This is a genomic window from Dysosmobacter sp. Sow4_B12 (assembly GCF_052116665.1).
In the GTDB taxonomy this organism is placed as follows: Bacteria; Bacillota; Clostridia; order Oscillospirales; family Oscillospiraceae; genus Oscillibacter.
This window is the reverse complement of the sequence record NZ_JBQKKR010000011.1, coordinates 1-57,671: the sequence shown is the minus strand read 5'-3', so window position 1 is coordinate 57,671 and position 57,671 is coordinate 1. Positions and strand designations below refer to the sequence as shown.

Genomic DNA, 57,671 nt, shown 5'->3' with positions numbered 1-57,671 from the left:
CTCCGGGTCGGAGTGCTTGAGGATGCGCTTGACCACGTTGGCGGGCATCTCCTCCACAATGTCAACGGTATCGTCCAGATACAGCTCGTCCAGCACTTCCTTCAGCTCCGTGTTGGAAAAGCTCTGGATCAGCAGCTCCTGCTGGTCGGAATCCAGCTCCACGAATACCTCCGCCGCCAGCTCCTTGGGCAGCAGGCGAAAAACCAGAGCCACCTTTTCATCCAGCTCGCCGCACAAGGCGGCGATGTCCGCCGCCTCCATGGGCAAAAGGAGGTCCCGCAGGTCCGCGTATCGTTTTCGGGCGATATACTCCTCGATCTTCTCCAGCAGCTCTTCCCGGTTTTCTTCCAGCTCAAACACGCCGCGCGTCCTCCTTTCCGGTTTCAGTGAAAAAATAAATTCCCTGCTCGCCCGGAACGGTGCGACCAGAGAATGTCCCTTTCCCGGAGGACCTGCGCCCTCCGCCACCGTTCAAGCTTTAGCCTCACAAGGCGGTGAAATCGCGTTAGATGATACCTTCGTGTTCGATATCGCCTGTTCAAACCAACTCATGATGTCTCCATCACTCCGCGGCAGCGATCCATATCCCTGTGGTAGCCTTACCTACCGGACGATATGTAATTTTTTGTTTTCTTCGTTTATATTATGCCAAAAAATTACGGCTGTCAACCCGAAGGACGGCTGATTTGGAATTTCCCGGCCCGAAAACCGCTTGTCGCCTGTGGGGCGGCGTGGTATAATAGGACATTCCGAAGAAATTGCGGCTTGGAGGAAGGGCGGGAGGCGCGCATGGGTATTCACGACGGACACAGAGAGAAGATGCGGCAGCGCTTTTTAAGCGGCGGACTGGACCATTTCGCGGACCATGAGGCCCTGGAGCTGCTGCTGTATTACGCCATCCCCCGGCGGGACACCAACCCCATCGCCCACGCCCTCATGGAGCGGTACGGCTCCCTGCCGGCGGTGCTGGCCGCCCCGGCGGAGGACCTCGAGAAGGTGGACGGCATCGGGGAAAACGCCGCGGTGCTTTTGAAGCTGGTGCCCCAGCTGTACCGCAAGGCCCGGCTGGCGGAGGCGGAGCAGGAGACGGTCCTCAACTCTTCGGAGCGGGCCGGCGCGTATCTTCTGGAGCGGTTCGTCGGCGAGACCCATGAGGTGGTCTACGCCCTGTACCTGGACCGGAAGGGCAAGCTCATCGCCTGCCGTCACCTGGGGGAGGGCGGCATCTCCTCCGCCGGGCTGGACATCCGCCGGCTGTTGGAGCAGGCACTGCTGACCTCCGCCAGCGCCGTGATCCTCTCCCACAACCACCCCAGCGGCGTGGCGCTGCCCTCGCCGGATGACTATGTTGCCACAGACCGGGCAAAATCAGCATTGCAGAGCATCGGCGTCCAGCTGGCGGACCACATCATCGTGGCGGACAACGACTTCGTGTCCATGGCCGACAGCGGGTATCTGCTTTGAACCGCCCCGGCTTTTGCCGAAGCGGGAAGAACAAGTATCGAACATATGTTGCATTCAAAAGGCGGCTATGGTATCATAAATGCGCAAACAAATAAGCTGCTTGGGAGGACGACATGCCAAAATTTCAAGTCGTTTCTGAATACCAGCCCTCCGGCGACCAGCCGCAGGCCATCGCGGCGCTGGCGGAGGGGATCGAAAACGGACTGAAGGAGCAGGTGCTGCTGGGCGTCACCGGCTCCGGCAAGACCTTCACCATGGCCAAGGTCATCGAGCAGGTGCAGCGCCCCACCCTGGTGCTGGCCCACAACAAGACCCTGGCGGCCCAGCTGTGCGCGGAGTTCAAGGAGTTTTTCCCCAACAACGCCGTGGAGTATTTTGTGTCCTATTACGACTATTACCAGCCGGAGGCCTATATCCCCCATACGGACACCTACATTGCCAAGGACGCCTCCACCAACGACGAGATCGACCGGCTGCGTCTGTCCGCCACCTGCGCCCTGCTGGAGCGGCGGGACGTGATCGTGGTGTCCTCCGTCTCCTGCATCTACGGCCTGGGCGAGCCGGATGACTTTGCCAAAATGGTGGTATCTTTGCGGGTAGGCGCCCAGTGGGACCGGGACGAGCTGCTGCGGCGCCTGGTGGAGATCCGCTACGAGCGCAACGACATCGCCTTCGAGCGGAACATGTTCCGGGTCCGGGGCGACACGGTGGAGATCTACCCCGCCTACTATAAGGACAAGGCCATCCGGGTGGAGTTCTTCGGGGATGAGATCGACCGCATCAGCGAGATCACGCCTCTGACCGGCGCGGTGAACCGGGTGCTGAACCACATCGCCATCTATCCCGCCAGCCACTATGTCACCACCAAGGGCAAAATGGACCGGGCCATCGGCGAGATCCGCCGGGAGCTGGAGGAGCAGGTGAAGGTATTCACCGACAACGACCAGCTGGTGGAGGCCCAGCGCATCCGCCAGCGGACAGAGTACGATATGGAGATGATGGCGGAGCTGGGCTATTGCTCCGGTATCGAGAACTACTCCCGCATCATTTCGGAGCGGCCCGCCGGGTCCGCCCCCATGACGCTGCTGGACTTCTTCCCGGATGACTTTTTGCTGTTTGTGGACGAATCCCACGTAACACTGCCCCAAGTGCGGGCCATGTACAACGGCGACCGTGCCCGGAAGGATTCCTTGGTGAAGTACGGCTTCCGCCTCCCTTGCGCCTACGATAACCGCCCGCTGAAGTTCGAGGAGTTTGAGGAGCGCATCGGCCAGGCGGTGTTCGTCTCCGCCACGCCGGGACCCTATGAGCGGGAGCGGGCGGACCAGGTGGTGGAGCAGGTCATCCGCCCCACGGGCCTGCTGGACCCCCGGGTGGAGGTGCGTCCCGTCACCGGGCAGATCGACGACCTCATGGAGGAGATCAACGCCCGGGCCAAGCGGAACGAGCGGGTGCTGGTGACCACCCTCACCAAGAAGATGGCCGAGGATCTGACGGAGTTTTTCAAAAACGCCGGCATCCGGGTGCGGTATATGCACTCCGACGTCCAGACCATCGAGCGGATGGAGATCATCCGGGACCTGCGGTTGGGCGAGTTCGACGTGCTGGTGGGCATCAACCTCCTGCGGGAGGGCCTGGACCTGCCGGAGGTGAGCCTGGTGGCGGTGCTGGACGCCGACAAGGAGGGCTTCCTCCGCAGCGAGACCAGCTTGATCCAGACCATCGGCCGCGCCGCCCGAAACGCCGAGGGCCTCGTGATCCTGTACGCCGATGAGATCACCCCCTCCATGCGGGCGGCTATGGATGAAACAGCGCGCCGCCGCACCATCCAGGACGCCTTCAATCAAGAACACGGCATCGTGCCCAAGACCATCATCAAGGGGGTCCGGGAGGTGCTGGAAATTTCCAAGACGGCGGAGAGCGGCACCGGCGGCAAGGGGAAGAAGCGCAAGCTCACCGACCAGGAGCGGGCCGCGGAGATCGCCAAGCTGGAAAAGGAAATGAAAGAGGCCAGCAAGATGTTGGAGTTCGAGTACGCGGCGGTGCTGCGGGACCGCATCATCGAGCTGCGGGGTGAGAAATAGCCTCTTTCATTTCCGAGATCAATTAAACAGAAGGGCTCCCGCGCGAGCCCAACGAAGTGGGTCGCGTGGGAAAAGGAGCGGCAGCGAAATGAGAGAGCTTTCGGCGCAGCCGGAAGCGAGGGATATGGAGCTTGCCGCGACGCGATGCTGGAGTTCGAGTACGCGGCGGTGCTGCGGGACCGCATCATCGAGCTGCGGGGTGAGAAATAAATGCGATACGAATGGTTGGACGAATACCTCCTCTCCCTTCCGGGGGCGGAGAAGGATTACAAGCCCGAGTGGGGCTGGTTCCGATACATGGTCCAGGGGAAGCTGTTTGCCGCCGTCTGCTCTCCGGGACCGGAGCACAAAACCTACGGCGGCCACGACCTGGTGAACTTGAAATGCGACCCGCAGCGCTCCGAGCTGCTGCGGGCGCAGTACCCGGACATTCTGCCGGGCTTTTACTCTGACAAGCGCACCTGGATCGCCTGCTTTTTGGACGGCGCCCTGCCGGATGCGCTGCTGCGGGAGCTGTGCGGAGCGTCTCACCGCCTGGTGGTGGAGAAACTGCCCAAATATGTACAAAGAGAACTCATGGAAAACAGAGGATGAATACAATGGCAAAGCACAAGGAAGAAAAAACAAACGTCATGCGGGTCCTGGACCAGAAAAAAATCCCCTACACGGCCCATACCTACCCTGCCGACGGTCCCATTGACGGCGTCAGCGTGGCGGGCTATCTGGGACAGGACGTGGAACGGGTGTTCAAAACCCTGGTGACCAAGGGGAGCACCGGGGCATACTACGTATTCGACATCCCCGTGGCGGAGAACCTGGACCTGAAAAAGGCCGCCAAAGCGGTGGGAGAGAAGTCCATCGCCATGCTGCCCCAGAAGGACTTGCTGCCCCTCACCGGCTACGTCCACGGCGGCTGCAGCCCCGTGGGGATGAAGAAGCAGTTCCCCACGGTGTTCCACGAAACGGCCGTCCTGTACGATACCATCTGCGTCTCCGCCGGCAAGGTGGGCGCCCAGGTGGAGCTGGCGCCCCAGGCGCTGCTGGACCTGCTGGGGGCTTCCGCGGCGGATGTCACTGTGGAGTGAGCAGCGGGACTCCCGCTGAGGAGGTACAACATGAAGCTGATCACTGAACTGGTGGTCTCCCTCATCATCGTGTGGGGATGGTGCCAGGAGGAAACATACAGATAATCTCTGACAAGGAGACGCAATACGCATATGCAGGATAAAATTATCGTCAAGGGAGCCCGGGCCAACAACCTCAAAAATATCGATGTCACCATCCCCCGGGACAAGCTGGTGGTGATGACGGGCCTCTCCGGCTCCGGCAAGTCCTCCCTGGCCTTCGACACCATTTATGCCGAGGGCCAGCGGCGGTACGTGGAGAGCCTTTCCTCCTATGCCCGGATGTTTCTGGGTCAGATGGACAAGCCGGATGTGGACTATATCGAGGGACTTTCTCCGGCCATCTCCATCGACCAGAAGACCACCAGCAAAAACCCCCGGTCCACCGTGGGCACGGTGACGGAGATCTATGACTACCTCCGGCTGCTGTGGGCCCGGGTGGGCACGCCCCACTGCCCCAAGTGCGGCAAGGTCATCCGCCAGCAGACCATCGACCAGATCATCGACCAGGTGCTCTCCCTGCCGGAGGGCACCCGCATCCAGGTGATGGCCCCCGTCGTCCGGGGCAAAAAGGGCGAGCACCAGAAGGTGTTCGAGGATGCCAAGCGCTCCGGCTACGTCCGGGTGCGGGTGGACGGGAACCTGTACGAGCTGGACGAGGAGATCAAGCTGGAGAAAAACAAAAAGCACAGCATCGAGATCGTCATTGACCGCCTCATCATCCGGCCGGACATCCAGCAGCGGCTGACGGACAGCGTGGAGACCGCCTCCGGCCTTTCCGGTGGATTGGTGGTGGTGAACCTGCTGCGGGAGGAACAGGACCTGGTGTTCTCCCAGAACTACGCCTGCGAGGACTGCGGCATCTCCATCGAGGAGCTGACGCCCCGGATGTTCTCCTTCAACAACCCCTACGGCGCCTGCCCCACCTGCACGGGCCTGGGCAGCCAGCTGAAGGTGGACCCCGCCCTGGTGGTGGAGAACGAGGAGCTTTCCTTGATGGAGGGGGCCATCACCGCCTCCGGCTGGAACAACATCCGCTCCGACGGCATCTCCCGCATGTATTTCGACGCCCTGTCCCAGAAGTACCACTTTAAGCTGACCACTCCCTGGAAGGACCTGCCCGACGAGGTCAAGCAGGTCATCCTGTACGGGACCAACGGGGAAAAGCTGGAGCTCCACTATGACCAGCCCAGGGGCAAGGGCGTGCTGTACCAGCCCTTCGAGGGCATCTGCAATAACCTTCAGCGCCGCTATATGGAGACCCAGAGCGACTCTGTGAAGCGGGAGCTGGAGGAGAGCATGAGCGAGTGCCCCTGTCCGGAGTGCAAGGGGCGGCGGCTGAAAAAGGAATCCCTGGCGGTGACGGTGGGGGACAGGGCCATCGATGAGCTGACCCGCCTTTCCGTGCTGGACGAGCTGGAGTGGGTGGATCATCTGGAGCTGACGGACCAGCAGCACCTCATCGCCGACCGTATTTTAAAGGAGATCCGCTCCCGGCTGGGCTTCCTGCGGTCCGTGGGCTTGGGCTATCTGACCCTCAGCCGCAGCGCAGCCACCCTCTCCGGCGGCGAGAGCCAGCGCATCCGACTGGCCACCCAGATCGGCTCCAGCCTCATGGGCGTCCTTTATATCCTGGACGAGCCCTCCATCGGTCTCCACCAGCGGGATAACGACAAGCTGCTGGACACCCTGCGCTCCCTGCGGGACCTGGGCAACACGCTTTTGGTGGTGGAGCATGACGAGGATACCATGCGGGCCGCCGACTATCTCATCGACATCGGCCCCGGCGCCGGCGTCCACGGCGGCGAAGTGGTGGCCGCCGGCACGCCGGAGGAGGTCATGGCCAATCCAAACTCCCTAACGGGCCAGTACCTGTGCGGCAAGAAAAAAATTCCCGTGCCCCAGTCCCGGCGCCCCGGCAGCGGAAAGCTTTTAAAGGTGGTGGGCGCCGCCGAGAACAACCTCCGGGGCATCGACGTTGCCTTCCCCCTGGGTACGTTCACGGTGGTCACCGGCGTGTCCGGCAGCGGCAAGAGCTCTCTGGTCAATGAAATTTTGTTCAAGCGTCTGGGAGCGGACCTCATGCGGATGAAAACCCGCCCCGGCAAGTGTGAGCGCATCGAGGGCATCGAGTATTTGGACAAGGTGGTCAACATCGACCAGAGCCCCATCGGCCGGACGCCCCGGTCCAATCCGGCCACCTACACCGGCCTGTTCAACGACATCCGGGACCTGTTCGCCTCCACCCAGGAGGCCAAGAGCCGGGGCTACGGCCCGGGCCGCTTCTCCTTCAACGTCCGGGGCGGACGGTGCGAGGCCTGCTCCGGCGACGGCGTTTTAAAAATCGAGATGCACTTCCTGCCGGACATTTTCGTCCCCTGCGAGGTGTGCAAGGGACGCCGCTACAACCGGGAGACCCTGGAGGTCCGCTACAAGGGGAAAAATATTGCCGAGGTCCTGGATATGACCGTGGACGAGGCGGTGGAGTTCTTCTCCGCCCTGCCCAAGCTCAGCAAGCGGCTGCAGACCCTCCAGGACGTGGGCCTGGGCTATGTGAAGCTGGGCCAGCCCTCCACGGAGCTGTCCGGCGGCGAGGCCCAGCGGGTGAAGCTGGCCACGGAGCTTTCCAAGCTGGCCACCGGCAAGACCATCTATATTCTGGATGAGCCCACCACCGGCCTCCACGCCGACGATGTGCGCAAGCTTCTGGAGGTCCTCCAGAGGCTGGTGGACGCCGGGAACACCGTGGTGGTCATCGAGCACAACCTGGATGTCATCAAGTGTGCCGATTGGCTCATCGACCTGGGCCCCGAGGGGGGCGACGGCGGCGGCACCATCGTCTGCACCGGAACGCCGGAGACCGTGGCCGCCTGCGCGGCAAGCTATACCGGACAGTATCTCAAGCGGGTGCTGGAGCGGTGAATGTGCGAATCTGACGGAGGAGGCGATACCAGTGGCGAACATCAGAGCCTTTCAAAAGCAGGATACGGCCCGAGTGATCTCCACTATGGCCGGAGCCTTTGCGGATGACCCGCTGTACCGGTATTTTATCCCTGAGGATGCGGCCCGGGAGCGCTTTTTGAAAAAATTCATGGCTTTCCGTCTGCGGTACGGATGCAGATACGGCAATGTCCTGGTGGCCGACGGAGGTGTGGGCGTGGCGGTATTCCTCAAGCCCGGCCATAACATGGGGCCGGCAGACCTGCTGCTTTGCGGCGGGCTGCAGGCCATGCTGCTGTGCACAAAGGAACAGCGTGAGCGGATCATGAGGGCCAACAGCTTTGCAGATGCCATAGCGGCCCAGACGGTGGGGGAACCCTGCTGGCATCTCTCTCCCATTTGCGTGGACCCCGCTTTTCAGGGAAAGGGCATCGGCAAAGCCCTGATGGCCCATGGCCTCGCGCAGATACAAGAACTGTCCCAGCCCTGTTATCTGGAAACACAGTCGGCCGCCAATGTGGCTTTCTATCGCTCCTGCGGTTTTTCGGAGGTGTCCCGCACACCAGCCCCCGGGACCGGGGTGGACCACTGGGGTATGCTGTGGGAACCACACATTTAATTCCCGGCAAACAGCCGGAACATTTTATTGCTTAACAAGAAAGTTGAGGATCACCTATGTCTGAAATCAAAAATGTCGCCATGATCACGGTCTGCGGACGGCCCAACGTGGGCAAGTCCAGCCTGACCAACGCCCTGGTGGGGGAAAAGGTAGCCATCGTTTCCAACAAGGCCCAGACCACCCGGAACCGCATCTACGGCGTGGTGAACCGGGAGGACACCCAGTATATCCTGCTGGATACCCCGGGCCTTCACAAGCCCAAGTCCGCCCTGGGGGACTATATGGTGAAGGTCGTCACCTCCAGCCTCAGCGACGTGGACTGCGCACTGCTGCTGGTGGAGCCCATCGCCCATGTGGGTGCTCCGGAGCTGGCCCTCATCCGCCGCATCCAGGAGGAGCACCTGCCCGCCATCCTCTGCATCAACAAGATCGACACCGTGGAGCCGGCGGAGCTTCTGCCGGTCATCGCCGCCTACAACGAGGCCTGGGACGGCTTCGACGCCATCATCCCCATCTCCGCCCACACCGGCAGCGGCCTGGACGACCTCATGCATGAGCTGCGCAAATACGCCAGCGAGGGCCCCCAGCTGTTCCCGGACGGAGAGGTCAGCGACCAGCCGGAGCGGCAGATCATGGGCGAGCTCATCCGGGAAAAGCTGCTGCTGTGCCTGGACAAGGAGATCCCCCACGGCACCGCCGTGGAGATCACGAAGTTCTCTGAGCGGGATTCCGGCGTCATCGACGTGGACGCCACCATCTACTGCGAAAAGGCCAGCCACAAGGGCATCATCATCGGCAAGCAGGGGGCCATGCTGAAAAAGATCAGCTCCCTGGCCCGGGCGGACATGGAAAAATTCATGGGTACCAAGGTGTATCTGGAGACCTGGGTGAAGGTGAAGGAGAATTGGAGAGATAACGTCAACTACGTGCGCAGCTTCGGCTACCACGACGACTGATATTTCCAGGCATCAAATTCGACTTTTTTCGCAGACTATTCCCAAAAGGAGGTCTGCGTATGGAAGCCGAACCTTTCTGGGAGCTGTTCTGCATGACCGGGGAGCCGCTGGCCTATATGCTCTACCGGAACTTGGAGGAGGCGGAGGACCAGCTGCCGCCCGGCTTGTAAGCACCGGGGGCGCCGGCCCCCGTACATAGGTGGTGAGCACATGGCGGGAACGCCGTACATTGTCACCCGGGGCATCGTCCTGCGGGAGACCGAGACAAAGGAAGCCGACAAGATCCTGACCCTTCTGACAGAGGACCGGGGCAAGGTCTCCGTCATCGCCCGGGGCGTCCGGCGGAAAAGCTGCCGCTACGCCGCCTGCGCCCAGCCGCTGGTGTGGTCGGAGTGGACGCTGTACCAAAAGGGAGACTGGTATTACGCCAACGATGGCTCCACCATTGAGCTGTTCAACGGCCTTCGGACAGACCTGGACGCCATGGCCCTGGGATTTTATTTTGCCGAGCTGACGGAGACCGTCACCGCGGAGGACACGGTGTCCGGCGACCTGCTGCGCCTCCTTCTGAATGGCCTGTATGCCCTGTCTGCCCTGCGCAAGCCGCCGGCGCTGGTGAAGCCGGCCTTTGAGCTGAAGCTCTTGTGCCTGGCGGGCTATGAGCCCCTGGCGGACGGCTGCGCCTGGTGCGGCTGTCCCGACCCGGAGCAGCCTCTGCTGGACGTGGTCCAGGGGGTGCTGCGGTGCCGGAGCTGCGGCGGGGGAGAGAGCGGCTTGTCCATGCCCCTTTGCCGGGACTCCCTGGCTGCGCTGCGGCACATCGTCTACGGAGACCCCAAGCGGCTGTATTCCTTCCGACTGGGGCCGGAGCCCCTGCGGCGGCTGGGAGACGCGGCGGAGGCCTTCGCGGCCGCCCAGCTGGAGCGGGGCTTCAAGACCCTGGATTTTTATAAGAGCCTCCAGCCGGTGGAAATCCCGCCAAAATGAGATACATTCTGTATAGTTTATGATAAATTATACGGAAAGGATAAGAATATGAGCGAGTTATTCGATAAATCCATCCGCACCCTGGAACTGCCCCGGGTGCTGCAATTGCTGTCTGACCAGGCGGTCAGCGCTGAGGCCAAGGCCAAGGCGCTGCGCATACGCCCGGAAACAGAGGCCGAGGAGGTTCTGCGGCTCCTGGACCAGACTGACGCGGCCCGGACCATGATCGGCCTCCACGGCAGCCCCTCTTTTTCCGGCGTCAAGCCGGTGGGAGAGGCCCTGGACCGGGCGGACCGGGGCGGCAGCTTGAATACGAAGGAGCTGCTGACCATCGCGGACCTCTTGACCGCCGCCCGGCGGGCCAAGGAGTATTTCAATGCCGACGCGGTGGAAAAGACCGCCATCGACCACCTGTTCCTCTCCCTCCATGGAAACCGCTTCCTGGAGGAGAAGATCAAGCGCTGCATTCCGGATGAGGACACCATCGCCGACGCGGCGTCCGCCGAATTGGCGGATATCCGCCGCCACATGCGGGCGGCCCAGGCCAAGAGCCGACAGATCCTGCAAAAAATCATCTCCTCTCCCACCTATGGGAAAATTTTGCAGGAGACCATCATCACCCAGCGGGACGGCCGCTTCGTGGTGCCGGTGAAGGCGGAGCACAAGGGCGACCTGCCGGGCCTGGTCCATGACATCTCATCCTCCGGCGCCACGCTGTTCGTGGAGCCCATGGGGGTGGTCCAGGCCAACAACGAGCTCATTGAGCTGGAGGCCAAGGAGCAAAAGGAGATCGAGCGCATCCTGGCGGAGCTCTCCGCGGAGGCGGCGGCCCACCGGGAGGACATCCAGTGGGACTACGACGCCCTGGTGCATCTGGATCTGATCTTCGCCCGGGGCCAGCTGAGCTATAAAATGGACGCTGTCCGTCCGGAGGTCCGGCGGGACGGCGCCATCCACCTGCGCCGCGCCCGGCATCCCCTGCTGGACCCCAAAAAGGCGGTGCCCATTGACATCCAGCTGGGAGACACCTTCGACACCCTGGTCATCACCGGTCCCAATACCGGCGGCAAGACCGTCAGCTTGAAGACCCTGGGCCTGCTGACCCTCATGACCCAATGCGGACTTCACATCCCCGTGGGGGACCGCAGCGCTGTTTCCGTCTATGAGCGGGTATTGGCGGATATTGGCGACGAACAGAGTGTCGAGCAGAATTTGTCTACTTTTTCGGCACATATGACTAATATTGTGGCTATTTTGGCGGAGGCTGACCGCCACAGCCTCATTCTCTTTGATGAGCTGGGGGCCGGTACGGACCCGGTGGAGGGGGCGGCGCTGGCCATCGCCGTCATCCAGCATGTCCGCCGCATGGGCGCCAGGGTGGCGGCCACCACCCACTACGCGGAGCTCAAGACCTTCGCCATGACCACAGCGGGGGTGGAGAACGCCTCCTGCGAGTTCAACGTGGAGACCCTCAGCCCCACCTACCGGCTGCTCATCGGCATCCCCGGCAAGTCCAACGCCTTCGCCATCTCCAAACGGCTGGGCCTGCCGGACGAAGTCATTGAGGCGGCCAAGGTCCAGATGAGCGGCGAGAGTGTCCGGTTCGAGGATGTGCTCACCCAGCTGGAGGCCAAGCGCCAGGCCCTGGAAAAGCGAGAGCAGGAGGCCAACCGCCTGTACCGGCAGCGGGAGGAGGATGCCCGCAAAGCCCGGGAGTTCCGGGAGCAGATGGAGCGGGCCAAGGAGAACGCCCGCAGCCGGGGCGAGGCGGAGGCCAAGCGCATCCTGCGGGACGCCCGCTCCGCCGCGGACGAGGTGTTCGCGGAGCTGGCGGAGATGCGAAAGCAGCAGGCCAAGGCGGAACGGACCATGAACGCCAACGAAGCCCGGGCGGAGCTGCGGCGGAAGCTGAACGAGGCGGAGGACGCCGTGTCCAAGCGGGACCAGCGCCAGGAGCCCATCCCCAAGCCCAGCCGTCCCATCCGGGAGGGGGACCTGGTGGAGATCCCCGGCGTCCGCACCCCGGCGGAGGTGGTGTCTGTCGGCAAGGACGGCACGCTGCAGCTGAAGTCGGGTATTTTGAAAATGAAAGCCAAGGCCGATGAGGTCCGTCTCATTGAGGACGACGAGCGGGCGGCAAAAAAGAAAAATCCCGCTGTCACTGTCCGCCAGAACGCGGACCGGGCGCTGCGGACCTCCGCCAGCCGGGAACTGGACATCCGGGGCATGGAGACCCTGGAGGCCGAGAGCGTGGTGGAAAATTTCCTCTCCGCCGCCGTCATGGGCCGGCTGGACACCGTCACCATCATTCACGGCAAGGGTACCGGCGCCCTGCGGAAGGCCGTCCACGACATTCTGCGCCGGAACAAGGCGGTGAAGAGCTTCCGCCTGGGCGTTTACGGCGAGGGCGAGAGCGGTGTCACTGTGGTGACACTGAAATAAGGAGAAGCTATGGAACTGACCTTTCGCTTCGCCCAGGAGGCGGATACGCCGCTGGTCCTGGATTTTATCAAAAAGCTGGCGGAGTATGAGCATCTGCTGGACCAGGTGGTGGCGGATGAGGCCATCTTGTCGGACCAGCTGTTTCAAAAGAGGAACGCGGAGGTGCTCTTCGCCCTGGAGGATGGGAAAGAGGTGGGCTTCGCCCTGTTCTTTCATAATTTTTCCACCTTTTTGGGCCGGGCCGGGCTGTACCTGGAGGACCTGTTCGTCCTGCCGGAGCACCGGGGCAAGGGGTACGGTAAGGCCATTTTCCGGAGGCTGGCCGCCATTGCCCGGGAGCGGGGCTGCGGCCGCATGGAGTGGTGGTGCCTGGACTGGAACACGCCCAGCATCGCTTTCTACAAGTCCCTGGGGGCGGAGCCCATGAGTGACTGGACTGTGTACCGTCTGACAGAGGAGACCCTGGAAAAGCTGGCGGAGGAGTGACGCCGTTGCGAAGCGGCGGAAAACCTGCTATACTATTTAAAAATAACTTGTGAGGTGGCCTGTTATGCAAGAGCTTGAGAAAATGTTCCACATCCACTGTGCTCCCGGCGACGTGGGCCGGTACTGCATCCTGCCCGGCGACCCGGGCCGGGTCCCTGCCATCGCGGCACTGTTTGACGATGCGAAACAGGTGGCCTATAACCGGGAGTTCAACGTCTGGACAGGCACGCTGCTGGGAGAGAAGGTGACCGCCTGCTCCACGGGCATCGGCGGTCCTTCCGCCTCCATCGCCATGGAGGAGCTCCACAAGTGCGGCGCAGACACGTTTATCCGCACCGGCACCTGCGGCGGCATCGACATCAGCGTCCAGTCCGGCGACATCGTGGTGGCCACCGGCGCCATCCGGTATGAGCATACCAGCCGGGAGTACGCACCCATTGAGTTTCCGGCGGTGGCGGATTTTGAGATCGCCGACTGTCTGGCCCGGGCCACCCGTTCCCTGGGCCTGCCGCTGCACACCGGCATCGTCCAGTGCAAGGACAGCTTTTACGGCCAGCACGACCCGGAGGCCTCTCCTGTGTATTACGAGCTGAAGGCCAAGTGGGACAGCTGGAAGCGCCTGGGCGTCAAGGCCAGCGAGATGGAATCCGCGGCGCTGTTCGTGGTGGCGGCGGCGCTGGGCTGCCGCTGCGGCTCCTGCTTCCATGTGGTGTGGAACCAGGAACGGGAGGCCGCGGGCCTGGACCAGAAGAAGAGCGAGGACACCTCCAACTCCGTCAAGGTGGCGGTGGAGGCGCTGAAGCTGCTCATCCAGGAGGACCGCAGGGCCGGCCGATAAAGGACCCCAGAAAAAAAGGGCGCCCCATCCCCGCCATTGGCGGGGATGGGGCGTCCTTTTCCGGCGGTCAGGTCCGGTCCTCCACGATATGCACATTGAGATGGTTGTAGGTCATCTCCACGCCGTGGTCCTCGAAGCCCTTGCGCAGGTGCTCGCCCAGGTCGAAGTACACGTCCCAATAATGCGCCGGCTCGGTCCAGCAGTAGACGGTGTATTCAATGGCGCTTTCACCGTAGTTGGTCAACCGCACGGTGGGAGCGGGCTGGGGGAGGATGTGCTCCGTCATGTCCAGTGCCTGGAAGCAGGCGGCCTTCACGGTATCTGTGGGAGCGTCATAGGAGGCGGTGACCTTCTGGATCACCCGGCGGCTTCCCATGACGGTGTAGTTGGTCATCTGGGAGCTGGCCAGCTCCTTGTTGGGCAGCATGACCAAGAGGCCATCGGGCGTCACCAGCTTTGTGTGGTTAAGGCCAATCTCCTCCACGGTGCCGGAGGTGCCGCCCACCTCCACAAAGTCGCCGATGGTGAAGGGGTGGGAGGATAGGATGACCAGCCCGCCGGCCACATTGCCCAGAATATCCTCGGCGGCCAGGGTGACACCCAAAGAGCCGACAGACAGCAGCGCCACCAGGGAGGTGATGGGGATGCCCAGGCTGTCCACCACAATGAGGGCGGTGACGATGTACAGCAGCAGCTTTGCGCCGGAGAGCAGGTATTTCTGTACCCGCAGGTCCAGCCGGGACCTGCCCAGCAGCTTCCGTGCCAGCTTCAGCAGAATGCGGACCAGCAGCAGGCATACCAAAAGCGTCAGTAAAGAGGTGAGGATCTTTCCCAGGGTCAGAGTACCCACGGTCAGATCCATCAGCCCGGAAAGATCAGTTCCAGTCATGGGGATTAAGCTCCTTTCATACTTTTATAATAAGTGACTTGAACACCATACCGAAAAAGAGGTGAAAAGTCAATGGCGCGGGAGCTTGAAAAGTTGGGAGGTTCGCTATGAAAAAAACGAGTTACTAGTATCAAAAAAAGTAATAGCTGATTATATAAGATTAATATTAACAGTCTCTTCCAAAAAATGATATACTTTTACACAGAGAAGAGAGAATTGACCCCGGCAAATCTGTGCAATTAGACTAAGAGAGAGGCGTATCAGCGGAGCGGATAAGAAAGAGGAGGAAAATTTATGGATCGTACCTTGAACAAAAAAGGCAGTGGCCTGGCACTCGTCCCGTTCCTGGTGTTCGTTGTGATTTACCTGGGCGCAGGCCTCATCCTGCAGAGCCAGGGCGTCGAAATGGCGTTTTACCAGTTCCCGTCTGTCACCGCTATGTTCATTGCCCTGCTGGTGGCTTTCGCCATGACCAAGGGCAACATCAACGAGCGTTTCCGTATCTTTGCCAAGGGCGCAGCCAACGAAGACGTCTTGACCATGCTGATCATTTATCTGCTGGCCGGCGCGTTCTCCAGTGTGGCCGCCTCCATGGGCGGACGTGACGCCACCGTCAACCTGGGCTTGAGCCTGATCCCCGTCCAGTTCTTGACCGCCGGCGTGTTCATCATCTCCGCCTTCATGGGCACCGCCACCGGTACGTCCATGGGCACCATCGGCGCCATCGTTCCCATCGCCGTCGGCGTGGCCGACAAGGGCGGCTTGAGCGTTCCCCTGGTGGTGGGCGCCTGTGTGGGCGGCGCCATGTTCGGCGACAACCTGTCCATGATCTCTGATACCACCATCGCCGCCACCCGCAGCCAGGGCTGCGAGATGCGTGATAAGTTCCGCGTCAACTTCTTCATCGCCCTGCCTGCCGCCCTCATCACCATCGTGATCCTGTTGGTCATGGGCCGGCCGGAAACCATGCCGGACATGGGCGTTCTGGAGTACAGCATCATCAAGGTCCTGCCTTACCTGCTGGTCTTGGTCCTGGCTCTGATCGGCATGAACGTGTTCCTGGTCTTGACCATCGGCATTTTCGCCGCCGGCATCGTGGGCCTGGCCACCGGCTCTTTGGATATCTTCGGCTTCGCCCAGAGCATCTGGGGCGGCTTCACCGGCATGAACGAAGTGTTCTTCCTGACCCTGTTCTGCGGCGGTATGTCCCAGATGGTCACCCACAACGGCGGCATTGTCTGGCTGATCGAAAAGCTCCGCAGCATGATGAAGAGCAACAAGTCCGCCCAGCTCGGCATTGCCGCGCTGGTATCCCTGGCTGACTGCGCCACCGCCAACAACACCGTGGCCATCGTCCTCAGCGGCAGCGTGGCCAAGGACATCAGCCATGAGTACAAGGTGGATCCCCGCCGCACCGCTTCCTTGCTGGACGTGTTCTCCTGCGTGTTCCAGGGCATCATCCCCTACGGCGCGCAGATCTTGACCGCCGCGGCTCTGACCTCCGCCTACGGCATTGCCATGAGTCCCACGGACATCATTCCCAGACTATGGTACTGCTGGATCCTGGCCATCGTGGGCATCCTGTCCATCTTCGTTCCCTTCGCCGACGGTATCTGCCGCAAGGACCCCTGGAACTGGGAGTATGATGTGGCCGAGTCCGGCGTGGCCGCCAAGAAGGCCGCTCTGGAAGCGGAGGCCGCTGAGCCCCAGGGCTGATTGGGAACATAGCATTCAAAAAGCTTACAGCGTACAAAAGAGAGCGCCGGTTCCGGCGCTCTCTTTTGATGTGTTCGTTATGGATTCGTATTTTCAAAACTCTTTCCCAGAGATTGGTGCATGGATTCCGTGAATCGGATGGAGTCCGCCACGGACTGCTCCAAAAGGCCCACGAACTGCTCCGCCTGCGGGGAGAGCTTGCTGTTTTTGGGAACGATCCAGCCGATGCGGACGCGAGTCTTTCCTGCTAAAGGAATGGAAACGACGCGCGGATTGCTGAGCCCCTCCGTCAACAGTCCGCTGCCGGTGGTAAAGGCGTCTGTCCGGGCCAGAACACTGATCATGGTGGAGCGGTTGTTGACATTGATGCATTTGGCAGGCTTTTTCAAAGACAGGATCTGGTATTCCTCGGAAAAATCCGTGGCCACGCCCTGGTCGTGTTCAAAGGAGACATACGGGTAGCCGGCCAGGTCCGAATCCGACACGTGGTCCAGCTTGGTCAAGGGGTGATCCGCCCGGACAAACACGCAGGGAGCCACGGCGGCGATCTCGTGAAACTCCAGCTCCCGGGAATCCAGCAGGCGGCGGATGATTTTTTCTGTCAGCTCCGTTAAGAAAATGACGCCCACATCCGCCCGGTGGTCGTATACGTCGTCAATAACGGCGTCCATGCCGGTCTCCTTGCTGGAAAAACAGAAGCGGTTCACATCTGTTGTTTCAAGCATCCGCAAAAAGGCGTCCTCTGTGAAGGGGTAGCGCTGGGTGGAAACAGAAAAACGGACGGGGGCGCTTGTGTTCCGGGCTTCTCCGTAGAGACTTTCGATCCGCTTTTTCTGCTCCAGCAGGGAGACGGCATAGCTGAGAAATTCCTTCCCCTCCGGCGTGAACTCCACACCCCGGTTGCTGCGGACGAAAAACTGGATGCCCAGTTCTTCCTCCAATTCCCGGACGGCGGTGGAAATGCCGGACTGGGAGAGAAAGAGCTTGTGAGCCGCTTTATTGATGGAGCCGCATTTTGAGATCTCTACAACATAGGTCAGTTGCTGAAAGGTCATGATACACCTCCTAAAATACATGGATAGCCATTGCCCATTATAGGGCACTTCCTGCGGGAAGTCAAACATGTTATTAAAAAAAGCGGTAACAGATTGCGGAAATCCCATACTAACACCTTGCGGAAAAGCGTGATAGTATATAGTCAGAAGTTGATAAAAACTCAAAAATAAAATTTGATGTTTATAGTCAACATCACCACGTTTCCGCAGATAACATCCCTTTTCTCTCTAAATTCTCTCTCCCGACCTGTTAAAAACGGAAAATACAGCAGATAGCGAAATTTTGAACGCAGAAATAACAATCCGCCGGTGAAAGACACTGGGGCGGACCGGAAAGAAAGGACGGAACTTATTATGAACACTGAGAAGAAGATGGGCTTTGCCACTCGCCAGATCCACGTGGGCAAGGTGAAGAACGCTGCCGGTTCCCTGTGTGATCCCATTTATCAGACCTCTACCTTTGAGTTTGATTCTGTGGAGCAGGGCGGTGCCCGCTTCGCCGGCCAGGAGGATGGCTACATCTATTCCCGCCTGGGCAACCCCACCGTGGCGACCGTGGAGGCGAAGATGGCCTCTTTGGAAGGCGGCGAGGCCGCGCTGTGCACCGCTTCCGGCATGGGCGCCATTTCTTCCGCCCTGTGGAGCGCCGTGGTGGCCGGTGATGAGATCATCGCTGACGAGACCCTGTACGGCTGCACCTATGCTCTGCTGAACCACGGCATGGCCAAGTTCGGCGTGAAGGTCACCCTCACCGACCTGACCAAGATCGAGAATCTGAAGAACGCCTTGAGCGACAAGACCAAGGTCGTTTATTTCGAGACTCCCTGCAACCCCACTTTGAAGCTGCTGGACATTGAACTGATCGCCAAGACCGCCCACGAGTATAACCCCGCCATCCGGGTCATCGTGGACAACACCTTCTGCACCCCCTACGTGCAGCGTCCCTTGAGCCTGGGCGCCAACGTGGTGGTCCACAGCGCTACCAAGTACCTCAACGGCCACGGCGATGTCATCGCGGGCGTCATCGTCAGCGATGCCGAGTTTGTGACCCAGTGCCGTATGTTCGGCTTGAAGGATATGACCGGCGCCGTTATGAGCCCCTTCAACGCTTTCTTGATGGCCCGCGGCATGAAGACCCTGGATATCCGCATGGAGCGTCACTGCGCCAACGCCAAGAAGGTGGCGGAATTCCTGGCCAGCCATCCCGCTGTTGAGAAGGTCTACTATCCCGGCCTGGAGAGCTTTGAGGGCCATGAGATCGCCGAGAAGCAGATGCGCCTGCCCGGCGGCATGATCTCCATTGAGCTGAAGGCCGACCGCGCCGCCACCGCCGCCGCTCTGAACAAGCTGGAGCTGTGCACCATCGCCGTCTCCCTGGGCGACGCCGAGACCCTGGTGGAGCATCCCGCCACCATGACCCACTCCACCTATACCTCCGAGGAGCTGAAGACCGCCGGTATCTCCGAGGGCCTGGTCCGCATCAGCGTGGGCCTGGAGGATCCCGAGGACATCATCGCCGACTTCAAGGCTGTTCTGGATACCTTGGTGTAAGCCATACTGGACTCTCCCCCAGTACTACCCATATACATCTCCCAAACGCAAAGGGACCTGCCATTCGGCAGGTCCCTTTGCGTTGCTGCGATACATAACTACTTCAACCAATGATGGTTCACAAACCAAACAGAACCCCAGGGGGCTGCATCCGAAAGCGGGGAGCAGGGAGAATGAGCGCGCTCTGACTTAAAAAAGTCGGAGCAAGCGATATGCAGCTTGCTCCGAGGTGGAAAGCGTGAATACTTTCGAGGCGCAGGCTTTTAAGCCTGCACCAAAAACCCAACCGCGAATCCAGCGAAGCGAATCGCGGTTGGAAAGGAGGAGCAGTGGAATGAGCGCGCTCTGACTTAAAAAGTCGGAGCAAGCGATATACAGCTTGCTCCGACGTGGTGCGCGAGGAGGGACTCGAACCCTCACGTGCGTAATGCACACTAGAACCTGAATCTAGCGAGTCTACCAATTCCACCACTCGCGCGTATATATGCAGTTAAGACCCCACAAGGGGACCCACCGGAATTGCTTCCGGTGGGATTTGGTGCGCGAGGCGGGACTTGAACCCGCACGTCCGTAAAGGACACTAGAACCTGAATCTAGCGAGTCTGCCAATTCCACCACTCGCGCATAGAGCGGTCATCTTTTAGGGATTTCCGAACTGGTGCGGCTGACGGGATTTGAACCCACACGTCGATTCGGACACCAGCACCTCAAGCTGGCCTGTCTACCAGTTCCAGCACAGCCGCAAATGAATACTCCCTGGAAAAGACTGCTTGATTATTATAGCCAGAACCGGCGACAATGTCAACCATAATTTTTGCTTTTCCAAAAATATTTTTCTCCCGCCGGTCTCCGGCGGGAGAAAACAAAGGGGCCTTATCGGCGCTCCATGGGAACGTAGGAGCGGTGCTCTTCCACGCACTCGTAACGGGGGCGGATCAGCTTGCCGCCGGCGGACAGCTCCTCCATCCGGTGGGCGCTCCAGCCGGAGATACGGGCCACGGCGAACAGGGGGGTGTACAGCTCCATGGGCAGGCCCAGCATCTCGTAGACAAAGCCGCTGTAAAAGTCAATGTTGGTGGAGAGGACGCTCTTGTGCTGCCGTTCCATCAAAAGCTGCTTGCCGATGGTCTCCACACTGTTGTACAGGGCCAGCTCCCGCTCCCGGTGCTTTTCGTGGGCCAGGCGGGTCACATAGTCCCGGAACACCTCGCACCGGGGGTCTGTTTTCGTGTAGACGGCATGGCCCAGGCCATAGATGAGGCCGCTGCCGTCGAAGGCCTCCTTGTTCAAAATGCGGGTCAGATAGTCCGTCACGCAGTCCTCGTCGGCCCAGTCCCGCACATGGGTCTTGATGTCAGACATCATGGCCATGACCTTGCTGTTGGCACCGCCGTGGCGGGGGCCCTTCAAGGAGGCCATGGCGGCGGCGATGGCGGAATAGGTGTCCGTCCCGGAGGAGGTGACCACGTGGTTGGTGAAGGTGGAGTTGTTGCCGCCGCCGTGGTCCGCGTGGAGCACCAGAGCCACGTCCAGGGTTCGGGCCTCCAACTCCGTGTAGCTGCGGTCCTCCCGCAGCATCCGCAAGAAGTTTTCCGCCGTGGACAGCTCCGGCAGGGGCACGTGGATGAACAGGCTCTCGCCCTGGCTGTACCGCCAGGCCTGGTAGGCGTAAATGGCCAGCACCGGCATGTTGCTCATCAGCTGCAGGCACTGGCGCAGCACGTTTTCAAGGCCGATGTCGTTGGGCTTGTCGTCATAGCAAAACAGCGTTAAAATAGCACGCTGCATGGTGTTCATCAAGTCCTGAGGCGGGTTTTTCAAAATGACGTCCCGGAAGAAGTTGGTGGGCAGGGTGCGGTACGAGGCCAGCTGCACGCAGAAATCCTGCAGCTGCTCCTTTGTGGGCAGCTCGCCGAACAGCAGCAGATACGCCGCCTCCTCAAAGGCAAAGCGGCCCCGCTTCGCGGACCCCTTCACGATTTCCCGGCAGTCGATACCGCGATAGTACAAAATACCGTCGGAAGGGGCAATGTGCTCCCGGTCAGCGGCATCCATATACACGTTGTAGGACTGGATCTCCGCCACGCGGGTCAGACCCGTGAGAACACCGCGGCCGTCTTCATTCCGCAGGCCCCGCTTGACATTGTACTCCTTGTACAGTCTGGGATCGATGAAATTCTTTTTCTCCCACTGCTCCTTCAGGGACAAAATGGCGGGGGTGATCTCGCAGTAGGCGTTTTCGCGGTTTTCTTTCCAAATCATGGGGAGGGACTCCTTTCGGTGACGGCGGCGGCACGCTCTTTTTGCAATATTAACATGATGCACTTTCATTTTCAACGGAAAAATAACTGAAAATTTTAAAAAATTTTCTTGTTTTTGCATGAATGATACGATGCACCTGCATTTTTAAAAGAGACTTTTGGTAAAAATGACGCCATCCCGGTTGGGATGGCGTCGTTTTTGGACGGACATTTGTGATTTTGTACAAAGACACACCCTTACAGCTGTGCCAGCGTTTCGCCGATCGGGTCGGTGATGACCAGGTCCGCCGCCAGGTCCCGGCTGACCGCGGATTTGTTGATGAGGACCAGCTTGTGGCCCCGGTAATCATTAATGAGGCCAGCGGCGGGCCAGACGTTCAGAGAAGTGCCGCCGATGATGAGCATGTCGGCCTGGTGAATGAAGCGGACGGCGTCATCCATGGTCTGCTGGTCCAGTCCCTCCTCGTACAGCACCACGTCGGGCTTGATCCGACCGCCGCACTGGCAGCGGGGAACGCCCTGGGACCCGAGGATGAAGTCCAGGCCGTAAAACTTGCCGCAGGCTTCGCAGTAGTTCCGGTGGACGCTGCCGTGGAGTTCCAGCACACGCTTGCTGCCGGCGGCCTGGTGGAGGCCGTCAATGTTCTGGGTGATGACCGCCTTCAGCTTGCCCTCGGCCTCCCACTGGGCCAGCTTGTGGTGGGCGGCGTTGGGCTTGGCGTCGGGAGCCAGGAGCTTGGCCCGGTAGAAGCGGAAAAATTCTTCGGGGTTGCTTTCGTAAAAGGTATGGCTTAAAATCACTTCAGGCGGATATTTCCACTCTTGATGGTATAATCCGCCGGTGCTGCGAAAGTCCGGGATGCCGGACTCCGTGGAAACGCCGGCACCGCCGAAAAACACGATATTGTCGGAGCTGTCCACCAGCTCCTTCAGCTTTTTTGCGCTTTCCGTCATGGAAATCCCTCCAGTTTATGAAGATAAGGAGCATGCGTGATGAATATTCAGATCTTTGGTTCCTCCAAGTCCTTTGACACGAAGAAGGCTGAGCGCTGGTTCAAGGAGCGCCGCATCAAGTACCAGTATATTGATGTCCCTTCAAAGGGATTATCCCCCCGGGAATACCAGTCCGTCAAGCAAAAAGTTGGCTTTTCGGCCCTGGTGAACACAAAATGCCGGGCCTATGAGGACCTGTTCATGGCCTATATCACCCCGGACGCCCAGGAGGAAAAGCTCCTGGAGCACCCGGAGCTTTTTCAAACGCCCATCGTTCGAAACGGAAAAGAGGCGACGGTGGGGTATTGCCCGGACGTATGGGCGAAGTGGGAGTAAGGAACGGCTCTGTTCATATACTACCGGGAAAGGAGGGCTGCCTTGTGAAAGCCCTGTCGCCGCCGAAAAACCGCTTTCTGCGGACCATTTATCTGATGGTCCGGCGGTATCTGCGCCACAATGTTGGTATCCAGAGCGCCGCCCTGGCCTTTTACCTGCTGTTTATGATCTTTCCCTTTCTGATTTTTATCAGCGCCCTGCTGGGTATTTTACAGCTGGATGTGGCGGCCATCCTGGGGGCGCTGGAGGAGATCCTGCCCCGGGAGGTAGTGGAGATCGCCGGCGTGTACCTGCGGTATGTCCGGGCCAACCCCAGTGTGAAGCTGCTGGTGTTCGGACTGGTGTTTTCCATCTATTTTCCCATGCGGGCGGCCAACGCCCTCATGCGCTCCGTGCGGACGGCCTACCATCTGGGACCGCCCCGGAACCCGGCGCTGCACCAAATGAAGAGCCTGGTGTACACGGTGGTGCTCATCTTGACCATCGTTTTGACGCTGGCCGCCATGACGGTGGGCGAGCGGATGCTGGCCTACGCGGTGGTCCATTTCCGCCTGCCGGCCTTCCTGGCGGAGCTGTGGGTCCGACTGCGGTATCCGGCGGCGGGACTGTCGGGCTATTTCGCGCTGTCCTTTCTGTACGGCCTGGCCCAGGACCAGCGGCGGCCCTGGCGGGACCTGTGGCCGGGGACGCTGTTTTCCCTGGCGGCCTGGATGGCGCTTTCGGTGTTGTACTCCCTGTATGTGGACAATTTTGCCGACTACTCCCTGCTGTACGGCTCCATCGGAACAGTGATCGTGCTGATGATCTGGCTGTATCTGAGCGCCGTGACCCTCATTATGGGCGCGGAGCTCAACGGCACGCTCATCAGCCTGCGCAAGGACGGAAAAGACGCGGACAGAGGAAGATGAAAAGAGAGGCCGGACCCGATCGGGTCCGGCCTCTTCGGCTTTTACGGTTGGCACTGGCCGCAGGGGGAATATCCCTGGGCCAGCAGCGCCTCCCGGCTGCCGGTGTATTCCCGCCGGTTTTCCGCCTTGATGTCCGCGGCGCCGGCGCAGCCGGGGTCGTGGAACTTCATGGAGCGGGTGTTGAGAATGTAGGTGAAAGCGGCGGGCTCCGCCTCCGCTTCACCGGCGGAGGCTTCTCCCTCCGGGCGGCTTTCGCCGGTGGCGTAGTCGATGATGACACCGGGCTGGACGTTGTAGACATAGACGGAAAAACAGACGCCCCGGCCGCCGTCCTCCAGGGACAGGGCCTCCATCCACACGCCCCGGGCCACCAGCTCCGTGCCCTGAAAGTCCGGCGTCACCCGGTAGAGGACGTGGCTGCCGGTTTCCCGGACGTAGTCGGCCACCTGGTTTTCAAAGGGCAGCATGCCCTCCACGTTCAGATACCGGGTGCCGGTGATGAGGTTTTGCGCATTGGCGTTTTCCCCTGTCAGCTGATAGCCGATGAGGTGGCAGCGGTTGTAGAGGTACTTTCCGTCCACGCAGTCGTATTTTGCCAGCTGCCAGCCGCTGGGCTTCACCTGGCCGATGGGACCCCGTTCCTCCGTGGGCATCAGGTCTCTGCCCACACAGGCATAGGCGGCGCCGCAGCGGCCCAGGGCGTCCAGAGGACTGTAGACTTCAAAGGAGGTCCCGTCCAGCTGGCTGGTGTCAAAATCCGGCTGGTTTCCGTTGACTTCCACCCAGGGGCTGCCGGAGTAGGCAGGAAGGGCATCTTCCACGGCCGGGGAGCTGTCCGCGGAAGAGGAGGGGAGGTACAGGTGTGCGCATACTGCCAGACAGCACAGCAGCAGGGGCGGCAGTACACGGCGGATGAATTTCATGATGCTTCCTTTCCAGTATGGCGCGATAGGGACAAGTCCGCATTATACTACAATCCTTCCTTCCGGACCAGCCCGAAGCGAAAAGTTTACGGAATGTTGATTGTTGGCGCGGCGAAGGAAGTATACTATAAAGAACAGCGATTCTCTTTACTTTACAGGGGAAATCCTCTAAAATAACAGTCAATCAGCATCACACGGAAAGGATGACGGACTTGATGGATGAAAAATTGAAAGAGTATGCCCAGCTGCTGGTAAGGGTGGGGCTGAATGTGCAGAAGGGGCAGCGGATGATCATCTCCTGCCCGGTGGAGTGCGCCTGGTTCGCCCGGATGTGCGCCCAGGAGGCCTACGACGCCGGCTGCAAGGAAGTGGTCATGAACTGGCACGATGATGCCATGACCCGGATGAAGTACCTCCGGGCCGGCGAGGAGGTATTCGACACGGTGCCCGACTGGCGCAGCCATTTCTTCAATGACTACGCCAAGGAGGGGGCGGCATATCTGGCCATCTCCGCCACGGACCCGGAAAATCTGAAGGGGGTGGACCCCCAGCGCATCGTCCGGTCCCAGCAGGCCAGCGGCAAGGCGCTGAAGGATTTTGACCGGCTGCAGATGTGCGGCGGCTTCCCCTGGTGCATCGCCTCCATTCCCATTCCCAGCTGGGCCACGCGGGTATTCCCAGGCGTGGGAGAGGACGCGGCTATGGAAAAGCTGTGGGACGCCATTTTCCAGGCGGTCCGCATCAGCGGCGACGGCACCTGTGTGGATAGGTGGCACGGGCACCTGTCTACCCTCCATGAGCGGATGGAGAAAATGAACGCGCTGAACTTCAAGTCCCTCCACTACACCAACTCCCTGGGCACGGACTTGACCGTCCAGCTGCCGGAGGGCCACATCTGGGAGGCCGGCAACGACGTGACCCTCTCCGGCCAGGAGTATATCGCCAACATCCCCACGGAGGAGCTGTTCACGGCACCCTTGAAAACCGGCGTCAACGGCGTGGTCTATTCCTCCATGCCCCTGGTGAACGACGGCAACATCATTGACGGCTTCCACTTCGTGGTCAAGGACGGCAAAATCGTGGAGGTCCACGCGGAAAAGGGGGAGGAGTCCTTGAAGGGCGCCATCTCTCTGGACGAGGGCGCCAGCTACTTCGGTGAGGTGGCGCTGGTCCCCTACGACAGCCCCATCTCCAACCAGAAGATCCTGTTCTACAACACCCTCTTTGACGAGAACGCCGCCTGCCACATCGCCTTTGGCGAGGCGTATCCCTGCTTGAAAGGCGGCCAGGAAATGAGCAAGGAGGAGCTGAAGGCCCGGGGCCTCAACGACTCCATCACCCATGTGGACTTCATGGTGGGCACGCCGGACCTGTCCATCGTGGGCACCACCCACGACGGGCGGGAGATCCCCGTGTTCGTAAACGGCAATTTCGCGCCGGATATTTGAAAGAGAGAAAGAGGTTACCGCCATGGCTTATCCGAAGAAAACTTTTGACGAGACCGTCATGATCGCCGAGGGCGCCCGCGTGGGCGGGGACGTGACCCTGGGCAAGTACGTGAACATCTGGTACAACGCCGTCCTCCGGGGCGACGAGGGCGCCATCACTGTGGGGGAGGAGACCAACATCCAGGACGGCGCCGTCCTCCACGAGGAGACCGTGGTGGGCAAGGGCTGCACCATCGGACACAACGCCATCGTCCACGGCTGCACCGTGGGAGACAACACCCTGGTGGGCATGGGAGCCATTATCCTCAACGGCGCCAAGGTGGGCAGCAACTGCATCGTGGGCGCCGGCGCCCTGGTCACCGGCAAGATGGACGCCCCGGACGGCGTCATGCTCCTGGGCAGTCCCGCCAAGGTGGTCCGTCCCTTGACGGAGGCGGAGATCGAGAGCAACCGGGCCTCCGCCCGGGGTTACCTCCACGCGGCGGAGCAGTACCGCAAGGGCTGAGACACCGCCGCCGGAACGGACCCGGAAAGGAACCGACATATGGAGTGGAACAAACAAAATCTGAAAGGCGCCCTGCTGGTGGTCTGCGGCGGCGCGGCGTTTTACGCCGCACTTCAGCATCTGGGCGTGGTGGCGTCTGCCCTGGCGGCGCTGGCGGGCATGCTGTCGCCCTTCCTGCTGGGGGGCGCCATCGCCTTTGTGCTGAACGTGCCCATGCGGGCCATTGAGCGGAACCTGTACCCCAAGGCCAAGCGGGGCGCCGGACTGCGGCGGCCCCTGGCCCTGGTGATGACGCTGCTGGCGGTCACCGGCGTGCTGGTGCTGGCCTTCTGCGTCATCGGCCCTGGTGTGGGGGAGGCGGTGTCCGCCATTGCCGCGGAGGTGCCCGCCGCGCTGCGGCGGCTCCAGGAGCAGCTGACGGCCTTGGAGGAGTATCTGCCCATGCTGGAGGCATGGATGGAGGACCTGGAGCTGAACATCCAGTGGAGCGAGCTTTCCAAAAAGGCGCTGGCCCTGGTCCAGAGCATGGGCACCAGCCTGCTCACCTCCGGCGGCGGCCTCATGGTGGGCGTGGTCAGCGGCGTGAGTACCTTCGTCATCGGCCTCATTTTCTCGTTCTATATCCTGCTGCAAAAGGAGCGGCTGGCCCGGCAGGGCCGGCAGGTGCTCTACGGCCTTTTGCCGGAGCGGCGGGCGGACCGGGCACTGGCGGTGCTGCGGCTGGCGAACCGGACCTTTTCCAGCTTCCTCTCCGGCCAGTGCACGGAGGCGGTCATCCTGGGCACCATGTTCGCGGTGTCCATGACGCTGCTGCGCCTGCCCTACGCCCTGCTGGTGGGCGTTCTCATCGCCTTGACGGCCCTCATTCCCATCGTGGGCGCTTTCATCGGCTGCGGCGTGGGGGCGCTGCTCATCGCCGTGGCGGACCCCTGGAAGGCGTTGATCTTTGTCGTGCTGTTTTTGGTGCTGCAGCAGGTGGAGGGAAATCTCATCTATCCCCATGTGGTGGGGTCCTCCGTGGGCCTGCCCTCCATCTGGGTGCTGGCCGCCGTCACCCTGGGCGGGAAGCTCCTGGGCGTCATGGGCATGCTGCTGTTCATCCCGCTGTGCTCCGTGCTGTACGCCCTGTTCCGGGATTATGTGAAGGGGCGGCTGCGGGAGAGAAACGTGCCTGCCGAAAAGTGGCGGGACGTACCGAAACCGTGAAAAAAAGAGACCTGCGGAGCTCCGCGGGTCTCTTTTTTCAGCAGTGTTCCACCAGCGCCCGGAAGATGGCGGCGCCGGCGGGGTCCGAGCGGAAGCTGAACTCCGGGTGCCACTGGACCGCCAGCAAAAAGGGGTGGTCCGGGCAGACGGCGGCCTCCACCAAGCCGTCGGGGGACCAGGCCTCCGCTCGCAGAGAGGGCGCCAGACGGCGGACGGCTTGGTGGTGGTAGCTGTTGACCCTCAGCTCCTCCCGCCCTGTTAGGCGGCGCAGGGTGCCGCCCTCCGCCAGCCGGACCGTGTGGCAGGGCCGGTCATAGGGGGGCTTCATGACGTGGGGGATGGGGCTGGGATGCTCCGTGGGCAGGTCCTGGTACAATGTGCCGCCCAGCAGGATATTCATCAGCTGCAGTCCCCGGCAGATGCCCAGCATGGGCGTTCCCTCCGCCATGGCCAGGCGGAACAGCCCCGCCTCCAGGGCGTCCCGGCGGGGACAGGGGACGCCGCACCGGGGAGAGAACGCCTCACCGTACAACGCCGGGTCCACGTCCTGGCCGCCGGTGAACAGCAGCCCGTCGCAAAGGGTGTACAGCTGGCGGATGTCCGCCTCGTCCGCCTCCAGGGGCAGCACCACCGGCAGGGCACCGGCGGAGCGGAGGCCGTCCAGGTAGTCCGGCAGCATCCAAATGCTGTTCTTTTCGTCGTCCCACAGGGGGATGACGCCGATTAAGGGCTTTTTCATAGAACCTCCATCTCCGCTGAAAGCGGTGCTTAGACAAACAGCGCACAGAGCATCCCCTCTGCGCGCCGCTGCGATTTCTGCGCTTTAGTATAGCGAAAAAAAGGAAAGGTGTCAATGCGAAAAAAATTTGCAAACAGCTATTGACAAGAATAGTTGTCAGTGTTATCCTCTAAATGACAAGAAAAATTGTCAACTTGACAGAAAAAGTTGTCATGAAAGGAGGAAGCGCAATGCCGCTTTACAACCGGCTGAAGGAGTACCGGGCCAGGCTCGGCGTGAACCAGCAGGAGATGGGCGCCCTGGCGGGGGTGTCCCGCCAGACCATCAGCCAGATCGAGCGGGGGGATTATTCCCCGTCGGTGACGCTGGCGCTGAAGCTGGCGAAGATCTGCCAGGTGTCCGTGGAGGATATTTTTTCCTATGAGGAGGATGGAAGCAATGGAGAATAATACAGTGAAAAAAGACAACCGGAAGGCGCTGCCGAAATTTTTTCTGATCCTGCTGGGGGCCGCTGTGTTCGGCGGTGTGGCGGGCTTCGCGGCGGGGTGGCTGGGCCATGACAGCCTGTCTGAAGTCTTGACCGCTGCCGTTACCGGCTGGCTGACGGCCACGGCGCCCTGGGCCATGGCGGTGACCAGCGTGGTGTCCCTCGCTGCCATCGTTTGGCTGTACCGCTCCGCGAAAAAGCGCTGCGACAGCTGGGACGGCGAGGACGAGTTGCCTATGGAGCAGGCGGAGGAGAAGCTGAGCTGGGGCATGATGGCCGCCAGTGTGCAGGTGGTGCTGGACATGTTTTTCTTTGCCGCGGCGGTGGTTGCTGATAATATGGCGGCCCTTGCCGGCGTGGCGGTTTTCATCCTGTCCGTCGCGCTGCTGACGGTATCCCAGCAGAAGCTGGTGGACCAGGTCCGCCGGATGAACCCGGAAAAGCAGGGCAGCGTCTACGACGTGCACTTCAACAAGAAGTGGCTGGCCAGCTGCGACGAGGCGGAGCAAAAGCAGATCGGCCAGGCGGCCTACAAGGCCTACCACACGGTGAACGTGGCCTGCCCCCTCCTGTGGTTGGCCCTGGTGCTGCTGAGCTACGCCTTTGACTTCGGCTTGCTGATGCCGGCGTTCACGGTGTGCCTGCTGTGGCTGCTGCTGAACGTGACATACAGCCTGGAGGCCATTCGCCTGAGCCGCAGAAAGGCCCAATAAAACGCATTCCGTAAAAGGGGTTCTCCGCTTTTGAGCGTGGGTGCTGAAAAAATTTGTCCTTAATTTTTACCCCCCTCTCCACTTTTCAACGTGGGCGATTTTTTCGAGTATTGGCAAGACACAGATATTCGGTATCCTAAATACACAAAAGAACACAAAATAAAGGGACACCTATCCGGCAATACCCCGGGCAGGTGTCCTTTTTTATTTTGAACATCAAATAGTCCCAATCAAACAATCAAGAATAGTCTCAATTTTGTCCTGCTTATCCGCTTCCAATCCATCGAGCTTACTTTTCTAAGTCAAAATACATTGATTCAGAAAGAATTATGTTGATGTTTCAATCAAAATATGCTATAATCAATTTATCTAAAAACCAAATTTTTCGAAAAAAGGGGACCCCTTTTTTCATGCCGTGAGTTCACGGCATGATACCTCTCTCGTAACCATTGAGAGAGGATAGGGACCTCCTGAAAAGGAGAAATAACCTATGAGCTTGTCGAATCTGATTAAACGGTTGCAGGACATCATGCGGAAAGATAGCGGAGTGGATGGCGATGCTCAGCGTCTCGCCCAGATTGTCTGGCTTATCTTTCTGAAAGTCTATGACTACAAGGAAGAGGAGGCTGAACTGGAGGATGATTATATCCCCGTTATTCCTGAGGGATATCGGTGGCGTGACTGGGCTTTTGGAGAATCCGTCAAGACCCAGATGACCGGACCAGACCTGCTGAATTTTGTCAACAATGAACTGATTCCTGTTCTTGGCGGCAATGCCATCACAAAGGATGGCAAGCAGGTCATTCCTTTCGACAAGACTGACGCCAGAAGTATGCTGGTAAAGGAAGTCATGGGTGATGCCACGAACTACATGAAAAACGGTTATCTGCTCCGTGACGTTGTTAATCTGTTTAATGAGGTTGACTTCGAAGATTCCAGTGAGGCCCATGAATTCAACGATATGTACGAAGGGCTGCTGCGTGGACTCCAGAGCGCTGGAACCATGGGCGAGTTTTATACGAACCGGGCAATTACAACCTTTGCCATTGAGAAAGTTGACCCGCAGATTGACGGTGTGCTGGCAGATTGGGCCGCTGGCACAGGCGGTTTCCTGATTTCGGCTCTGGAGCATATGCAGAAGCAGGTTAAGCCAGGTGATACCGAAGCACAGAAAAAGCTGCAAAATGCAGTTCGCGGCGGCGAATTGAAACCGTTGGCGTATAAGCTGAATGTCACAAACCTTCTGCTCCATGGCATTGAACTTCCGAACATTCGTTATGGCGACTCTCTTGCTGAGAAGAATTTGGGCGACTTCCATGGCAGTGACCTTGTGGAATATTGTGCTCTCAATCCCCCTTACGGTGGAGTTGCTCTGCCCGAGGATATTCAAAGTTTCCCGTCAGATTTGCGTTCTTCCGAAACCGCTGACCTTTTTGTTGCTCTGTCCGTAAAGCGGTTGAAAAACGGTGGGCGGGGTGTTATCGTCCTGCCTGACGGTTTCCTGTTTGGAAACGACAACGCCAAGGTTGCCATCAAGAAGTATTTGATGAAGGAGTGCAATCTGCACACCATCATTCGGTTGCCTCAGTCCTGCTTTGCTCCCTATACCTCCATCGCCACGAACCTTCTGTTCTTCAACAAGGGTGAATCCACGCAGGAGGTTTGGTTCTATCGGCTGGATATGCCGGAAGGCTATAAGCACTTCAGCAAAACCAAACCTATGAAGAGAGAGCATTTCGATTGTGTCCGTGAATGGTGGGGTAATCGTACCGAAATTCAGGACGAAAAGGCTGACGAGGCGATGTCTGTCACCTATAAGGCCAAGAAATACACGATTGACGAAATCGCTGGCAATAACTACAACCTTGACCTCTGTGGTTATCCGACGGAGGATAAGGTGATTCTGTCTCCTGAGGAAACTATGTCCAACTTTGTGGCCCGCCGGGAGGAATTGGACCGCATCATGGACCAAAAGCTGGTAGAGATAAAAGCGTTGCTGGAGGTGTGAGCCTATGACCATTTGTGATGACCTTAGACAGTCCGTTCTTCAGGCTGCGATTCAGGGCAAGCTGACTCAGCAGTTGCCGGAGGATGGGACTGCTGCTGATTTCTTGGCTTCTATCAAGGCGGAGAAGGAGAATCTCATTAAAGAGAAGAAAATAAAAAAAGAGAAGCCGTTGGCACCGATTTCTGAGGATGAGATTCCGTTCGATATTCCTGAAAGCTGGGTATGGACGCGCTTGCAAAGTGTAGTTAATATTCGTTCTGCATCACGGGTTCACCAGTCAGACTGGAGGACATCAGGGATTCCATTCTATCGGGCAAGAGAAATCGTTAAATTATCAAAATATAATTCAGTCGATAATGAACTTTTTGTTGATGAAGAGTTATATAACAAATATGCCTCATTATCAGAAGTCCCCGTGGCAGGAGACTTAATGGTTTCTGGCGTTGGTACATTAGGTGCATCATATATCGTCAAAGAAACGGATAAATTCTACTACAAGGACGCAAGTGTACTATGTTTTGAAAACAGATTTGGCATTTTCTCAAGATTTTTGAAGATGATGTTAGAATCTCCGTGGTTACATTCTCAAATCTACGCACCAGAGGCATATGGAACAACGGTTGCAACACTTACAATGGAAAGGGCCAACCAATTTCTGATTCCATTACCTCCCCTCGCCGAACAGCACCGCATCGTTGCTCGTGTTGATGAACTCATGGCAAAGATTGATGAGCTGGAGACGGTGGAGAAAGAGCTGGTTGCGCTGAAAAAGGCTTTTCCCGGCGACATGAAGGCTTCTCTGCTTCAGGCTGCCATGCAGGGCAAGCTGACTCAGCAGTTGCCAGAGGATGGCTCTGCGGCGGATTTGCTGGCTTCTATTGGAGCAGAGAAAGAACAGCTTATCAAAGAGAAGAAAATCAAGAAAGAGAAGCCGCTGGCACCGATTTCTGCGGATGAGATTCCGTTTGAGATTCCCGAGAATTGGGAATGGGTAAGGCTTTCATATATCGGCGAAATTGTTGGCGGAGGCACTCCAAAAACAGAAGTCCCTTCATATTGGGATGGAGATATTCCATGGCTTACTCCTGCTGACATGAAAAATGTCATGAGCCGTTATGTAAAAAATGGAGAGCGATTTATTACTGAGGAAGGTTTGGCTAATTCCTCTTCGCGGCTCATGCCAAAGGGAACTGTTTTATATTCCAGTCGCGCTCCTATCGGGTATATTGCTATTTCGGAAAATGATATTTGCACAAATCAAGGGTTTAAGTCCGTTGTTCCATATATCCATGGTTTGAGTGAGTATTTGTATTACGCAATCATTCAGGCAACTCCCGGTATAGTCAAAAGAGCGTCAGGAACCACTTTTAAGGAAATCTCTGGCTCCGAATTTGGCAAGACGGTTATACCACTTCCACCTCTCGCCGAGCAGAAGCGCATTGTTGAAAAGCTGGACGAGCTCCTGCCTCTCTGTGATGCCCTGAAGGAAGATGGCGTGGCGTAAGGATGCACTATGGACTTCTACGAAACGATTGGCGAGTTGATTGACAGTGGTCGAGAAGACGACCATTGGGACTTCAAACAGCAGTACCACACCAACAAAGCCGAGCTTATCCATGACATCATCTGCATGGCAAATAACCGTTCCGGCAAGGATGGTTACATCATTTTCGGCGTTAAAGACGAACCAAAAGGTGAAATCTGCGGTGTCGAAAATGATGTAAACCGCCGGACGCAGCAGCAGATAATCGACCTGATTCAGTCCCCAAAACTGAAATGGGCCTTTGGTGTCTATCCCGCTGTTGAACTGAGGACCATGCGGGCTGGGAAGCATGAAATTGATGTGCTTATCATCAAAAGCTCATTTGACGTCCCATACTATCTGACCGAAGATTATTCTTATAGGCTGGAAGGGGGCAGCCCTCGGATTGTCCGGGCAAACTACATTTATACTCGAGTCCGTGACACCAACACCCCGATGGATAGATGCGCCACCCCGTATCAGGTAGAATCGCTGTGGAAGCATCGGTTCGGTCTTGACCTTACGCCTTTGGAACAGATGCGGCAGAAATTGCGGTCACGGGAAGAATGGAATTCATATGTGGATGATGACACTGGTGATGAAGTCTATTACAACAGATTTTCTCCTGAATACACCATAAGAGAGCGCAAGATAGAAGACCCATCGCATAATCCATTTTACTCCTATGCACAATGCAACGAATCGACCGGGTTCTATACGCTTTCTCTGCTGTACCGCTCAACGGTACTGGCAAAGATGGAGATGGTCGCTTTGGATAGCGGCAGATATTGCACACCATCCCCGGATATTTCGTTTGTTCATAGTCCTGAAAATCACGTTATTGCCAAATATCAATACCGATATTTTCTGCAAGATAGTCTCGAATATGATGTGCAGCAATTCCTCTATGACCCCGAGGATTCGGAAGAGGTGTATGCAAAGCGGAACTTTGATGATGTTGTCTTGTATTTCAAAAGCAAGCGTGATGAAGAATGCTTCCTTGCAGATTTGGAACGGCGTCCAGAGAGACTGGATGATTACTTAAAGCAAGAAGAGGAACCTCCTGTCTATACTGGGGATGAAAACCTCAACAAAAAATATGCAAAAATGATTCAAGTGTCTCGGGCTTTGAAACGTTTTCAAAAAGATTGGGAGAAACGATATGGCTATTAAAGCAAAACTGGGTTCCATGACCCAAATAACGAATCTGCGTTCGGTGTGGCCCAACGAGGCATCTGATTTTACCCCGTGGCTGGCTGAAAACATGGAACTGCTCAACGAGGCCACCGGGCTTTCTCTGGAACTGGTGGAACAGGAATCTGCCGTCGGCAGTTTCTCTCTTGACGTATTGGCGCAGGATACTGAGACTGGCGCCAACGCTGTCATTGAGAATCAGTTGGAAGATACCAACCACGACCACTTAGGGAAGCTCCTGACCTATGCAGCAGGCAAGGAAGCCAAGTACATTATCTGGATAGTAAAAGCCGCCAGAGAGGAGCATAGAGCCGCCATTGAGTGGCTGAATAGCAATACCGTAGACGGCGTTGGCTTTTTCCTCATTGAAATCCAGCTTTGGAGCATTGACGGCTCCGCCCCGGCGCCGAAGCTGAACGTAGTGGAACAGCCAAACGACTGGGCTAAAATCATCAAGCGGCCTTCCGGCAGCCAAGGTGGCGCCGCCGTCCAATTCAAATATGATTATTGGACCGCCTTCAATGATTATGCGTTCCAGAACACGACCTTCGCATCGGCCTTCAACCGTCATAAAGCGTCCTCCGACCATTGGTACACCCTGAATATTGGTTCCTCCGAGGCGCACATTTCTCTGTTGGTCAACACAAAGGCAAATGTCATTGCTGTGGAATTGTCTATCACAAATAGCAAAGCCCTCTATGACAGCCTTGCTGCTCACAAGGATGAAATCGAATCGTCTATCGGTACGAAGTTGGATTGGAGACGGCTCGACAAGAAAAAGGCGTGCCGCATTTTGATGGAGAAAACAGCAGACCTCAAAGATTCTGAGAAACAAAAGGAACAGTTTGAATGGTTCATGGAAAATGCCTTAGCTTTCAAAAAAGCGTTTTCTAAGTATCTGTAACGGAGGGTGATTTGTTATGCCAGTTACTATCGACCCTGAGCAGCAGAAAAATGAAGAGACTACAAAGCTCCGCTATATCACTCCTGTCATTCTTGAACGCTGGCAGGACGTGGATAAAATCCTGATGGAATATTATTTCACCGATGGTCGCATTGCCGTCGATGAATATAACATGGCTCACCGTGGAAAGCCGAAGAAGGCGGACTATCTGCTCCTGTTCCGTGATAATATTCCTCTGGCAATCGTTGAGGCAAAGGCTATCGACCATGCGGCTGATGAGGGATATTCGCAGGCCATTGATTACGCACGGATTTTGGATGTCCCCTTCGCGTATGCTACCAACGGCGATGACCTCATCGAGAAAGATATGATTTCTGGGCTGAACAGGACCATGAAAATCAAGGATTTCCCGACCGCTGATGAACTGTGGGAGAGATACCAGAAGGAAGCCAACATCAGCGAAGTGGAGGCGGATGTCTATACATATCCGTATTACGTTACTTCCACAGGTAAGAAGCCCCGCTACTACCAGCGTATTGCTATCAACCGGGCCGTGAAAGCCATTATGGAGGGAGCCACTCGTATCCTCATCGTGATGGCAACCGGGACGGGCAAGACCTATACAAGTTTTCAAATCGTTTATCGTTTTTGGAAAACCCGCACTTTCAAGAAAATCCTGTATTTAGCTGACCGCAATATTCTGATTGACCAGACAATGCGGAAGGACTTCAAGCCGTTCGCGGAAGCTATGGAGAAAATTGATAATAAGAATATCAATACATCCAAAGAGGTATTCCTTGGGCTGTATCAGCAGCTCAAGACGGGCGGACGCAACGGTGAAGAAGGACACGATTATTATAAACAGCTCCCCAGAGACTTTTTCGACCTTATAATCGTTGACGAGTGTCATCGCGGTTCTGCGTCGAGAGATTCCAACTGGCATGATATTCTGGCTTATTTCTCCTCTGCGGTACAGATTGGCATGACTGCGACCCCGAAAGATGGCGGAATTCAAGAGGCCATCCTTGCGGAGGAAGAAGCTCGTGCGGAGTATAACGCCGCTGTCGCAGTTAACGATTATGAAGCAATTACCCGTGCAAGAAAGGCTGTTGAGAAGGCTATTGCCAAGCGTGAAAAAGCGGAAGATGAGTGCAATGCTGCGTATTTCGGCAATCCTATCTATACATACTCTCTAAAGCAGGGAATCGAAGATGGCTTCCTCGCTCCGTACAAGGTTATCGGAGTTGAATTGAACATTGATAAGTATGGCTATTATCCGCCCAAGGGAATGAAGGATGTTGACGGGAATCCTGTGGAAGACCGTCTGTATACACAGGAGGATTTTGACCGCAAAATCGTTGTGGTTGAACGCCGTGAGATGGTAGCAAAGCGTATCAGTGACTTTATGAAGGCCAACGATATGAGATATGCCAAGACCATCGTTTTTTGCGAGGACATCCCTCATTGTCAAGAGATGGTGCATTTGCTTGAAAACGAGAACGCCGACCTCGTTGCAGAGGATTCTCGCTATATCATGCAAATCACGGGCGATAATGAGATTGGGAAGGCTCAGTTGGACAACTTTATTGACCCGTCTTCAAAATATCCCGTAATTGCCGTTACGAGCCGTCTGATGAGTACAGGTGTCGATGCTGAGACCTGTGAGATTATTGCTTTGGACCGTATTATAGGTTCTATGACGGAGTTTAAGCAAATCATTGGGCGGGGGACTCGCATCAAGCAGCAGTACGAGTGTGATGGAGAGGAAAAGTCCAAGATGTATTTCACCATTCTGGACTTCCGAAAGAACTATCTGAAGTTTAATGACCCTGCATTTGATGGTACGCCTGTTACTGTTACAAGTGTCCCTGAAGGCAATGATTTCCCCAAGCCTCCTATCAAGCCGGACCCTGAAACACCGCCTGCACCACCTGCTATCAAACATCGTGTTGCTCGCGTGAATGGCGTAGATGTGAATATTGTCGGAGAGGATGTTCAGTATCTCGACCTGAACGGAAATCTTGTGACACAAAATATTTCCTCCTGTATTCGCAATAACATCATCACTCAATATCCCACATTTGAGGACTTCCGTGCAGCATGGTTGCTGGCAAATGATAAAGCTCGCTTCGCGGCAGAATTGTTGCTTGGCATCGACTGGGGTCCTGGATATAAAGTCCAGTATGGTTATACGGTGGATGATTTCGACATTATTGCTCACATGGGCTACGATATCGAACCGCCCATGAGTAAACATCAGAGAACCCAGTCTGCTGCCATTGCAAAGTATCTGGAGAAATTTGATGACGAGAAGCGAGAGGTTATTCGGCTTCTTTTGGATGCCTATGCGGAGACCAATTTCACAAATCTCAAGGATATTAAGAACATCTTCTCTCAGCCTCAATTCACAGATATCGGACTTACTCCGCTGAAAGTTGTGAAACAGATTTTCGGAGGAAAGGACAAGTATTTTAAGTGCCTAAATGAGATTGAGAATAAGTTGTATGAGGAATGATGTGTAATTTGTGCGAATCTCCTCAAAGACAGGAGGGATAACCTTGCCCCGAAAGAAGAAAGATGGTCGGCACATCAACTACTACATCGACCGCGTGATATTTGAGCGCCTTGAAGAGTATGCCGATGAAAAGGGACAGACAATGACAACGGCATTGGAGCGAATCCTCAAACAGTTCTTTGACAAGACTGATGAGGAGAAAAGGAAATCGGGCGGATAAAAGGGAAAACCGTCCTATTGAACCATAGCTCAGTAAAATGATAGAGTGCCTCTGAGGAGAGGCGCTCTATCATTCTCAAAAGAATTATGTAATTAGGGGGATTACAATGAGTGTAGAGGTGAAACGAGCGTCTTTAGAAGAAATTCCGAATTTGAGGCTGCCGGAATTCCATGAGGTAGATTGTCTGGAAACCGATTTGGACATGGAAGTCTTTGTGGTTCCAACAATCTCCTCTGCCAGAATTCAATGCCCCTTCTGCGGGTGTAGCGAGACGATAAGCCACGGAAAAGAGGAGCGCTTCTTCCGTGACTGGAACATCTACGAAAAGAGAGTCGGGGTGACGGTAAATGGACGCCGCTATAAATGCAAGAATCCTGAGTGCGGTAAGACGTTTGCTTTGAATTTTGAGTGCATCGATAGTGGTGGGAAGTTGTCCAACAGACTGAGGGATACCATCCAGAAAGAGGCTTTGAATAATACGTTTACATCCGTTGCAGAACGCTATGGCCTCGGAGCAACGACAGTTGCAACGGCATTTGAAAGCTATACGGATATTCTTCAGTTAAGACCGGAGATAAAGGCTCCACGAGTGCTGGGGCTGGATGAGTGTCATTTGCAAAAGCAGATGCGTCCGGTCTATGTTGACCTTGAAAACGCCGTCATTTTGGAAATGGGACGAAGTGTCAAAAAGGATGATGTCATCCGGGATTTGTCAAAGTTCAAAGACCTCGATAAAGTTGAAGTTGTCACAACGGATATGTGCGCCGGGTATAAATCAGCAATCGAGGAGATGCTTCCGCAGGCAATCCATGTAGTTGATAAATTCCATGTTGTAAAACTGTTTCTTGAATCTGTGGAGTCTGCCCGGAAAATAATATGCGATAATATTCGCAAAGACATTGAAGAAATTACGAATCCTGACATTAGGCAAAAAAAGTGGGATAGATTTGTAGAACTAAACATCGATTCCTATATGTTCAAAATGAATCCAGAGAATATGGCGGATTGGCGGCTTAATAAACTCGTTGAAATTTGCGATACTTACCCTAATTTGAAATATCTGGTTGCATTGCGGGATATGTTCTTCAAAATCTACCAGTGTAAGGATAAGGATTCGGCATGGTCAGCTTACTGCGAGTGGAAACACTTTGTGCCGAAAATTGGAGATGATTTTGCAGATATGAGGAGACTTGCTCTCCGCACTTTCAAAACATGGGGAAAAGAAATCTTCAATTACTTCGATGTCGAAGGTCGAAAAACAAATGCTACGACCGAAAGGCTAAATGGAGCTATCAAAAGTATGCAGAATATGGGACGTGGATATTCGTATGAGGTCTTGCGTGCTAAGATGCTATTTGGCTCGGCAACTTCAAAGGCCCCGCTTTATCAGCGCCCATCACGTCTGCTTTCTCAAGAAGATAAAGAAGCATTCAACGATACCCGCTATCTCCTCTACTGCCCAGACATCCATGATGCTGATGATTTGCAGAATAACAAGCCATTCGAAGTCAATCCCGCAGATGGTGGAGGCGTAATTGAGATTCCCGGATATTACTACGGTAAAGAAGAAGGCCCTCACCCTTTGAGCGGCTACGACTTAATAATGTTTAACGAAATGCATATGCACGATGAGGTAAAATCTGATATTCCCATGGTAGAGCCCGAGCCAAAGGTACGAAACCCAGAACTTGAATTGGTTCAAAATGGTGGTGCTACCATTGATGGCATAATTAAATATTATCAAGAGCACGGTGAGTGCATCTGAAAAGAGCAGGCAGGCGTTCACACAGCAAACGCCTGCCTGCTTATTGTAATTTTCTGCGCTTTTCCAGTAGTTCCAAGCCCTCACGCAGCACTCTCTGATATGAGGCTTCTATCTCAGAGCGGGGAGGCAACGGCGCATGATGTTTTTCGGGGATTCTAAGCAGCTCCACATACATATCTTCCAGAGAAAATGCTGTATCGTAATCTCCAATTTTCCTCGCTTTATTGATAAGCCGTTTGACATTTTGTAAATCAGCATTCTCTGCACCGATAATAAGTTCGACATCACTATCTGAATAGAAATTTTTGTATATGTTGCGCTGAAAATCTTTGAGACTTATACCTTCCCACATAGACTCACCTCCATGTCAAAACCAGTATATGGAGGTCTAAAAAGCGATGTCAAGATAAAAAGGCCAAGAAAAAAGCCACCCCAAAATCGCCGTCAGCAAAAATGAGCATTTTGAAAGCTCACCACCAAGTCACCCACGCCGAAAAGTGGAGAACCGTAAAAGGCCTCCGCTTGTCAGCGGAGGCCTTTTGTGTTATTCTAATACAATATGAACCGAGGTGAGACTGTGGACCTTTCCCAAAAGAAGCTGTTTTTGCTGGACCTGGACGGCACCATCTATCTGGAGGAATCCCTGCTTCCGGGAGCGGCGGAGTTTTTATCCTGGGCCCGGGAGACGGGCTGCGCCGTCCGCTATCTGACCAATAATTCCTCCCGGGGCGTGGAGGCGGGACTGGAGAAAATGCGCCGCCTGGGCATCCCCGCCCGGCGGGAGGAGTTTCTCACCGCCGTGGAGGCCACGGCCTATTACCTGCATACGCGGAGGAAACCATCGGATGTGTATTACGCTGTGGGCACCGATTCCTTCTGCCGCCAGTTGAGGGAGGCGGGCTTTGACCTGCGGCAGACGCCGGACAGAGATGTGACGGCGGTGCTGTGCGCTTTTGACACGGAGCTAAGCTACCAAAAGGTGGAGAACGCCTGCCGCCTGCTGGCCCGGGGAGCGGATTTCCTGGCCACCAACCCGGACCTGGCCTGCCCCACCCTGTTCGGCTTTATCCCCGACTGCGGCTCCATCTGCCAGCTTCTGGTGAATGCCTGCGGCCGCCGGCCGGTGTACATCGGCAAGCCGGACCCCACTATGATCCAGATGGCCTGGCGGCAGACGGGATACGGTCCCGCCGAGACGCTGATGGTAGGCGATCGCCTGTATACGGACATCGCCTGCGGTGTCAACGCGGGGACGGACACGGTCCTGGTCCTCACCGGGGAGGCCACGGCGGCGGACGCCGCCGTGTCGGACACGCCGCCCTCCCTCATCTGCCGGGACATGGCGCAGCTGCTGGAACGATTGAAGGAGGCGCGGAAATGACGGTGCTCACGTGGATTTTGGTCGCAGCGGTCGTTGGTGGGCTGCTCCTGGCGGCGGTCTGCCTGCTGTTCGTTTTAGGGGGATTCTTCCTGACGCGGCTGTTGGAAGCGCTGGTGCCCCTGGGACTGTTGGTTTGGTTTTTGCTCCACGGGAGGAAAAACGGCCGTGGATGGGACAAGCTGGAGGGCGTCCGCTACGCCCACCGGGGCTGGCACGACAAGCCTGCCGTTCCGGAAAACTCCCTGCCGGCATTCCGCCGGGCGGCGGAGGCCGGCTACGGCGCGGAGCTGGATGTGCACTTGACGAAGGATGGCCGCCTGGCGGTGGTCCACGACTCCGATTTGCAGCGGGTCTGCGGCCAAAGCGGCATCGTGGAGGACTTGACGGCGGCGGAGCTGGCGGCGTACCGCCTGGAGGAGACGGAGGAGACCATCCCCTTTTTGGAGGAGGTGCTGCCGCTGTTTGAGGATAAGGCACCGCTGGTGGTGGAGGTCAAGCCCAGCCGGGGCAATCACGACGTTTTGACCCGGACAACAATGGAATGTCTGGACCGCTTCCGCGCAGACTACTGCGTGGAGAGCTTTGATCCCCAGGTGCTGGTGTGGCTGCGCCGCAACCGGCCGGAGGTGCTGCGGGGCCAGCTGAGCCAAAGCTACTGGAAGCGGCCCGAGGGCCGGCCTGTCTGGCGGCGTCTGGCACTGACACAGCTGCTGTTCAACGTTGTGACCCGGCCGGATTTTGTGGCCTACCGTTTTGAGGACCGGAAAAATGTTTCCGTAGCCTTGTGCCGGTGGATGGGCGTCCGCACGGTGTTCTGGACCATCCGCTCCATGGAGGAACTGCTGACGGCGGAGGCGGAGGGCGCTCTGCCGATTTTTGAGCGATTTGATCCAAAGGAGGAGACGCACTTATGAAAAAAGCCACACGGGCGGAGAAGAAGCGGGAAAAGAAGCATATGCGCCAGGCCCTGGACCAGGAGCTGCGGGAACACAAGAGCTCCTTCATTGTCTTTTACACCCTGCGCCTTCTGGTGCTGGTGGTGCTGGTGCGCCAACTGTTCCTGCGCAACTATGAGGGTGCGTTCTTCTGCATTCTGACCATTTTGCTGCTGTATGTGCCCAGCTGGCTCCAGGTAAAGCTGCGCATCGAGCTGCCGCCGCCCCTGGAGATCACCATTTTGTGCTTTATCTTCGCGGCGGAAATTTTGGGTGAGGTCAACGCTTTTTATATCAACGTCCCCAACTGGGATACCATGCTCCACACGCTGAACGGCTTCCTGGCCGCCGCCGTGGGCTTTTCCATGGTGCTGCTGCTGAACGATGATGAGCGGCTGACCTTCGACCTGTCTCCGTTCTTCCTGGCACTGGTGGCGTTCTGCTTCTCCATGACCATCGGTGTGCTGTGGGAGTTCTTTGAGTTCGGCATGGACTATTTTTTCCACACGGACATGCAGAAGGACACGGTGGTGAACGCCATCTATACCGTGGCCCTGGACCCCACCCGGACCAACAGGGTGGTGGCGGTGAAGGGCATCCAGGACGTGGTCATCAACGGTGAGAGCCTGGGCCTTGGCGGCTACTTGGACATCGGCATCATCGACACCATGAAGGACCTGTTCGTGAACTTCATCGGCGCGGTGGTGTTCTCCATCACGGGCTTTTTCTACGCCCGCAGCAAGGGTGAAAGGCGAACGCCGGCCCAGAGCTTTGTGCCCAGCAAAAAAACAGAGGAGACGGACTATCTGAAGCAGGCCCGGGAAAAGAGCCGGGAGCTTTCCGGGCAGGAAACGGGCCTGGAAGAGGAATAAAAACAAGCCTGACAGGCACATGCCTGTCAGGCTTGTTTTTATATGAAAGAAAAGACGGTGGAGAGAAAGATACCCAAGCGCGAACCCAGCGCAGCGGTTGTGATTTGGAAAGGAGGAGCAGCGGAATGAGTGCGCTCTGACTTTTTGTAAAAAAGTCGGAGCAAGCGATATGCAGCATTCCGACGTGAATCATGTGTTCACTTTCGAGGCACAGGCTTCCGACATGTACCCGAAACCAAATCACAACCCAGCGCAGCGGTTGTGATTTGGAAAGGAGGAGCAGCGGAATGAGTGCGCTCTGACTTTTTGTAAAAAAGTCGGAGCAAGCGATATGCAGCTTGCTCCGACGTGGCGTCCCCGGCGCGATTCGAACGCGCGGCCTTCCGCTTAGGAGCTACATCGTTCGGATCGTGCCTTGTAGTACGTCATGCTTCAAAATGCCCGCAAACCCGCATGAATACTGGCTTTTTTATCGAACTGCCTGTTGCGGAGTATCTGAAAATATCGCCTAATATTGGCTCGTTTTGCACTCAAATCGAACCTGCTATTAGACAAATATTAGACAGATTTTCAGCTGTCACCCCAAACACCGGGGACTCTTTGGAACTATCTTACCCAATAATTTGACATTGTTCAAGAGGAAGAAAGCGTAAGCTGACTTCCTCTTGTTTTTATATACAGATGCAGGAGGTGACGCCTATGCCGTTAAATCTACCCTATTACTACGGTCATTCCGGTGAACAATACGCTTTCTTCCGTATCCCCAAATTGTTGCTGACCGATGACCGCTTTGCTGAAATCTCGACCGATGCCAAACTGCTGTACGGACTGCTGCTGGATCGTATGGAGTTGTCCTATCGGAACGGCTGGATCGACGAGCAGAATCGCGTCTTTATTATCTTTACAGCGGAGGAGGTCATGTCCACTTTGCGCTGCCGTTCTGAGAAAGCGGCACGGCTTTTCTCTGAATTGGACAGCGCCAAGGGCATCGGTCTAATTGAGCGTAAACGGCAAGGGCTGGGGCGGCCTACGCTGATTTATGTGAAAAACTTTTCTGGTGCGTAATGTGGTTTATTTCAACTTCAATACGCCATTTTCGCCGCAGGATTATTCTGCAATTTCCAGAGATTCGATAATCGAATTTCAAGACATTCGATTTCCGAACTTCTGGACATTCGATAATCGAAATCTAATAAGACTGAGATATAGCAAGACTGAGAATAGAAAGAATACCACCCGAAAAAAGAATAACTGTAAGAAGCAACAGCTTTGTTAGAACAGGGGCCGCAAGGCTCCTTTTTTGTTGGAGGAGGTGTCCCATTGAAAACAATCGCACTGGCAAATCAGAAGGGCGGCGTGGGTAAGACCACCACAGCCGCCAGCCTCGGCATTGGTCTTTCTCGGCAAGGTAAAAAAGTCCTGCTGATCGACGCCGATGCACAAGGCAATCTCACGCAGATGTTAGGCTGGTCGCAGCCTGACGAATTATCCCCAACGCTCTCCACCCTGATGGAGAAGATCATCGCGGAGCAGCCCATCGCCCCCAACGAGGGCATTCTGCACCACCCGTCCGGCGTCCACCTTGTCCCCGCCAATATCGAGCTGTCGGCACTGGAGGTCACGCTGGTCAACACCATGAGCCGTGAAACGGTACTGCGGCAATATCTGTCCACGGTAGCGGACCGCTACGATTACGCGCTCATCGAATATCTATGTTCCTGCTGCGCCGAAAATCAGCGCCGAGATCTGCACCTATGAAATCTATCAAATCCCCGCAACCGCTGATGTGGACTACTATTTCCGGTCTTACGCGGCGGCAAAGGGAAAACTCCAGAGCGCTGATTATCAGCGTTCATACGCCGGTATGTACGCAAAGGAAAATTCGCTGGAGGATCTGTGGGCAAAGCACAATAGGGATTCCCGTCCCTTTGCCCATCGGATGCGTTCTATGTCTGTAAGCGACATCGTGGTACTGACGCAAGGCGGAAAGAAAACTGCCTACTACGCAGATACCATCGGTTTCAAGGAGGTCCCGGAGTTTTTAGCACAACAGAGAGTGCAAAAGAAACACAGAGATCGAGGTGAAGCCAGATGAGCTATGACGTACAGAAGGTGACCTATCAGGAGGTCACGATTTTTGACCGACCGGCGTTGTTTACGGAATGCCGCATTGACCGAGCCACCGTGCCGGAAGGCGTATATCGCTACGAGCTGCGCCATGGCGATGCAGATTGGGGTGAGCCGATAGAACTGTCACGGAGTCTCATGGTCAACTTCTATGGCACCGTTCTTACCCGTGAGCCATTCCAGCTTCCCATTGATGGGTGGATTCCGCTGGAGAGCGGCACCCTTTCCTTTCAAGATGGTGGATGCCGTACTCTTGCGGAATTTCAGGAGAAATATCCCGCCAGCGAGAAGGATGTCATTGACTTTTACAGCGTCAATGAGCCTGCGCTGCACGCTCTCTATTTCTCCCGTAGTGAGGAACAGGACAAGTCTGCGGGCTGTGTGGGACACCTGCGGGGTGATTTTGGCAGCGGCAAGCAGTTTTATACAACATGGTGGCCCCACCAGCATAACACGCTGAACACGCCGGAGTTTAAGGCTGACATTGACCGTACCGTAAACTGGCTGCGGGAGCAGCCGGACTCCCCGCTGCGGGACTTCGACAGCATGGATCGCTACTGCAACCGGTATGAGCAGATCTGCGCCATCAAGGGCGCGTTGCTTCCCTCCTGTGGCTTTATGGTAAAAACCAAACAGTATGTGTATATGCTCCGCTGTACGCCGATCAAAGGTGATTACCAGTTTTATATTTACTGTTACCGGCGCGAAAATTTTGAAAAGGAATGCGCCGAACAGAGGAAAAATAACCGGTCACATAACAAAAAGAAATCGGAGCCGGAGCGATAAGGAGGTGCCAATTTGCCTACTAAATTTCAGCTTATCACAGAGCTATATGACCAGACCGTGCAGAGCGTCACCGGCAGCTATCAAAGCTGGACAGGCTTTCTCCGCGCAGCCTGCTATAACTACAAATGCCCCTTTGATGATCAAATTCTGATCTACGCCCAGCGCCCGGACGCTACGGCGGTCCTTGAGTTGGAGCGCTGGAACCGTCAGTTTGGCCGCTGGGTCAATCGTGGGGCCAAGAGCATCGCCGTATTTGGTGATGACGGTCAAAACTGCCTGAAGCTCTATTTTGATGTTTCCGACACCCATGCGTCCCGTTTTGCCCGTCCGCTGCCCATCTGGACGATGCACCCGGCCTTTGAGCCGGAGGTCATCGAAACGCTGGAGGCCACCTTCGGCAACCTGGCCGAAAAAGAAAATCTTGCGGACGCCGTGCGCTCCGCCTGCCATAACGCCGTGGCGGACAACATCACGGATTATCTGCAAGAGCTGCGGGAGTGCCGGGAGGACAGCCTGCTGGAGGAGCTGGATGACCTCAACCTGGAGGTGTTCTACCGGGACGCGCTGGAGGTCAGCGTGGCCTATATGCTGATGACACGCCTCGGCCTGCGGGCAGATGACTATTTTTCTCCCGATGAGTTCGCCCATGTTTACGAATTTAACACACCGCCTACGATCAACGCCCTGGGCATCGCCACCAGCGACATCGCGGAGATGGGATTGCGGGACATCAGCCGCACGATCATGCAGGCCCAGCGGGATCAGTTTTTTGCAAACCGTGAAAAAAACGGTTATGATGGCCGCACAGAACAACACGAAACAGGCCGAGAAAGGAGCAAACAGTATGGAGATCACTTACAGGATGCAGGATGGCTATCAGGTGCCGAACCTGCTGATGCCGCAGACGCCGGAGGTGCATCTGGGCAAGTACGCGGAGCTGCGGAGAGCGTACCTGAAGAAGCGCCGCAGAGTGCTTTACACCAACCTCAAGACCAGCGGCAAGCTGACGGAGCATCTGGCAGAGATCGAGCAGACCGCGCGGAAGATGGTGGAGCAGACCGTAGCGCAGATGGCGAAAGCCGAGGGCGTGACGGAGGAGCTGAAAGCGACCGATCCCCTGCGCTGGACGGGCCTGATAAACAATCTCCGGCACAGCGCGGAGGAACTGGTGCTCAGCGACCTGATCTACGCCTGACAACCGAAGAACCCACAGAGGCAGGAAGTGATGAGCTTCCTGCCTTTGTCGATCACAGCGGGGATTATGTGCTGCTGGATCGTCTGCGCGCCGACTGCGACTACTTCCTCGGCGCTGGTGGCCGGAGTGAAAAGCATTTGTGGGCAGGCAATGTCCACGCGCAGATCAGGAAAATGCGAGAGCTGTATGACGCGCTCCCGGAAAAACCGGAATGGCTGACCGCAGATGCCATTGACCACTATGCTGCGCAGATGGCCGCACCCTATCAGGTCGCTGCCTATCACCATTTTGAAAACGGCTTTGACGATAAGCTGGATTATCAGACACTGGAGGAAGCGGAGGCCGCGGCGCAGGGCTATGTTGCCGGTACGATGGAGGAAGACGGTTTTGCATACGACGGCGCTGCCGTCTATGACGCCGAAACGCGCCAGTGCCTCCGCGTCTACGGTGATTATCCGGACGAAAAGGCGCAGGAACAGGCAGCAGCCTTTGCGTTGGAGTATGACGCCGCGCAGCAGAATACCGCAGAGCTGCCAGCCTTTCTGGATATGCACCTCATTGAAGCGAATCTGCTGGACGACGGCGGTCGCAAGCACAAGCGGCAGGAAATCTTTGAATACTTTCAGGCGCACAAGGGCCTTACGGAACGCACGGAGTTCTTAAAAAACAGCTACAACGATATATGGGTGGAAGTCCTGACCGACGGTGTTCGGACAGGCTACCATGCCGAGAAAGACGGACTTTTGATGTGGGAGGGCAGTTACCTCTCTCGCACTTCGGAGTCTGTTTTTTCATGGTCGGTCATCACCGAAATGACCGAGGGCCTGATCGAGCGCGGCGAATACAAGATCAAGCTGGGTCTGCAAAATGCCCCCATTGTCGCAGAGCAGCTTGCCCTATTCGACATGGGCGGCGACGCCCCGGTGTACGAGGCCCCGGCAGACACAGCCACCGGCATTCTGGCCCCGGCCCGCACGGTGCCGCAGGAGGTCATTGATCTGGCCCTCTGCACAGGCGGAAACGAACCCAACAGTGCGGAGCGCATCGCCGTATTTTATATGTGGGAGCGGCCAGAGCAGGAAAATGAAGAGTTTCTGCGCCGGGAGTTCGGCAGAGAGAACGGGCGCGGCATTGAATACGAAGGCCGCAAATATGCCGTGTGGTTTCTGGAGGACGGCATCCACCTCGCCCAAGGGGACAGCGTCCGCACCGGGTACAGCAAGACCGTGGTCACATGGGAGCAGGCATCGGCACGGATTCTGGAGCTGCTGGAGGCGGGGACTTATCTCTCCGCGTCCGAGCTGGCGCAGGCCCCGGACAAGGTACTGCATGAAGCAATGGACGCCATGTTAATGACGGCCCGTGACCTAAACGAAGAAGGCCGGGGGCAGGGCCTATTCCCGCAGACTTTGGCGATCCACGACCAGCACAAGGGCTACCCGGAGCTGGACGAGGATATGGTGGCGTTCGCAAAGACAGAGGGTGGATTGCAAACTCTGGCACAGGAATATCATGCTTTCCTTGACGCTTATGCCCAAGGTAACGACATTATGCATTGGAGATTATCCGCTTACAACACCCACCGGATCGGCGTTGTGCTGGATGGCCTCTCCTACCCGGAACGCAGTTTCACCGCCCAACCGAGCTTCCTGCGGCAGTGCAAAATGTTCATCACACAGGATGAAATCGACCAGTTCTTCCTAAGAGACAGTGTTGATAGACGACTGGCGGTGTACTCCCATTTCTGCTATCCTCACACGCCGGAGGAACGCCAGAAATTCATTAAGAGCCAGTTTGGTGAGTACAGCGGTGGCGGATGTGCGGGTTACAATCACAGCAAGACCCATAAGGGATTGGAATATGTGCGAGACTACGGATTCAAAAAATATGATACCGTCCATCTGACCATCCCCAATGTGGTCAAGGAATATCAAAAACTCATTACGCAGAAACGCTTCCCCGGTGAGGACGCTATCGCCAAAATCCCGGAATATGAGCGTGGGCAGTTGGCTCGAATCGTCTACAACGGTTTTTACAATGCGCCGGACGATGTTCCGCGTCCCTATCCCAAGGGTGCGGATTATTACGATGCGATTCCCATGATCGAGGAGCAGCTGCAAGATAAGGGCAAGACTGCGGAAATATTGGCGGCGTTGACCTCCCGGCTGGATGGGACGGACGAGAGTGACCGTTTCTATGATTCCGTCCGCCGCGCAAAGGATCGGCTTTCGGAGTATGTGGACGGCACTTTCAGCCTGTTCAACCACCGGCATGATGCTCCTCAGCAGGAACGCAGCTTTGTGGAGCAGGTCGCAGAGGATGCAGCACGGCTTGCCGCAGAGCAGCCGCCCGCCTATGAGCGGTTCAGCGTGATCGAAACGGACGACGGCTACGCCGTCTGGGACGATATTCGGGACGAAATTTATGTTGACAGCGAGGGCGTCCGTGAGACCTTCCCCAGCGAGTGGCAGGCTGAGGATTATCTGGAGCAGGTCAGAAAGGCAGTCAACGAAAAGGAAGCGGCGGAATGGCTCTATGTGGAGCGCGCCAAAGACACCGCCGCAGAGCAGCCGGTCGAGCCGCCTGCGGTACTCACCCAGCCGAAAAAGAAAAAGCAAAACGCGCTTGCCTATCCGCTGGACCCGAACGGCAGCAACTACCGCATCACCGATGACCACATCGGAGAGGGCGCACCGCTGGAGCGTTTTCAGCGCAATCTGGACGCGATCCGTACCCTGAAAACCGTGGAGACGGAGAACCGCACCGCCACAGCGGAGGAACAGACGGTGCTGGCACAGTATGTGGGCTGGGGCGGTCTGGCGGACTTCTTCGATGAAAAGAACCCGCGATACAGCGAGCTGAAAGACCTGCTGATGGACGCCGAATACGCCGCCGCCCGCGAATCCACGCTGACGGCGTTCTTTACGCCTCCTGTGGTCATCCGCAGCATCTATGCCGCCTTGGGGCAGATGGGCTTCACACAGGGGAACATCTTGGAGCCGTCCTGCGGCATCGGCAATTTCCTCGGTATGCTGCCGGAAGATACGCCCACCGGATGCGGGCGGGTTTGGCACGATAGAAAGGGACTGCACATGAACAAGAAAATTACAGAAAATGACCTATACGCAAAATTGAGGAAAGAACGCGAAGAACTCTACAAGATCATTGGTAAAGAAGGAATTACCGATCAGAAAGTCCGTATTGATAAATACGCGCATCTATATGTTCTGCAAGACGAGATGACAGAGTACCTGAGAGCACGGAGACTGAGCCAAGCAGAAATCGAAAAGCTGTATGCAGTTGAAAATTTCTATGAGTATATCCAGAACTATTTGCTACATCACAAGGATGTTTTTAACTACCCATATCAAAAATGTGCTGATTCTATTCTTTATCCAGAGGACTGAGAAAAGAGCGCTGGGAGGTGAGTGCCATGCCCTACCTATCTAAGGAACAGATCGCTGCCGCCCGCGAGATGGACCTATTGACCTACCTGCGGCGGTTTGAGCCAGAGGAACTGGTGCATATCGGCGGAGATACCTATGCCACCCGCACCCACGACAGCCTAAAAATCTCCAATGGAAAATGGTGCTGGTGGTCGCGGAATATCGGAGGCACAAATGCGCTGGACTATCTGACCCGCGTGGAGGGACTTTCCTTTCTGGATGCCGTTCAGCGCATCCTCGGAGAATTGCCCCGTGTGCCGACCAAATCAGAGCCAACCGCACCGCTCCCGAAAACTGAATTTACCCTGCCACCCAAACACGCCGACACCCGGCGTGTTTTTGCATATCTGCGGAGCCGGGGCGTTGACGCGGAGATCATCAACCACTGCATCAAGCATGGGCAGCTCTATGAGGACGACGAGCGTCATAACTGCGTATTTGTGGGTTATGAACATGGAAAGCCTGCCTATGGCGCGTTGCGCGGAACACTTTCGGATACCACCTTTGCCGGTGAAGTCCCCGGCAGCGATAAGCGGTTTTCCTTTGCCGTTCCCCTTTGCGCCGGTGGCAAAACCCTCTGCGTGTTTGAATCCGCCATTGACGCGCTTTCTTACCTGACGCTGCTAAAGCTGCGGGGGCAGGAATGGCGCGCCGCCAATGCGCTGTCCCTCTCCGGCATCTATCAGCCTCGGAAGGATGGCTCGATCCGATTCCCCGCGGCGCTGGAGCAATACCTGAAGGACAACCCCGGCGTGGAGCGGATCGTGCTGTGTCTGGATAATGACAGGCCGGGGCGGGCGGCGTCGGCGGCCATTCAAAAGTGCCTTCCCCAATATGAGGTCATCGACAACCCACCCCGCCGCGGAAAGGACTACAACGACCAGCTCCAGCTTGTGAAAGGGATCAGCGGCAGGGTAAAGACCCGTGGCGGTGACGCACGCTGATTTTCTTTTTCGGCTGGGTTAGGACTGCAAGCGGCCTGCGGCTGCTTTGCAGTCGCAAGCATAGCATTTTGACATCAAAATGCGCTTGTTAAGGGGTAAACCCCTTAATATCCCCACTTCAACAGGAAAGGAGCCTCTATGAAACGCAACAATGTCAAGCAGATCACCGTTCGCCTGACCGCTGATGAATACGCCCATGTCAAACAGCTATCCAAGGACAGCGGCTTGAAAATGGAACCTGCGATTCGGCGGCTTATCATGGGCGTGAACCTGCGTCCCCGTCCGCCTGATGAACTGCCGGAGCTGCTGCGTCAGCTTTCCGGCATCGGTACGAACATCAACCAAATCGCTAAAGTTGCCAATGCCTCCGGCTATGTCCGCAAGGAGGACATTCAAAACATCATGGAAATGCAAGCGGCATTGTGGAGGGCGGTGAAGCGGGGGTAGTGGCTGTCACCAAAGTTTTTGCCATTCGCGTCCGGTTAGATGACCGTGTACGCTACATCACCGATGGAGAGAAAACCTCGCTGGCGTCCAGCATCACCTATATTTCCAATCCCGAAAAGACAGAGCAATTCTTTTTCACTTCTGCGTTGAATTGCAGCAGCGTGGACACCGCTCTTTCTGAAATGATGGAAACCAAACAGCAGTTTGGCAAAATGGGCGGCGTCCTCGGCTATCACTTTATCCAGTCCTTTCAGCCAGGGGAGGTCACACCAGAGCAGGCACACGCTGTCGGGCTGGAATTTGCCAAGCGGTTGTTTGGAAAACGGTATGAGGTCGTTATCAGCACCCATTTGAATAAGCACCACCTGCATAATCATCTGGTGGTCAATTCTGTGTCCTGTATAGACGGGCAGAAATACCATTCCAGCCCGGAGAGCTACTACAACGATGTGCGCGGTACCTCAGACGCACTGTGCCGGGAGAATGACCTATCCGTCATTGCCCCGCAGGGCAAGGGCAAGCATTACGCCGAGTGGAAGGCGGAGCAGGGCGGCAAGCCCACCGTGCGCGGCATCATCCGCGCCGACATTGACACGATCATTGGGCAAGCCTACACCTACGATTCCTTTCTCATGCTCCTGCGACGAAACGGCTACGAGGTGCGGCGCAACCCCAATCGGAAATACACAACGGTTAAGCCACCCGGCGCAAAGCGGGCGATCCGTCTGGACAGTTTGGGCAAGGGCTACACCGAAGCGGATATTCTGCTGCGGCTCTCCCGCCAACGGCACGGCGGCATGACCCCGCCGACCGTCACCCATGCCGTCAAGCGTTACCGAATAAAGGGCAAGCTGGCCACCGTCCGAAAAAAGAAAATCATCGGCTTTCACGCCCTATATCTCCGCTACCTCTACCTGCTGCGGGGAAACAGGCGGAAAAAGCTACCGCCCAAGCTGCCCTTCTCCGTCAAGCGGGAGGTCATTCATTTGGAGCGGTATGAGCAGCAATTCAAATACCTTTTATCAAGCAAAATCACCACGGCAGCAGAGCTGGAGCAGCGTATCCGTGTGCTGGAGTGGGACATTCGCTTGTTGGAGGAGCAGAGAAAACCACTTTATCAGGAAAGGAGGAACACCAGCGATGAAGAAGCACAGGCCAAGTACAGCACGGAGATCCAACAGCAGACTGCCACCCTGCGTGAAAAGCGCGGGGAGCTGCGTCTGTGCCGCAGGATACAATCGGACATTCCGAGGGTATCCCAACAGTGCCAGCAGGCGCAGGCTGAACGGCAGGAAAATCTAAAGAAGAAGGAGGAACATGAGCATGAGTACCAACGGTGAAACCGCTGACCTGATGGTGCGCGAGGGTATCCAGATCACCGAGAGTGCCCTTAAGCTGGCAGGGCTGGGGGCGAAAAATCTTGCCGCCTTGCTGATTGCCCTTGCCAACGACAATCAGAAGCTTGCCGGTAAGACCAACCTCAAGCGCCTGATCCACGATGGTGAGGAGCTGACCATTTTTTCCGTCAAGCAGGAGGACTTGAAGGGCTTTCAGATGGAAGCCAAACGCTATGGCGTCCTGTTTTATCCCATCGTCAATAAGGTGGAAAAGACCGGCACGGTGGAGATCATGGCAAAAGCCAAGGACGCCAAGCAGATCAACCGCATTTTTGAACGCATGGGCTATCCCGCCCCGGTGAAGGAGGATACTGCCGCAAAAAAAAAGAACGCCCGCGCTCCGTCCGAGAACAGCTCAATCAAGCGCGGGACTGGTGCGAGAGCGTCTACGGAACCGGCTGCGGAGAAAGCTGATGCCCGACCCTCTGTCCGCAGCCGCCTGATGGCACTGCAAGCTGCGGCAGAACGGGATGGCACAGCTCCCACCAAGGACACCGTGCGGGAGGCCATTCAAAAGGCTATGCCTACGCGGGAATAATTTGATTTTGAGAAGGAGAAACAATCATGGCAAAGTTAGACGATTTGATCCAGCAGAAGCAGCAGAGGGACGAGGACTGGAAGGCGAAGAAAACAGCGGAGCGCGAGGAATTGGGACAGCTATCCGACGATGCGGTCATGCGCGTCACCAGTGAACCCGACGCCTATCTGCACTATCTGGACACGCAGGCCATCAACCCGCGATACAGCGCGTCCAATGTGATGCTGGCGATGGCGCAGAACCCGGAGATCACCTACATCAACAGCCTGGAGGTGTGGAACCGGCTGGGGCGCAGCGTCAACCGTGACGAGAACGGCATGAAGATTCGCGTGTCGGATACCTACGTGAAGGACGGAAGGGAGTATCACGGCTATAAGATCGGGCGTGTGTTCGATATTTCCCAGACCCACGGCAAGGCCGGTGTTCCGGCGCTGAGCCTGAAAGACAATACACCGGAAATGGACGCCGCCCTGCGCCGATTGCTGGACAGCTCCCCCGTTCCCGTGGTCACCAGCAGCACCATGTACCAGGATGCCGTTTATGATCCTAAAACGCAGAGCATTACGGTATCCAGCCGCCTAATCGACAGCAAGATCTTTGCGGCGCTCTCCCGTGAGATCGTCCACGCCGGTATCCATGACCACGGACGCTATCCCTACTATACCCGCGAGGACTGCGCCATGGACGCCGAGAGCGTCAGCTATATGCTCTGCCGCAATTTCGGCGTGGAGACCCCGCAGCCCGATGTGAGCCGTGTGGGGCAGGTGTTTGACGGTATGGAGGTGCAGGATCGCCGCGGCGTGGTGGACAGCCTGCAAAAGTATTTCCGCAAGCTGCAAAATGACATTCAGCGTGAGATCTCTCCGCAGGAGCGCAAGCAACCGGAGCAGAATCGGCCCGTTCGCTGAGGAAGGAGGACGAAGCGTGAAAAAGAAAGTTGCATTTGCTCTCTGCGCGGCGCTGATGCTGTGCAGCATGAGCGTCGCGGTGCTGGCCGCAGAACCCATGACAGAAGCCGATACGGTATCCACGATGATTTCTGCCGCAGATACGCTCCCCAGCATTTCCGCCTATCCTGCCGAGGTCAGAGCCAGCGAGGAAAACGGTGTGTACCGATTAGAAAAGGTCTACTACCTGACCGCAAAGGACGATCCCGCTACGATCCCCACCGCTGACTTTGAGCGCGAGGGTCGCACCTATACGCTCCTTGATTTGCTGAAAAATGACCAGACAGAAACTGACACGCGGGAACATATCGAGGTGGTCACGCTGGAGAGCAAGACCAAGGACATGGCGGAAATTCTGAAAATGCTGGAGCCGAAGCTGGAGGTCAAGACCGAGGACGGCTATGAGGGTGTCCTGTCCCTTGACCACACCACCATTCAGGTGGAGGCAGCGGGCTATGGGACCAGCAGCCGCACGGTGACGGCGGAGCGCACCTATCCCAACCTCTCAGACGCGGATGTGTCCCTTGTTCCTAAGTCCGTGAACGAAAATGGCCGCACCCTGACGCTTGCCGATGTGAGCTGGCAGGAGGCAGCTGTCGATCCCACGGACGGCTATGACATTCCCATTCGCTATACCGCCGTGGCAAGCTACACCGGCACCGCCACCAGCAAATACGCCACCGGCTACACCGTCACGGCAGACTATAAGGGTGATGTCACCCGCACAAGCTGTGATACGGTGATCTATACCGCTGTCTTTTCCAGCGTCGGTGCTGCGGCATCGGCAAAGAGCGGCGTTGATTTTAACTGGCTGTGGCTGCTGATCCCCGTGGGTGCTGCGGCGCTGGGCGGCTGCGGCTACGCCGGTTACAAAGGCTACAAGCACTACATCAATAAGAAAAGAGGGTACGCCGCATGAAAAAATATCTGACCACGCTGCTGGCCGCCTGCTGCATGCTGGCGGCTTTTTCCATGCCTGCATCGGCATTGGAATATCACTTTGACGGCCCGGACGCAGGACTGTTCGGACGCCCCACCTGTGACGATACCATTTATGTCACTGCGGCTGAATCCGTCAATACGAACCGCAGCAAGGACGCCGCCTACATCCCGCCTGCTTTTGGCTCGCCTACCTCTTATACGCTGAATGCCGGGGAGCTGCTGACACCAAACCTTGTGAGCGGTTCAGTCGCGGGAACGATCAGCGGCACAGGCGGTGTGACCGTCCTGCCGCCTACGACTTCGGGCAGTAGCAGCGGAAATGCCGGCTCCTACACGCCGGTAAAGTACACCGCGGTCACGAAAGACCTCTATTACAGCGGCGGCTACCTCGGTACGCTGAAAATCCCCACCCTCGGCCTGTCTGTCAAGGTGTATCAGGGGACGGACGCGGACGCACTCCGCAAGGGCGCGGGTCATTTTGCCAACACTTCCATTTGGGAGGGGAATGTGGCTATCGCGGGCCACAATCGCGGCGTCAATAACCACTTCGGAAAGATCCACTCCCTTGACATTGGGGACACCATCAAGCTGACCACCCAGCTCGGCACACGCAGCTATGAGGTGTACTCCGTCAGTAAAATCGGCGTGGACGATACCAGCGTTCTGAATGACAGCACGGAGAACATCATCACCCTTGTCACCTGCGTGATGAATAAGCCGGATTACCGCTGGTGTGTGCAGGCTCGACAGAAGTAGTATTGATGTGAATAATTCCGACAAGAAAAAAGTTATTCACATTGATGTTAAAAACTTTACTTGGCGCAAAGGGGGTGATATAATGGCTGACAAAGGTGGTGACAGAATCATGGAGTTAAAAAACAGATCGCAGTACCTTGATAAGCTCATTTCCGTTCAGGATATGGAGATCATCAAGGTCGTGACCGGAATCCGGCGCTGCGGCAAATCCAGCCTGCTGAAATTGATGATGGCGCATCTGCGGGAACAGGGCGTCATGGAGGAACAGATCCTCTCGATGAACTTTGAGTCCATGCAGTTTGCAGACATGGACAGCAAGCGGCTTTATCAGTATGTGATGGAACGAGTCCCCAAGGGTAAGCGACTCTACCTTTTTTTGGACGAGGTGCAGAAGGTTCGGGACTGGCAGGATGCCGTGAATTCCTTCCGCGTGGATCTGGATTGCGACATTTATGTGACCGGCTCCAACGCCTACCTGCTGTCCTCCGAACTGTCCACGTATCTGTCCGGGCGCTATGTGGAGATCAAGATGCTGCCGCTGTCCTTCCGTGAGTTTTTGGACTTCCACGGCTATTTGCTGGAGGAGTACAAAGCCCCCAACGGCACTATGAAACAGCGCGCCAAGGGAAAAGACGGCGAAGCGTATGAGCTGCGCGACCTGTTTGAAGCCTACGCACAGTTTGGCGGTATGCCCGCACTGGCCGAGGCGGAGCTGGATCAGGAGCGCGCCAATATGCTGCTGGATGGCATTTATTCCGCTGTGGTCGTGCGGGACATTCTGGAGCGCGGCAAACGGAAAGAACAGCGGGCCGTCACCGACGCGCTGCTGCTTCGCAAGATCATTCTGTTTCTGGCTGACAACATCGGCAACAACACCTCGGCTGCGTCCATCGGGCGCACCCTTGTCAGCGAGGGCCTGTTGGACGATGGCAGAAAGACCAAGCCTGCGGTGCAGACTATCTCCGCCTATATCGACGCACTGTTGGAGTCCTATATCTTTTATGAGGTCAATCGGTTTGACATCAAGGGAAAGGACTACCTGCGGACGTTGGGCAAATACTATATCGTCGATCCCGGCCTCCGCACCTACCTGTTAGGAAACCGGGGCGGCGATGTGGGACACATTCTGGAAAACATCGTTTATTTTGAACTGCTGCGGC

General features: G+C 56.7%; 50 protein-coding genes, 3 tRNA genes, 2 pseudogenes and 1 riboswitch (1 of these 56 running past the window's edge). Of the genes and pseudogenes, 44 read left to right on the top strand and 11 right to left on the bottom strand.

Annotated features, from left to right (window positions below):
- On the bottom strand, positions 1–351 hold the 5' end (the start) of the coding sequence (mgtE, locus tag ACTQ4R_RS10055) for a magnesium transporter (protein ID WP_441628317.1). It extends 1,023 nt beyond the left edge of the window; only the first 351 of its 1,374 coding nucleotides appear in the window; it begins with the start codon at positions 349–351; its stop codon lies beyond the left edge, outside the window.
- 105 nt (positions 352–456) lie between these two features.
- Positions 457–618: riboswitch (M-box (ykoK) riboswitch) on the bottom strand.
- 171 nt (positions 619–789) lie between these two features.
- Here mgtE and ACTQ4R_RS10050 point away from each other — a divergent pair.
- The 11 genes from ACTQ4R_RS10050 to udp all read left to right on the top strand — a co-directional run bounded on the left by ACTQ4R_RS10050 (position 790) and on the right by udp (position 13,940).
- On the top strand, positions 790–1,464 hold the full coding sequence (locus ACTQ4R_RS10050; protein ID WP_441628281.1) for a JAB domain-containing protein: 675 nt from the start codon (positions 790–792) through the stop codon (positions 1,462–1,464).
- 113 nt (positions 1,465–1,577) lie between these two features.
- A complete protein-coding gene (uvrB, locus tag ACTQ4R_RS10045; protein WP_441628279.1) occupies positions 1,578–3,548 on the top strand; it encodes an excinuclease ABC subunit UvrB in 1,971 nt (656 codons plus the stop codon).
- 210 nt (positions 3,549–3,758) lie between these two features.
- Positions 3,759–4,142 carry an MmcQ/YjbR family DNA-binding protein gene (locus tag ACTQ4R_RS10040; RefSeq protein WP_441628277.1) on the top strand — a complete coding sequence of 128 codons (384 nt, stop codon included), beginning with the start codon at positions 3,759–3,761 and terminating at the stop codon, positions 4,140–4,142.
- Positions 4,143–4,147: 5 nt separating this feature from the next.
- Positions 4,148–4,633 (top strand): Cys-tRNA(Pro) deacylase, encoded by a 486-nt coding sequence (gene ybaK, locus ACTQ4R_RS10035; protein WP_441628275.1) that lies wholly within the window; start codon positions 4,148–4,150, stop codon positions 4,631–4,633.
- 132 nt (positions 4,634–4,765) lie between these two features.
- Complete coding sequence (uvrA, locus tag ACTQ4R_RS10030; protein WP_441628273.1) at positions 4,766–7,594, top strand: excinuclease ABC subunit UvrA; 2,829 nt, start codon at positions 4,766–4,768, stop codon at positions 7,592–7,594.
- 31 nt (positions 7,595–7,625) lie between these two features.
- Positions 7,626–8,231 carry a GNAT family N-acetyltransferase gene (locus ACTQ4R_RS10025; protein WP_441628271.1) on the top strand — a complete coding sequence of 202 codons (606 nt, stop codon included), beginning with the start codon at positions 7,626–7,628 and terminating at the stop codon, positions 8,229–8,231.
- Positions 8,232–8,287: 56 nt separating this feature from the next.
- A complete protein-coding gene (era, locus tag ACTQ4R_RS10020) occupies positions 8,288–9,187 on the top strand; it encodes a GTPase Era (RefSeq protein WP_441628269.1) in 900 nt (299 codons plus the stop codon).
- A 210-nt stretch (positions 9,188–9,397) separates the two neighbouring features.
- Complete coding sequence (recO, locus tag ACTQ4R_RS10015) at positions 9,398–10,174, top strand: DNA repair protein RecO (protein WP_441628267.1); 777 nt, start codon at positions 9,398–9,400, stop codon at positions 10,172–10,174.
- A 48-nt stretch (positions 10,175–10,222) separates the two neighbouring features.
- Positions 10,223–12,616 carry an endonuclease MutS2 gene (locus ACTQ4R_RS10010; RefSeq protein ID WP_441628265.1) on the top strand — a complete coding sequence of 798 codons (2,394 nt, stop codon included), beginning with the start codon at positions 10,223–10,225 and terminating at the stop codon, positions 12,614–12,616.
- Positions 12,617–12,625: 9 nt separating this feature from the next.
- The gene (locus tag ACTQ4R_RS10005; RefSeq protein WP_441628263.1) at positions 12,626–13,102 is read left to right on the top strand and encodes a GNAT family N-acetyltransferase; all 477 of its coding nucleotides are present in this window, start codon (positions 12,626–12,628) and stop codon (positions 13,100–13,102) included.
- A gap of 64 nt (positions 13,103–13,166) precedes the next feature.
- A complete protein-coding gene (gene udp / locus ACTQ4R_RS10000; RefSeq protein WP_441628261.1) occupies positions 13,167–13,940 on the top strand; it encodes a uridine phosphorylase in 774 nt (257 codons plus the stop codon).
- 67 nt (positions 13,941–14,007) lie between these two features.
- Here the strand turns inward: udp and ACTQ4R_RS09995 are convergent, their stop codons facing one another.
- Complete coding sequence (locus tag ACTQ4R_RS09995; RefSeq protein ID WP_441628259.1) at positions 14,008–14,829, bottom strand: mechanosensitive ion channel family protein; 822 nt, start codon at positions 14,827–14,829, stop codon at positions 14,008–14,010.
- A gap of 294 nt (positions 14,830–15,123) precedes the next feature.
- On the opposite strand from ACTQ4R_RS09995, the gene ACTQ4R_RS09990 reads away from it, so the two are divergent.
- Positions 15,124–16,545 (top strand): Na+/H+ antiporter NhaC family protein, encoded by a 1,422-nt coding sequence (locus ACTQ4R_RS09990; protein ID WP_441628257.1) that lies wholly within the window; start codon positions 15,124–15,126, stop codon positions 16,543–16,545.
- Positions 16,546–16,622: 77 nt separating this feature from the next.
- On the opposite strand, the gene ACTQ4R_RS09985 is transcribed toward ACTQ4R_RS09990, so the two are convergent.
- A complete protein-coding gene (locus tag ACTQ4R_RS09985) occupies positions 16,623–17,600 on the bottom strand; it encodes a LysR family transcriptional regulator (protein ID WP_441628255.1) in 978 nt (325 codons plus the stop codon).
- A gap of 354 nt (positions 17,601–17,954) precedes the next feature.
- Between ACTQ4R_RS09985 and megL the strand changes: the two genes are divergently transcribed.
- The gene (gene megL, locus ACTQ4R_RS09980; protein ID WP_441628253.1) at positions 17,955–19,151 is read left to right on the top strand and encodes a methionine gamma-lyase; all 1,197 of its coding nucleotides are present in this window, start codon (positions 17,955–17,957) and stop codon (positions 19,149–19,151) included.
- 390 nt (positions 19,152–19,541) lie between these two features.
- On the opposite strand, the gene ACTQ4R_RS09975 is transcribed toward megL, so the two are convergent.
- The 5 genes from ACTQ4R_RS09975 to ACTQ4R_RS09955 form a co-directional block, all read right to left on the bottom strand.
- Positions 19,542–19,629 (bottom strand) — tRNA-Leu (locus ACTQ4R_RS09975).
- Positions 19,630–19,687: 58 nt separating this feature from the next.
- Positions 19,688–19,775, bottom strand: a tRNA-Leu gene (locus tag ACTQ4R_RS09970).
- Positions 19,776–19,807: 32 nt separating this feature from the next.
- Positions 19,808–19,894 (bottom strand) — tRNA-Leu (locus ACTQ4R_RS09965).
- A 130-nt stretch (positions 19,895–20,024) separates the two neighbouring features.
- Positions 20,025–21,413: a citrate synthase gene (locus tag ACTQ4R_RS09960; RefSeq protein WP_441628251.1), complete on the bottom strand. Its 1,389-nt coding sequence runs from the start codon at positions 21,411–21,413 to the stop codon at positions 20,025–20,027.
- Between the two features lie 236 nt (positions 21,414–21,649).
- A complete protein-coding gene (locus ACTQ4R_RS09955) occupies positions 21,650–22,366 on the bottom strand; it encodes an NAD-dependent protein deacylase (protein WP_441628249.1) in 717 nt (238 codons plus the stop codon).
- 39 nt (positions 22,367–22,405) lie between these two features.
- Between ACTQ4R_RS09955 and ACTQ4R_RS09950 the strand changes: the two genes are divergently transcribed.
- On the top strand, positions 22,406–22,741 hold the full coding sequence (locus ACTQ4R_RS09950; protein ID WP_441628247.1) for an arsenate reductase family protein: 336 nt from the start codon (positions 22,406–22,408) through the stop codon (positions 22,739–22,741).
- Between the two features lie 44 nt (positions 22,742–22,785).
- The gene (locus ACTQ4R_RS09945; RefSeq protein WP_441628245.1) at positions 22,786–23,649 is read left to right on the top strand and encodes a YihY/virulence factor BrkB family protein; all 864 of its coding nucleotides are present in this window, start codon (positions 22,786–22,788) and stop codon (positions 23,647–23,649) included.
- A gap of 41 nt (positions 23,650–23,690) precedes the next feature.
- Here ACTQ4R_RS09945 and ACTQ4R_RS09940 read toward each other — a convergent pair whose 3' ends face one another.
- The gene (locus ACTQ4R_RS09940; protein WP_441628243.1) at positions 23,691–24,572 is read right to left on the bottom strand and encodes a DNA/RNA non-specific endonuclease; all 882 of its coding nucleotides are present in this window, start codon (positions 24,570–24,572) and stop codon (positions 23,691–23,693) included.
- A 215-nt stretch (positions 24,573–24,787) separates the two neighbouring features.
- Here ACTQ4R_RS09940 and ACTQ4R_RS09935 point away from each other — a divergent pair, with 215 nt between their 5' ends.
- The 3 genes from ACTQ4R_RS09935 to ACTQ4R_RS09925 are packed head-to-tail and all read left to right on the top strand — an operon-like array spanning position 24,788 to position 27,731.
- The gene (locus ACTQ4R_RS09935; protein ID WP_441628241.1) at positions 24,788–26,020 is read left to right on the top strand and encodes an aminopeptidase; all 1,233 of its coding nucleotides are present in this window, start codon (positions 24,788–24,790) and stop codon (positions 26,018–26,020) included.
- A 22-nt stretch (positions 26,021–26,042) separates the two neighbouring features.
- Complete coding sequence (locus ACTQ4R_RS09930) at positions 26,043–26,525, top strand: gamma carbonic anhydrase family protein (RefSeq protein ID WP_441628240.1); 483 nt, start codon at positions 26,043–26,045, stop codon at positions 26,523–26,525.
- Positions 26,526–26,564: 39 nt separating this feature from the next.
- The gene (locus tag ACTQ4R_RS09925) at positions 26,565–27,731 is read left to right on the top strand and encodes an AI-2E family transporter (RefSeq protein WP_441628238.1); all 1,167 of its coding nucleotides are present in this window, start codon (positions 26,565–26,567) and stop codon (positions 27,729–27,731) included.
- 37 nt (positions 27,732–27,768) lie between these two features.
- Here ACTQ4R_RS09925 and ACTQ4R_RS09920 read toward each other — a convergent pair whose 3' ends face one another.
- Positions 27,769–28,470: a gamma-glutamyl-gamma-aminobutyrate hydrolase family protein gene (locus ACTQ4R_RS09920; RefSeq protein ID WP_441628236.1), complete on the bottom strand. Its 702-nt coding sequence runs from the start codon at positions 28,468–28,470 to the stop codon at positions 27,769–27,771.
- A 230-nt stretch (positions 28,471–28,700) separates the two neighbouring features.
- Between ACTQ4R_RS09920 and ACTQ4R_RS09915 the strand changes: the two genes are divergently transcribed.
- The 9 genes from ACTQ4R_RS09915 (at position 28,701) to ACTQ4R_RS09875 (ending at position 39,798) form a co-directional block, all read left to right on the top strand.
- A complete protein-coding gene (locus tag ACTQ4R_RS09915; protein ID WP_441628234.1) occupies positions 28,701–28,919 on the top strand; it encodes a helix-turn-helix transcriptional regulator in 219 nt (72 codons plus the stop codon).
- Positions 28,909–29,670, top strand: a complete 762-nt coding sequence (locus tag ACTQ4R_RS09910; protein WP_441628232.1) for a DUF3169 family protein — start codon at positions 28,909–28,911, stop codon at positions 29,668–29,670. Before ACTQ4R_RS09915 ends, ACTQ4R_RS09910 begins: the two co-directional genes overlap by 11 nt.
- Positions 29,671–30,160: 490 nt before the next feature.
- Complete coding sequence (locus tag ACTQ4R_RS09905; protein ID WP_441628230.1) at positions 30,161–31,678, top strand: N-6 DNA methylase; 1,518 nt, start codon at positions 30,161–30,163, stop codon at positions 31,676–31,678.
- Between the two features lie 4 nt (positions 31,679–31,682).
- Positions 31,683–33,182: a restriction endonuclease subunit S gene (locus ACTQ4R_RS09900; RefSeq protein ID WP_441628228.1), complete on the top strand. Its 1,500-nt coding sequence runs from the start codon at positions 31,683–31,685 to the stop codon at positions 33,180–33,182.
- Positions 33,183–33,191: 9 nt separating this feature from the next.
- Complete coding sequence (locus ACTQ4R_RS09895) at positions 33,192–34,373, top strand: ATP-binding protein (protein ID WP_441628226.1); 1,182 nt, start codon at positions 33,192–33,194, stop codon at positions 34,371–34,373.
- Positions 34,363–35,298 carry a DUF4268 domain-containing protein gene (locus tag ACTQ4R_RS09890; protein WP_441628224.1) on the top strand — a complete coding sequence of 312 codons (936 nt, stop codon included), beginning with the start codon at positions 34,363–34,365 and terminating at the stop codon, positions 35,296–35,298. Before ACTQ4R_RS09895 ends, ACTQ4R_RS09890 begins: the two co-directional genes overlap by 11 nt.
- 16 nt (positions 35,299–35,314) lie before the next feature.
- Positions 35,315–37,813 (top strand): type I restriction endonuclease subunit R, encoded by a 2,499-nt coding sequence (locus ACTQ4R_RS09885; RefSeq protein WP_441628222.1) that lies wholly within the window; start codon positions 35,315–35,317, stop codon positions 37,811–37,813.
- Positions 37,814–37,856: 43 nt separating this feature from the next.
- Entirely contained in the window at positions 37,857–38,033 is a 177-nt protein-coding gene (locus tag ACTQ4R_RS09880) for a RepB family protein (RefSeq protein ID WP_441628221.1), read from the top strand.
- Positions 38,034–38,139: 106 nt separating this feature from the next.
- Positions 38,140–39,798, top strand: a complete 1,659-nt coding sequence (locus tag ACTQ4R_RS09875; protein WP_441628219.1) for an ISL3 family transposase — start codon at positions 38,140–38,142, stop codon at positions 39,796–39,798.
- 40 nt (positions 39,799–39,838) lie between these two features.
- Here the strand turns inward: ACTQ4R_RS09875 and ACTQ4R_RS09870 are convergent, their stop codons facing one another.
- Positions 39,839–40,150: a hypothetical protein gene (locus tag ACTQ4R_RS09870; RefSeq protein WP_441628217.1), complete on the bottom strand. Its 312-nt coding sequence runs from the start codon at positions 40,148–40,150 to the stop codon at positions 39,839–39,841.
- A gap of 207 nt (positions 40,151–40,357) precedes the next feature.
- On the opposite strand from ACTQ4R_RS09870, the gene ACTQ4R_RS09865 reads away from it, so the two are divergent.
- From ACTQ4R_RS09865 to ACTQ4R_RS09785, 17 genes and pseudogenes are all read left to right on the top strand, one after another.
- Positions 40,358–41,179 carry an HAD-IIA family hydrolase gene (locus ACTQ4R_RS09865; RefSeq protein WP_441628215.1) on the top strand — a complete coding sequence of 274 codons (822 nt, stop codon included), beginning with the start codon at positions 40,358–40,360 and terminating at the stop codon, positions 41,177–41,179.
- Positions 41,176–42,093 (top strand): glycerophosphodiester phosphodiesterase family protein, encoded by a 918-nt coding sequence (locus tag ACTQ4R_RS09860; protein WP_441628212.1) that lies wholly within the window; start codon positions 41,176–41,178, stop codon positions 42,091–42,093. Before ACTQ4R_RS09865 ends, ACTQ4R_RS09860 begins: the two co-directional genes overlap by 4 nt.
- The gene (locus tag ACTQ4R_RS09855; RefSeq protein ID WP_441628210.1) at positions 42,090–42,986 is read left to right on the top strand and encodes a hypothetical protein; all 897 of its coding nucleotides are present in this window, start codon (positions 42,090–42,092) and stop codon (positions 42,984–42,986) included. The genes ACTQ4R_RS09860 and ACTQ4R_RS09855 overlap by 4 nt, the downstream gene beginning before the upstream one ends.
- A 699-nt stretch (positions 42,987–43,685) precedes the next feature.
- A complete protein-coding gene (locus ACTQ4R_RS09850; protein ID WP_302668436.1) occupies positions 43,686–44,051 on the top strand; it encodes a replication initiator protein A in 366 nt (121 codons plus the stop codon).
- 255 nt (positions 44,052–44,306) lie between these two features.
- Positions 44,307–44,705: pseudogene (locus ACTQ4R_RS09845) on the top strand (ParA family protein); the annotation flags it as partial.
- A 67-nt stretch (positions 44,706–44,772) separates the two neighbouring features.
- A complete protein-coding gene (locus tag ACTQ4R_RS09840) occupies positions 44,773–45,081 on the top strand; it encodes a YodL domain-containing protein (RefSeq protein ID WP_441628208.1) in 309 nt (102 codons plus the stop codon).
- Entirely contained in the window at positions 45,078–45,899 is an 822-nt protein-coding gene (locus ACTQ4R_RS09835) for an LPD28 domain-containing protein (RefSeq protein WP_441628206.1), read from the top strand. The genes ACTQ4R_RS09840 and ACTQ4R_RS09835 overlap by 4 nt, the downstream gene beginning before the upstream one ends.
- 616 nt (positions 45,900–46,515) lie before the next feature.
- On the top strand, positions 46,516–47,094 hold the full coding sequence (locus tag ACTQ4R_RS09830) for a TnpV protein (RefSeq protein WP_441628315.1): 579 nt from the start codon (positions 46,516–46,518) through the stop codon (positions 47,092–47,094).
- Positions 47,095–47,144: 50 nt separating this feature from the next.
- Positions 47,145–50,501 (top strand): annotated as a pseudogene (locus tag ACTQ4R_RS09825) (LPD11 domain-containing protein); the annotation flags it as partial.
- A gap of 26 nt (positions 50,502–50,527) precedes the next feature.
- The gene (locus ACTQ4R_RS09820) at positions 50,528–51,484 is read left to right on the top strand and encodes a DUF3991 domain-containing protein (protein ID WP_441628204.1); all 957 of its coding nucleotides are present in this window, start codon (positions 50,528–50,530) and stop codon (positions 51,482–51,484) included.
- A 138-nt stretch (positions 51,485–51,622) separates the two neighbouring features.
- Positions 51,623–51,931: a MobC family plasmid mobilization relaxosome protein gene (locus tag ACTQ4R_RS09815; RefSeq protein WP_427780769.1), complete on the top strand. Its 309-nt coding sequence runs from the start codon at positions 51,623–51,625 to the stop codon at positions 51,929–51,931.
- Complete coding sequence (locus ACTQ4R_RS09810) at positions 51,907–53,271, top strand: relaxase/mobilization nuclease domain-containing protein (protein WP_441628202.1); 1,365 nt, start codon at positions 51,907–51,909, stop codon at positions 53,269–53,271. The genes ACTQ4R_RS09815 and ACTQ4R_RS09810 overlap by 25 nt, the downstream gene beginning before the upstream one ends.
- Positions 53,255–53,866 (top strand): PcfB family protein, encoded by a 612-nt coding sequence (locus tag ACTQ4R_RS09805; protein ID WP_441628200.1) that lies wholly within the window; start codon positions 53,255–53,257, stop codon positions 53,864–53,866. The genes ACTQ4R_RS09810 and ACTQ4R_RS09805 overlap by 17 nt, the downstream gene beginning before the upstream one ends.
- Positions 53,867–53,892: 26 nt before the next feature.
- Positions 53,893–54,774, top strand: a complete 882-nt coding sequence (locus ACTQ4R_RS09800) for a hypothetical protein (protein WP_302642797.1) — start codon at positions 53,893–53,895, stop codon at positions 54,772–54,774.
- 16 nt (positions 54,775–54,790) lie between these two features.
- Complete coding sequence (locus ACTQ4R_RS09795) at positions 54,791–55,732, top strand: hypothetical protein (protein WP_302642795.1); 942 nt, start codon at positions 54,791–54,793, stop codon at positions 55,730–55,732.
- Complete coding sequence (locus ACTQ4R_RS09790) at positions 55,729–56,511, top strand: class D sortase (RefSeq protein ID WP_441628197.1); 783 nt, start codon at positions 55,729–55,731, stop codon at positions 56,509–56,511. Before ACTQ4R_RS09795 ends, ACTQ4R_RS09790 begins: the two co-directional genes overlap by 4 nt.
- A 109-nt stretch (positions 56,512–56,620) precedes the next feature.
- Positions 56,621–57,671 (top strand): ATP-binding protein (locus ACTQ4R_RS09785; RefSeq protein ID WP_441628195.1); only part of this gene is annotated, 1,051 nt, incomplete at its 3' end.

Bases quoted from the DNA above. Each gene is read 5' to 3' on its own strand.
- ACTQ4R_RS09995 (WP_441628259.1), bottom strand. From the start codon at position 14,829: ATGACTGGAACTGATCTTTCCGGGCTGATGGATCTGACCGTGGGTACT.
- ACTQ4R_RS09950 (WP_441628247.1), top strand. From the start codon at position 22,406: ATGAATATTCAGATCTTTGGTTCCTCCAAGTCCTTTGACACGAAGAAG.
- ACTQ4R_RS10050 (WP_441628281.1), top strand. From the start codon at position 790: ATGGGTATTCACGACGGACACAGAGAGAAGATGCGGCAGCGCTTTTTA.
- uvrA (WP_441628273.1), top strand. From the start codon at position 4,766: ATGCAGGATAAAATTATCGTCAAGGGAGCCCGGGCCAACAACCTCAAA.
- ybaK (WP_441628275.1), top strand. From the start codon at position 4,148: ATGGCAAAGCACAAGGAAGAAAAAACAAACGTCATGCGGGTCCTGGAC.
- ACTQ4R_RS10040 (WP_441628277.1), top strand. From the start codon at position 3,759: ATGCGATACGAATGGTTGGACGAATACCTCCTCTCCCTTCCGGGGGCG.
- ACTQ4R_RS09865 (WP_441628215.1), top strand. From the start codon at position 40,358: ATGAACCGAGGTGAGACTGTGGACCTTTCCCAAAAGAAGCTGTTTTTG.
- ACTQ4R_RS09915 (WP_441628234.1), top strand. From the start codon at position 28,701: ATGCCGCTTTACAACCGGCTGAAGGAGTACCGGGCCAGGCTCGGCGTG.
- megL (WP_441628253.1), top strand. From the start codon at position 17,955: ATGAACACTGAGAAGAAGATGGGCTTTGCCACTCGCCAGATCCACGTG.
- ACTQ4R_RS09800 (WP_302642797.1), top strand. From the start codon at position 53,893: ATGGCAAAGTTAGACGATTTGATCCAGCAGAAGCAGCAGAGGGACGAG.
- recO (WP_441628267.1), top strand. From the start codon at position 9,398: ATGGCGGGAACGCCGTACATTGTCACCCGGGGCATCGTCCTGCGGGAG.
- ACTQ4R_RS09905 (WP_441628230.1), top strand. From the start codon at position 30,161: ATGAGCTTGTCGAATCTGATTAAACGGTTGCAGGACATCATGCGGAAA.
- ACTQ4R_RS09930 (WP_441628240.1), top strand. From the start codon at position 26,043: ATGGCTTATCCGAAGAAAACTTTTGACGAGACCGTCATGATCGCCGAG.
- ACTQ4R_RS09940 (WP_441628243.1), bottom strand. From the start codon at position 24,572: ATGAAATTCATCCGCCGTGTACTGCCGCCCCTGCTGCTGTGCTGTCTG.
- ACTQ4R_RS09790 (WP_441628197.1), top strand. From the start codon at position 55,729: ATGAAAAAATATCTGACCACGCTGCTGGCCGCCTGCTGCATGCTGGCG.
- ACTQ4R_RS09900 (WP_441628228.1), top strand. From the start codon at position 31,683: ATGACCATTTGTGATGACCTTAGACAGTCCGTTCTTCAGGCTGCGATT.
- era (WP_441628269.1), top strand. From the start codon at position 8,288: ATGTCTGAAATCAAAAATGTCGCCATGATCACGGTCTGCGGACGGCCC.
- ACTQ4R_RS09925 (WP_441628238.1), top strand. From the start codon at position 26,565: ATGGAGTGGAACAAACAAAATCTGAAAGGCGCCCTGCTGGTGGTCTGC.
- ACTQ4R_RS09860 (WP_441628212.1), top strand. From the start codon at position 41,176: ATGACGGTGCTCACGTGGATTTTGGTCGCAGCGGTCGTTGGTGGGCTG.
- ACTQ4R_RS09910 (WP_441628232.1), top strand. From the start codon at position 28,909: ATGGAGAATAATACAGTGAAAAAAGACAACCGGAAGGCGCTGCCGAAA.
- ACTQ4R_RS09850 (WP_302668436.1), top strand. From the start codon at position 43,686: ATGCCGTTAAATCTACCCTATTACTACGGTCATTCCGGTGAACAATAC.
- ACTQ4R_RS09805 (WP_441628200.1), top strand. From the start codon at position 53,255: ATGAGTACCAACGGTGAAACCGCTGACCTGATGGTGCGCGAGGGTATC.
- ACTQ4R_RS10010 (WP_441628265.1), top strand. From the start codon at position 10,223: ATGAGCGAGTTATTCGATAAATCCATCCGCACCCTGGAACTGCCCCGG.
- ACTQ4R_RS09920 (WP_441628236.1), bottom strand. From the start codon at position 28,470: ATGAAAAAGCCCTTAATCGGCGTCATCCCCCTGTGGGACGACGAAAAG.
- ACTQ4R_RS09835 (WP_441628206.1), top strand. From the start codon at position 45,078: ATGAGCTATGACGTACAGAAGGTGACCTATCAGGAGGTCACGATTTTT.
- uvrB (WP_441628279.1), top strand. From the start codon at position 1,578: ATGCCAAAATTTCAAGTCGTTTCTGAATACCAGCCCTCCGGCGACCAG.
- ACTQ4R_RS09855 (WP_441628210.1), top strand. From the start codon at position 42,090: ATGAAAAAAGCCACACGGGCGGAGAAGAAGCGGGAAAAGAAGCATATG.
- ACTQ4R_RS09885 (WP_441628222.1), top strand. From the start codon at position 35,315: ATGCCAGTTACTATCGACCCTGAGCAGCAGAAAAATGAAGAGACTACA.
- udp (WP_441628261.1), top strand. From the start codon at position 13,167: ATGCAAGAGCTTGAGAAAATGTTCCACATCCACTGTGCTCCCGGCGAC.
- ACTQ4R_RS09985 (WP_441628255.1), bottom strand. From the start codon at position 17,600: ATGACCTTTCAGCAACTGACCTATGTTGTAGAGATCTCAAAATGCGGC.
- ACTQ4R_RS09830 (WP_441628315.1), top strand. From the start codon at position 46,516: ATGACTATTTTTCTCCCGATGAGTTCGCCCATGTTTACGAATTTAACA.
- ACTQ4R_RS09815 (WP_427780769.1), top strand. From the start codon at position 51,623: ATGAAACGCAACAATGTCAAGCAGATCACCGTTCGCCTGACCGCTGAT.
- ACTQ4R_RS09935 (WP_441628241.1), top strand. From the start codon at position 24,788: ATGGATGAAAAATTGAAAGAGTATGCCCAGCTGCTGGTAAGGGTGGGG.
- ACTQ4R_RS10005 (WP_441628263.1), top strand. From the start codon at position 12,626: ATGGAACTGACCTTTCGCTTCGCCCAGGAGGCGGATACGCCGCTGGTC.
- ACTQ4R_RS09820 (WP_441628204.1), top strand. From the start codon at position 50,528: ATGCCCTACCTATCTAAGGAACAGATCGCTGCCGCCCGCGAGATGGAC.
- ACTQ4R_RS09955 (WP_441628249.1), bottom strand. From the start codon at position 22,366: ATGACGGAAAGCGCAAAAAAGCTGAAGGAGCTGGTGGACAGCTCCGAC.
- ACTQ4R_RS09890 (WP_441628224.1), top strand. From the start codon at position 34,363: ATGGCTATTAAAGCAAAACTGGGTTCCATGACCCAAATAACGAATCTG.
- ACTQ4R_RS09990 (WP_441628257.1), top strand. From the start codon at position 15,124: ATGGATCGTACCTTGAACAAAAAAGGCAGTGGCCTGGCACTCGTCCCG.
- ACTQ4R_RS09875 (WP_441628219.1), top strand. From the start codon at position 38,140: ATGAGTGTAGAGGTGAAACGAGCGTCTTTAGAAGAAATTCCGAATTTG.
- ACTQ4R_RS09870 (WP_441628217.1), bottom strand. From the start codon at position 40,150: ATGTGGGAAGGTATAAGTCTCAAAGATTTTCAGCGCAACATATACAAA.
- ACTQ4R_RS09895 (WP_441628226.1), top strand. From the start codon at position 33,192: ATGGACTTCTACGAAACGATTGGCGAGTTGATTGACAGTGGTCGAGAA.
- ACTQ4R_RS09960 (WP_441628251.1), bottom strand. From the start codon at position 21,413: ATGATTTGGAAAGAAAACCGCGAAAACGCCTACTGCGAGATCACCCCC.